The organism is Nonomuraea sp. ZG12, assembly GCF_052068115.1.
GTDB lineage: Bacteria > Actinomycetota > Actinomycetes > Streptosporangiales > Streptosporangiaceae > Nonomuraea.
Map to the genome: position 1 here is coordinate 1 of NZ_JBQHCW010000037.1, position 56,668 is coordinate 56,668.

General features: G+C 70.5%; 54 protein-coding genes (1 of these 54 cut by a window edge). 27 read left to right on the forward strand and 27 right to left on the reverse strand.

What is annotated here, in order from left to right; genetic code table 11:
- Nucleotides 1–353 precede the first annotated feature (353 nt).
- From ACTMTF_RS45665 to ACTMTF_RS45685, 5 genes are all read right to left on the reverse strand, one after another.
- Nucleotides 354–1,685 (reverse strand): LLM class flavin-dependent oxidoreductase, encoded by a 1,332-nt coding sequence (locus tag ACTMTF_RS45665; protein ID WP_441116347.1) that lies wholly within the window; start codon nt 1,683–1,685, stop codon nt 354–356.
- Nucleotides 1,682–2,377, reverse strand: coding sequence for an ABC transporter ATP-binding protein (locus ACTMTF_RS45670; RefSeq protein ID WP_441116348.1), 696 nt, complete (start codon nt 2,375–2,377; stop codon nt 1,682–1,684). Before ACTMTF_RS45670 ends, ACTMTF_RS45665 begins: the two co-directional genes overlap by 4 nt.
- Nucleotides 2,353–3,180, reverse strand: coding sequence for an ABC transporter permease (locus tag ACTMTF_RS45675; protein ID WP_397002191.1), 828 nt, complete (start codon nt 3,178–3,180; stop codon nt 2,353–2,355). Before ACTMTF_RS45675 ends, ACTMTF_RS45670 begins: the two co-directional genes overlap by 25 nt.
- A complete protein-coding gene (locus tag ACTMTF_RS45680; RefSeq protein ID WP_441116349.1) occupies nt 3,177–4,229 on the reverse strand; it encodes an ABC transporter substrate-binding protein in 1,053 nt (350 codons plus the stop codon). Before ACTMTF_RS45680 ends, ACTMTF_RS45675 begins: the two co-directional genes overlap by 4 nt.
- Nucleotides 4,230–4,364: 135 nt before the next feature.
- On the reverse strand, nt 4,365–6,545 hold the full coding sequence (locus ACTMTF_RS45685; RefSeq protein WP_441116350.1) for a thiamine pyrophosphate-dependent enzyme: 2,181 nt from the start codon (nt 6,543–6,545) through the stop codon (nt 4,365–4,367).
- A 239-nt stretch (nt 6,546–6,784) separates the two neighbouring features.
- On the opposite strand from ACTMTF_RS45685, the gene ACTMTF_RS45690 reads away from it, so the two are divergent.
- Nucleotides 6,785–8,131 (forward strand): hypothetical protein, encoded by a 1,347-nt coding sequence (locus ACTMTF_RS45690; protein WP_441116351.1) that lies wholly within the window; start codon nt 6,785–6,787, stop codon nt 8,129–8,131.
- A gap of 52 nt (nt 8,132–8,183) precedes the next feature.
- Here the strand turns inward: ACTMTF_RS45690 and ACTMTF_RS45695 are convergent, their stop codons facing one another.
- The 5 genes from ACTMTF_RS45695 to ACTMTF_RS45715 all read right to left on the reverse strand — a co-directional run bounded on the left by ACTMTF_RS45695 (nt 8,184) and on the right by ACTMTF_RS45715 (nt 11,691).
- Nucleotides 8,184–8,534, reverse strand: coding sequence for a hypothetical protein (locus ACTMTF_RS45695; protein WP_441116352.1), 351 nt, complete (start codon nt 8,532–8,534; stop codon nt 8,184–8,186).
- Nucleotides 8,535–8,648: 114 nt separating this feature from the next.
- Complete coding sequence (locus tag ACTMTF_RS45700; RefSeq protein WP_441116353.1) at nt 8,649–9,509, reverse strand: ABC transporter permease; 861 nt, start codon at nt 9,507–9,509, stop codon at nt 8,649–8,651.
- Nucleotides 9,506–10,483: an ATP-binding cassette domain-containing protein gene (locus ACTMTF_RS45705; RefSeq protein WP_441116354.1), complete on the reverse strand. Its 978-nt coding sequence runs from the start codon at nt 10,481–10,483 to the stop codon at nt 9,506–9,508. Before ACTMTF_RS45705 ends, ACTMTF_RS45700 begins: the two co-directional genes overlap by 4 nt.
- The gene (locus ACTMTF_RS45710; RefSeq protein ID WP_441116355.1) at nt 10,484–11,008 is read right to left on the reverse strand and encodes a PadR family transcriptional regulator; all 525 of its coding nucleotides are present in this window, start codon (nt 11,006–11,008) and stop codon (nt 10,484–10,486) included.
- 86 nt (nt 11,009–11,094) lie between these two features.
- The gene (locus ACTMTF_RS45715; protein WP_441116356.1) at nt 11,095–11,691 is read right to left on the reverse strand and encodes an SACE_7040 family transcriptional regulator; all 597 of its coding nucleotides are present in this window, start codon (nt 11,689–11,691) and stop codon (nt 11,095–11,097) included.
- A gap of 64 nt (nt 11,692–11,755) precedes the next feature.
- Here ACTMTF_RS45715 and ACTMTF_RS45720 point away from each other — a divergent pair, with 64 nt between their 5' ends.
- The 4 genes from ACTMTF_RS45720 to ACTMTF_RS45735 are packed head-to-tail and all read left to right on the forward strand — an operon-like array spanning nt 11,756 to nt 17,591.
- Entirely contained in the window at nt 11,756–13,324 is a 1,569-nt protein-coding gene (locus ACTMTF_RS45720) for a carboxyl transferase domain-containing protein (protein ID WP_441116357.1), read from the forward strand.
- 8 nt (nt 13,325–13,332) lie between these two features.
- A complete protein-coding gene (locus ACTMTF_RS45725) occupies nt 13,333–15,537 on the forward strand; it encodes an acetyl/propionyl/methylcrotonyl-CoA carboxylase subunit alpha (RefSeq protein ID WP_441116358.1) in 2,205 nt (734 codons plus the stop codon).
- Entirely contained in the window at nt 15,537–16,448 is a 912-nt protein-coding gene (locus tag ACTMTF_RS45730) for a hydroxymethylglutaryl-CoA lyase (protein ID WP_441116359.1), read from the forward strand. The genes ACTMTF_RS45725 and ACTMTF_RS45730 overlap by 1 nt, the downstream gene beginning before the upstream one ends.
- 6 nt (nt 16,449–16,454) lie before the next feature.
- Nucleotides 16,455–17,591 (forward strand): acyl-CoA dehydrogenase family protein, encoded by a 1,137-nt coding sequence (locus tag ACTMTF_RS45735; RefSeq protein ID WP_441116360.1) that lies wholly within the window; start codon nt 16,455–16,457, stop codon nt 17,589–17,591.
- Nucleotides 17,592–17,630: 39 nt separating this feature from the next.
- On the opposite strand, the gene ACTMTF_RS45740 is transcribed toward ACTMTF_RS45735, so the two are convergent.
- A complete protein-coding gene (locus ACTMTF_RS45740) occupies nt 17,631–18,458 on the reverse strand; it encodes an RNA-guided endonuclease InsQ/TnpB family protein (RefSeq protein ID WP_441116399.1) in 828 nt (275 codons plus the stop codon).
- Nucleotides 18,459–18,590: 132 nt separating this feature from the next.
- Here ACTMTF_RS45740 and ACTMTF_RS45745 point away from each other — a divergent pair, with 132 nt between their 5' ends.
- The 3 genes from ACTMTF_RS45745 (at nt 18,591) to ACTMTF_RS45755 (ending at nt 23,144) form a co-directional block, all read left to right on the forward strand.
- Nucleotides 18,591–19,520: a hypothetical protein gene (locus ACTMTF_RS45745; protein WP_441116361.1), complete on the forward strand. Its 930-nt coding sequence runs from the start codon at nt 18,591–18,593 to the stop codon at nt 19,518–19,520.
- Between the two features lie 199 nt (nt 19,521–19,719).
- On the forward strand, nt 19,720–20,154 hold the full coding sequence (locus tag ACTMTF_RS45750) for a GNAT family N-acetyltransferase (protein ID WP_441116362.1): 435 nt from the start codon (nt 19,720–19,722) through the stop codon (nt 20,152–20,154).
- A 32-nt stretch (nt 20,155–20,186) separates the two neighbouring features.
- Nucleotides 20,187–23,144 (forward strand): helix-turn-helix transcriptional regulator, encoded by a 2,958-nt coding sequence (locus ACTMTF_RS45755; RefSeq protein ID WP_441116363.1) that lies wholly within the window; start codon nt 20,187–20,189, stop codon nt 23,142–23,144.
- 38 nt (nt 23,145–23,182) lie between these two features.
- Here ACTMTF_RS45755 and ACTMTF_RS45760 read toward each other — a convergent pair whose 3' ends face one another.
- From ACTMTF_RS45760 to ACTMTF_RS45775, 4 genes are all read right to left on the reverse strand, one after another.
- Nucleotides 23,183–25,552, reverse strand: coding sequence for a hypothetical protein (locus tag ACTMTF_RS45760; protein WP_441116364.1), 2,370 nt, complete (start codon nt 25,550–25,552; stop codon nt 23,183–23,185).
- An 83-nt stretch (nt 25,553–25,635) separates the two neighbouring features.
- A complete protein-coding gene (locus ACTMTF_RS45765; protein WP_441116365.1) occupies nt 25,636–26,565 on the reverse strand; it encodes a carbohydrate kinase family protein in 930 nt (309 codons plus the stop codon).
- Entirely contained in the window at nt 26,562–27,488 is a 927-nt protein-coding gene (locus ACTMTF_RS45770) for a pseudouridine-5'-phosphate glycosidase (RefSeq protein WP_441116366.1), read from the reverse strand. Before ACTMTF_RS45770 ends, ACTMTF_RS45765 begins: the two co-directional genes overlap by 4 nt.
- A gap of 138 nt (nt 27,489–27,626) precedes the next feature.
- Nucleotides 27,627–28,592, reverse strand: a complete 966-nt coding sequence (locus ACTMTF_RS45775; protein WP_441116367.1) for a YeiH family protein — start codon at nt 28,590–28,592, stop codon at nt 27,627–27,629.
- A 70-nt stretch (nt 28,593–28,662) separates the two neighbouring features.
- On the opposite strand from ACTMTF_RS45775, the gene ACTMTF_RS45780 reads away from it, so the two are divergent.
- From ACTMTF_RS45780 to ACTMTF_RS45790, 3 genes are all read left to right on the forward strand, one after another.
- Nucleotides 28,663–29,553, forward strand: coding sequence for a LysR family transcriptional regulator (locus ACTMTF_RS45780; RefSeq protein ID WP_397002155.1), 891 nt, complete (start codon nt 28,663–28,665; stop codon nt 29,551–29,553).
- Between the two features lie 93 nt (nt 29,554–29,646).
- On the forward strand, nt 29,647–30,102 hold the full coding sequence (locus ACTMTF_RS45785) for an N-acetyltransferase family protein (RefSeq protein WP_441116368.1): 456 nt from the start codon (nt 29,647–29,649) through the stop codon (nt 30,100–30,102).
- A 64-nt stretch (nt 30,103–30,166) separates the two neighbouring features.
- Nucleotides 30,167–31,684, forward strand: coding sequence for a phytoene desaturase family protein (locus ACTMTF_RS45790; protein ID WP_441116369.1), 1,518 nt, complete (start codon nt 30,167–30,169; stop codon nt 31,682–31,684).
- 214 nt (nt 31,685–31,898) lie between these two features.
- Here the strand turns inward: ACTMTF_RS45790 and ACTMTF_RS45795 are convergent, their stop codons facing one another.
- Nucleotides 31,899–32,204 carry a hypothetical protein gene (locus tag ACTMTF_RS45795; protein ID WP_441116402.1) on the reverse strand — a complete coding sequence of 102 codons (306 nt, stop codon included), beginning with the start codon at nt 32,202–32,204 and terminating at the stop codon, nt 31,899–31,901.
- A gap of 43 nt (nt 32,205–32,247) precedes the next feature.
- On the opposite strand from ACTMTF_RS45795, the gene ACTMTF_RS45800 reads away from it, so the two are divergent.
- Together ACTMTF_RS45800 and ACTMTF_RS45805 are read left to right on the forward strand one after the other, a co-directional pair.
- Nucleotides 32,248–32,559, forward strand: coding sequence for an RHS repeat-associated core domain-containing protein (locus tag ACTMTF_RS45800; protein ID WP_441116400.1), 312 nt, complete (start codon nt 32,248–32,250; stop codon nt 32,557–32,559).
- Nucleotides 32,560–33,117: 558 nt separating this feature from the next.
- On the forward strand, nt 33,118–33,351 hold the full coding sequence (locus ACTMTF_RS45805; RefSeq protein ID WP_441116370.1) for a hypothetical protein: 234 nt from the start codon (nt 33,118–33,120) through the stop codon (nt 33,349–33,351).
- 699 nt (nt 33,352–34,050) lie between these two features.
- Here ACTMTF_RS45805 and ACTMTF_RS45810 read toward each other — a convergent pair.
- A complete protein-coding gene (locus ACTMTF_RS45810; protein WP_441116371.1) occupies nt 34,051–34,275 on the reverse strand; it encodes a hypothetical protein in 225 nt (74 codons plus the stop codon).
- 372 nt (nt 34,276–34,647) lie between these two features.
- Here ACTMTF_RS45810 and ACTMTF_RS45815 point away from each other — a divergent pair, with 372 nt between their 5' ends.
- The 13 genes from ACTMTF_RS45815 (at nt 34,648) to ACTMTF_RS45875 (ending at nt 45,687) form a co-directional block, all read left to right on the forward strand.
- Nucleotides 34,648–35,460, forward strand: a complete 813-nt coding sequence (locus ACTMTF_RS45815; RefSeq protein WP_441116372.1) for an N-acyl homoserine lactonase family protein — start codon at nt 34,648–34,650, stop codon at nt 35,458–35,460.
- Nucleotides 35,461–35,531: 71 nt separating this feature from the next.
- Nucleotides 35,532–36,296 carry a carboxymuconolactone decarboxylase family protein gene (locus tag ACTMTF_RS45820; protein ID WP_441116373.1) on the forward strand — a complete coding sequence of 255 codons (765 nt, stop codon included), beginning with the start codon at nt 35,532–35,534 and terminating at the stop codon, nt 36,294–36,296.
- A 254-nt stretch (nt 36,297–36,550) separates the two neighbouring features.
- Complete coding sequence (locus tag ACTMTF_RS45825; protein WP_441116374.1) at nt 36,551–37,888, forward strand: MFS transporter; 1,338 nt, start codon at nt 36,551–36,553, stop codon at nt 37,886–37,888.
- Nucleotides 37,889–38,161: 273 nt separating this feature from the next.
- Complete coding sequence (locus ACTMTF_RS45830) at nt 38,162–38,305, forward strand: hypothetical protein (RefSeq protein ID WP_441116375.1); 144 nt, start codon at nt 38,162–38,164, stop codon at nt 38,303–38,305.
- Between the two features lie 50 nt (nt 38,306–38,355).
- Nucleotides 38,356–39,153 (forward strand): N-acyl homoserine lactonase family protein, encoded by a 798-nt coding sequence (locus ACTMTF_RS45835; RefSeq protein WP_441116376.1) that lies wholly within the window; start codon nt 38,356–38,358, stop codon nt 39,151–39,153.
- Nucleotides 39,154–39,228: 75 nt separating this feature from the next.
- Complete coding sequence (locus ACTMTF_RS45840) at nt 39,229–40,038, forward strand: SDR family NAD(P)-dependent oxidoreductase (protein ID WP_441116377.1); 810 nt, start codon at nt 39,229–39,231, stop codon at nt 40,036–40,038.
- 84 nt (nt 40,039–40,122) lie between these two features.
- Nucleotides 40,123–41,052, forward strand: a complete 930-nt coding sequence (locus tag ACTMTF_RS45845; RefSeq protein ID WP_441116378.1) for an NAD(P)-dependent oxidoreductase — start codon at nt 40,123–40,125, stop codon at nt 41,050–41,052.
- Nucleotides 41,049–41,435: a cupin domain-containing protein gene (locus ACTMTF_RS45850; RefSeq protein WP_441116379.1), complete on the forward strand. Its 387-nt coding sequence runs from the start codon at nt 41,049–41,051 to the stop codon at nt 41,433–41,435. Before ACTMTF_RS45845 ends, ACTMTF_RS45850 begins: the two co-directional genes overlap by 4 nt.
- 46 nt (nt 41,436–41,481) lie before the next feature.
- Nucleotides 41,482–41,877 carry a 4-carboxymuconolactone decarboxylase gene (gene pcaC / locus ACTMTF_RS45855; protein WP_441116380.1) on the forward strand — a complete coding sequence of 132 codons (396 nt, stop codon included), beginning with the start codon at nt 41,482–41,484 and terminating at the stop codon, nt 41,875–41,877.
- Nucleotides 41,870–42,808: an NAD(P)-dependent oxidoreductase gene (locus ACTMTF_RS45860; protein WP_441116381.1), complete on the forward strand. Its 939-nt coding sequence runs from the start codon at nt 41,870–41,872 to the stop codon at nt 42,806–42,808. The genes pcaC and ACTMTF_RS45860 overlap by 8 nt, the downstream gene beginning before the upstream one ends.
- A gap of 37 nt (nt 42,809–42,845) precedes the next feature.
- Nucleotides 42,846–43,559, forward strand: a complete 714-nt coding sequence (locus tag ACTMTF_RS45865; protein WP_441116382.1) for a GntR family transcriptional regulator — start codon at nt 42,846–42,848, stop codon at nt 43,557–43,559.
- 71 nt (nt 43,560–43,630) lie between these two features.
- Nucleotides 43,631–44,326 (forward strand): response regulator transcription factor, encoded by a 696-nt coding sequence (locus ACTMTF_RS45870; protein WP_441116383.1) that lies wholly within the window; start codon nt 43,631–43,633, stop codon nt 44,324–44,326.
- 11 nt (nt 44,327–44,337) lie between these two features.
- Nucleotides 44,338–45,687, forward strand: a complete 1,350-nt coding sequence (locus tag ACTMTF_RS45875; protein ID WP_441116384.1) for a sensor histidine kinase — start codon at nt 44,338–44,340, stop codon at nt 45,685–45,687.
- A gap of 18 nt (nt 45,688–45,705) precedes the next feature.
- Here the strand turns inward: ACTMTF_RS45875 and ACTMTF_RS45880 are convergent, their stop codons facing one another.
- From ACTMTF_RS45880 to ACTMTF_RS45900, 5 genes are all read right to left on the reverse strand, one after another.
- Nucleotides 45,706–45,972 carry a hypothetical protein gene (locus ACTMTF_RS45880; protein ID WP_397002123.1) on the reverse strand — a complete coding sequence of 89 codons (267 nt, stop codon included), beginning with the start codon at nt 45,970–45,972 and terminating at the stop codon, nt 45,706–45,708.
- A 63-nt stretch (nt 45,973–46,035) separates the two neighbouring features.
- On the reverse strand, nt 46,036–46,887 hold the full coding sequence (locus ACTMTF_RS45885) for a helix-turn-helix domain-containing protein (RefSeq protein ID WP_397002121.1): 852 nt from the start codon (nt 46,885–46,887) through the stop codon (nt 46,036–46,038).
- A 58-nt stretch (nt 46,888–46,945) separates the two neighbouring features.
- The gene (locus ACTMTF_RS45890; RefSeq protein WP_441116385.1) at nt 46,946–47,197 is read right to left on the reverse strand and encodes a hypothetical protein; all 252 of its coding nucleotides are present in this window, start codon (nt 47,195–47,197) and stop codon (nt 46,946–46,948) included.
- Between the two features lie 101 nt (nt 47,198–47,298).
- A complete protein-coding gene (locus ACTMTF_RS45895) occupies nt 47,299–48,321 on the reverse strand; it encodes a phosphotransferase family protein (protein WP_441116386.1) in 1,023 nt (340 codons plus the stop codon).
- Between the two features lie 61 nt (nt 48,322–48,382).
- A complete protein-coding gene (locus ACTMTF_RS45900; protein WP_441116387.1) occupies nt 48,383–49,189 on the reverse strand; it encodes a GNAT family N-acetyltransferase in 807 nt (268 codons plus the stop codon).
- Between the two features lie 62 nt (nt 49,190–49,251).
- Here ACTMTF_RS45900 and ACTMTF_RS45905 point away from each other — a divergent pair, with 62 nt between their 5' ends.
- On the forward strand, nt 49,252–50,139 hold the full coding sequence (locus ACTMTF_RS45905; protein WP_441116388.1) for an ROK family protein: 888 nt from the start codon (nt 49,252–49,254) through the stop codon (nt 50,137–50,139).
- 11 nt (nt 50,140–50,150) lie between these two features.
- Here the strand turns inward: ACTMTF_RS45905 and ACTMTF_RS45910 are convergent, their stop codons facing one another.
- The 5 genes in view from ACTMTF_RS45910 to ACTMTF_RS45930 are tightly spaced (at most 53 nt apart) and all read right to left on the reverse strand, a layout consistent with a single transcriptional unit that may run on beyond the window.
- Nucleotides 50,151–51,875, reverse strand: a complete 1,725-nt coding sequence (locus tag ACTMTF_RS45910; RefSeq protein ID WP_441116389.1) for an acyclic terpene utilization AtuA family protein — start codon at nt 51,873–51,875, stop codon at nt 50,151–50,153.
- Nucleotides 51,865–52,629 (reverse strand): enoyl-CoA hydratase-related protein, encoded by a 765-nt coding sequence (locus ACTMTF_RS45915; RefSeq protein ID WP_441116390.1) that lies wholly within the window; start codon nt 52,627–52,629, stop codon nt 51,865–51,867. The genes ACTMTF_RS45910 and ACTMTF_RS45915 overlap by 11 nt, the downstream gene beginning before the upstream one ends.
- Nucleotides 52,626–54,629, reverse strand: coding sequence for an ATP-binding protein (locus ACTMTF_RS45920; protein WP_441116391.1), 2,004 nt, complete (start codon nt 54,627–54,629; stop codon nt 52,626–52,628). The genes ACTMTF_RS45915 and ACTMTF_RS45920 overlap by 4 nt, the downstream gene beginning before the upstream one ends.
- A complete protein-coding gene (locus tag ACTMTF_RS45925) occupies nt 54,626–56,158 on the reverse strand; it encodes an acyl-CoA carboxylase subunit beta (protein WP_441116401.1) in 1,533 nt (510 codons plus the stop codon). Before ACTMTF_RS45925 ends, ACTMTF_RS45920 begins: the two co-directional genes overlap by 4 nt.
- Nucleotides 56,159–56,211: 53 nt before the next feature.
- On the reverse strand, nt 56,212–56,668 hold the 3' portion of the coding sequence (locus ACTMTF_RS45930) for a TetR/AcrR family transcriptional regulator (RefSeq protein ID WP_441116392.1). The gene runs 176 nt beyond the window's last position; only the last 457 of its 633 coding nucleotides appear in the window; its start codon lies beyond the right edge, outside the window; the stop codon is at nt 56,212–56,214.

Sequence of the window (56,668 nt, forward strand, 5' to 3'; positions counted from 1 at the left end):
CTGCTGCGGGCCGCGAGGTAGGCGGGTATGCCGCCCGGCGGCAGCTCGCGCTCCACGTACGCGACCACCCGGGCCGGCCCCGATCCGTCGGAGAAGTCGACCATGCCCATGACCGGCGCCGGAGCGCCGCCGCGGACGCTCCTCCGGGAGGATCTCATGGTCAGTACGTTGCTCACCCGACGCGCTCTCCTTCGTGCTCGGGCAGGTGCGGCTCCAGTCGGGCCCACGCGACGTCTGTCAGACAACCCCGCCCCACAGGGGGCGAACGATACACCGGTCGGCCCGTCACAAGGCCCGTCGGGCAGGCGGCTGCGCCCAGTGGGAGCTCTTCGGCGCGGCCGGCCGAAGGCAGGTCAAGCGTCCACGGCTCGTGAGGCGTACTGGCTGGCAGGGCGGGGCAGCCCGTAATGCGAGCGCAGGGTCGAGCCGTCGTACTCCGTCCGGAACAGGCCGCGGCGCCGCAGGATGGGCACCACCTCGTCGGCGAACAGGTCGAAGCCGCCGTTCAGGTACGGCGGCATCACGTTGAAGCCGTCGGCCGCCCCGCCCTCGAACCACTCCTGCATGCGGTCGGCGATCTGCTCGGGCGTCCCGGCGGTCACCCAGTGCCCGCGCGCTCCGGCCAGCTGGTGCAGGAGCTGCCGGATCGTCGGCTGCTCCCTGTCGATGATGTCCACCACCACCTGGAAGCGGCTGCCGTACCCGCGCTGCTCGTGCGTGGGCAGCTCCTCCCGGGGGACCGGCCCGTCCAGGTCGTACCCGGACAGGTCGATGCCGAGGAACTGGCGGAGCTGCTGGATGGAGTACTCGGGCTGGGTCAGCTCGTTGAACTCCTCCCGCAGCGCCAGGGCCTCGGCCTCGGTGGAGGCGATGAACGGGCTGATCCCCGGCAGCACCTTGACCAGGCCGGGATCGCGGCCGGCCGCCTTGACCCTGGACTTCACGTCGGCGTAGAAGTCGCGGGCGTTGGCCAGCGTCTGGTGCGCCGTGAAGATCGCTTCGGCGTGGCGGGCGGCGAAGGCCTTGCCGTCCTCCGACGAGCCCGCCTGCACGTACACGGGCCTGCCCTGCGGGATGCGCGGCGTGTTCAGCGGGCCCCGGACGTGCAGCCGTTCCCCGGAATGGTCGATCGGATGAATTTTCGTATCATCGGCGAAGATGCCGGATTCCTGGTCGATGACCAGCGCGTCGTCCTCCCAGCTGTCCCACAACGCCGTCACCACCTCGACGAACTCGTCCGCCCTGGCGTACCGCGAGGCGTGCGCAGGATGCTCGTCGAGCCCGAAGTTCTGGGCCGCCTGCGGCGAGCCGGTGGTCACGATGTTCCAGCCGGCCCGGCCCCGGCTGAGGTGGTCGAGCGAGGCGAACAGCCTGGCAAGGTTGTACGGCTCCAGGTAGGTGGTGGAGGCGGTGGCGATCAGCCCGATGTGGCTGGTGGCCGCCGCGATGGCGGACAGCCAGGTGAACGGTTCCAGCCGGAAGCGGCTGGCGTACCGGACGTTGTCCGGCAGCGAGGGCCCGTCGGCGAAGAAGACCGCGTCGAACGTGGCCGCCTCGGCCCGCCGGGCGAGCTCCTGGTAGTAGGTGATGTCGAGCACCCGGTGCGGCTCGGCTCCGTGATAGCGCCAGGCGGCCTCGTGGTGCCCGGCCGGGTAGATGAAAAGGTTCAGATGGAGCTGTGTCACGCGCCTTCTCCTGTCACGCCGAGGGCCAGCAGCAAATCGGTACTGATGTCGGTGGTGCTCGTGCCCGGCCCGAGCCGCCGCTCGGCGGCGATCCGGCCGGAGTCCAGCACCAGGACGCGGTCCGCCAAGGCGATCGCCTCGTCCACGTCGTGAGTGACCAGCAGCACGGCGGGGCGATGCCGCTCGACCAGGCGGCGCAGCAGCCCGTGCATCTTGATCCTGGTCAGCGCGTCGAGCGCGCCGAAGGGCTCGTCGGCGAGCAGCAGCCGCGGCTCGCGTACCAGGGATCGGGCCAGCGCCACCCGCTGCTGCTCGCCGCCGGACAGCTCGCTCGGCCAGGCCCGCTCGCGCCCGGCGAGGCCGACCTCCGCCAGGCTCTCCCGGCCTCGCCGGGCGCCCGCGTCCAGGCCGAGGATGACGTTGCCGAGCACCCGCTGCCAGGGCAGCAGGCGGGCGTCCTGGAAGACGACCGACACCTGCGCGGGCACCTCCACCAGCCCGTCCCCGGCCACGTCGTCGTCCAGCCCGGCCAGGGCGCGCAGCAGAGTGCTCTTGCCCGATCCGCTCCGGCCGAGCAGCGCCACGAACTCGCCCGGCGCGATCTCCAGATCGAGGTGGTCCAGGATGAGGCGGTCGCCGTAGCGGCGCGTCAGTCCCTGTACGCGGGTCAGCTCGCCAACGTCCGTCGCCATGACAGCGCCCTCCTCTCCACCAGCCGGACGGCGGCGTCGGAGAAGAGGCCGAGCAGGCCGTACAGGACGATGCCCACCAAGATCACGTCAGTCTGCCCGTACGTCCGCGCCAGGTCCATCATGTAGCCGATGCCGGTGGTGGAGTTGATCAGCTCGGCCACCACCAGGTACAGCCAGGCGGTCATGACGGCGAACCGCATGCCGAGCAGGAACCCCGGCAGCGCGCCGGGCAGGACCACCTTGCGGACGAACGCCCCACGGCGCAGATCCACGGTCTCGGCCAGCTCGACGTAGCGGCTCTCGATGCCGCGCAGCCCGTTGTGCGTGTGGATGTAGATCGGCACCAGCACGCCGAGGATGATGACGGTCACCTTCATCACCTCGCCGATGCCCAGCCACAGGATCAGCAGCGGCATCATCGCGAGCGCCGGGATGGCCCGCTTGATCTGGATCGGCCCGTCGATCACGGCCTCACCCCAGCGGCTCAGCCCGGACACCAGCGCGAGCAGCGTGCCGAGCGGGACGCCGATGGCCAGCCCCAGCCCGACGCGCTGGACCGACGCCAGCAGGTGCTCCTGCAGCCGGCCGCTCGCCACCAGCTCGCCCGCGGTGGTGACCACGGTCCACGGCGGCGACAGGAACCGGGGGTCCAGCAGTCCCGAGGCCGAGGCCCCGGCCCAGAAGGCGAGCAGCAGGACCGGCCCCACCAGGAAGCCGCCCCTGATCGGGCGGCGCGGCCGCAGGCGACGGCGGCGGCTCCGCGCCCGTGCGGGCGCCACGGGGCGAGCGGTGACGAGCGTCATGACGTACCCTCCTTGATCGCGTCCGCGCCGACCGTCCGGTAGCGCAGTTCGTAAAGGTCCACGGCCTTGACGGCCTCGTTGCCGGTCTCCTTGGCGAGGATGTCGATGGTCTCCTGGTGCCTGGCGATGACCTGGGACCAGTCGGCGGGGATATCCGGCTCGCCCGCCAGGTCGACCAGGTAGCGGCCGTCCTCGGCGGACAGGCCCTGGTCCTTGACGTAGTAGCCCTCGATCCACTCCTCCGGATGCTCGTAGACCCAGGCGGAGGCCCGCGCCCAGGCCGCGACGAACTCGCGGATCGCGGCGGCCTTGGCGGGATCCTGGAGCGTGACGGTCCGCACGTACAGATGGGCCGGATCGTCACGCAGGCCGTGGCGGAGGGTCGTGGCGCCGTCCCGGCCGAACTTGGAGACGTACCGCTTGATGTTGACGCCCCCGATCGGCGCCACGTCCACCTGCTTTGACGCCAGCGCGTTCGGGTAGACGTCGCCGGTGCTCGGCAGCTCCACCAGAGTGACGTCGTCCTTGGTGAGCCCGGCCCGGGTGAGCACCCGGAGCACCAGCGCGCCCTGCGCCTGGCCGGGGCTGTAGGCGATCCGCTTGCCCCGCAGGTCGGCGAGGGTCCTGACGGTCACGCCCGGCGCGATGCCCAGCTCGTAGGTCGGATGGTCGAGCGGGTCCTTGCGGAACCGGGCGGCGACGATCTTCACGGGCAGGCCGGTCCAGGTCGCGTGCAGCGGCGGGATGTCGGCGACGGCGCCGACGTCCAGCGCGTCGGCTCTGAACGCCTCGGTGGTCAGCGGGCCGCCGCTGATGTTGGCCCACTCGATGTCGAACGAGAACGTGTCGATCTCACCGGAGAGTTCGAGCGCCACCTTCGTCGGCGGATCACCGATGATCAGTTTGGTGCCCCGGGGGACGGAGGCGGGCAGCGCCGCGTCCGCCGCGAGCACCGGCTCGCCCGCGTCCCGCCCTTCACCTCCGGCGCACGCGGCCAGGCAGGCGAGCAGGAGTACAGCGAGTGCTGGTCGTAACAGCGAGACAGGCATCCGACATGACCCTTCGACGAGCGACGAGATCAACCCCGCACTCACGATAGGCATGCTGGTGAAGCTAAAGCAATATTTCCTACCTGTTTTCTAGGTAATAGCCTCGCTGAGATGACGGACCAGCCGCCGGGCCGGTCAGCTCAGCAGCTTGCGGGCCGCCTCCTCGATCTCTTCCTCCGACAGCAGCACATGGTTCGCCGCGGCGCCGAGCGGGATGAAGCTGTCGGCCGAGGTGACGCGGGCGATCTTGCCCTGGAACCCCGCGTCGACGAGCTCGGCGATGACGCCTTCGGAGACGCCGCCGTTGTGCCGGGTCTCGTCGGCGATCAGCACCTTGCCCGTCAGCTCCGCCGCCCGTACCAGGTCATCCACCGGCAGCGGCGCCAGCCAGCGCAGGTCGAGCACCCGGCAGCTGACCCCCTCCTGGGTGAGCCGGACGGCCGCGCGCAGGCTCATCCGCAGCCCGTTGCCGAACGTCACGATCGTCAGGTCGCGCCCGTCGCCGTAGGAGCGGGCGCGGCCGATCGGGACGTGCGTCTCCGGCCAGCGCGCGGGCGGCGCGTACGGGGCCAGCCAGCCGCCGTCGCCCGAGTCGAACAGGTCCTTGGTGTGGTACAGCGCGATCGGCTCCAGGAACACGCAGACCGAGCCCTCGGTACGGGCCGCCGCCAGGCAGGTGCGGAGCATGGCCGAGGCGTCGTCCGGGCGTGACGGCGCGGCGACGACCAGCCCCGGGATGTCACGCAGCGCGCCGACGGCGTTGTCGTTGTGGAAGTGGCCGCCGAACCCCTTCTGGTAGGCCAGGCCCGCCACCCGCACCACCAGCGGGTTGGGGAAGGCGCCCTGGGAGAAGAACCTCAGCGTGGCCGCCTCGCCGCGGATCTGGTCCAGCGCGTTGTGCAGGTAGGCCAGATACTGGATCTCCGGCACCGGCAGCAGCTTCGACACCCCCGCGCCGAGCGCCAGCCCGAGGATGGACTGCTCGTCGAGGAGCGTGTCGAAGACCCGGCCCCCGCCGAACCGCTTCTGCAAGCCCCGGGTGACGCCGTAGACGCCGCCCTTCTTGGCGACGTCCTCGCCGAAGACCATCATCTCTGGGTAGACGGCCAGCGCGTCGGCGAGCGTGCGGTTGATCGACTGGGCGAGCGTCATCGGCTCTTCCGTCTCGGGCAGCGTGCCCGCGAACGCCTTCGTCCTGATGGCGCTCTCCGCCGCGACCGGGCTGATCTTGGCGATCAGGTCGGTACGGCGTGGCGCGATCGGCTCCATGACCTCCTTGGCGGAGGCCAGACGCGGAGTGCGGGTGGTCTCCAGCGCGATGCGCAGTACGTGTTCGCGCGACAGTTCGTACCGCTTGAGCAGCTCTTCCGGCGTGCTCAGCCCGGCCTCCACCAGCAGCCGGGCGGACCCCAGCAGCGGGTCGCGCGCCAGGTCGGCGCGGATCTCCCGCTGGGTGCGATAGGCCGCCTCGACGTCGGAGCCGGCGTGACCCATCAGCCGCACGGTGGACAGGTGCAGGAACGCGGGGGAGCGGCTGGTGCGCACGTACGCGACGGCGCGCAGGGCCGTGTCGTAGACGTCGGCCAGCTCGCAGCCGTCGGCGGAGAAGTATTCGATGCCGGGCCGGCGGGCGGCCGCTTCCACCCAGCCCCTGGGCGTGCGGACGCTGATGCCGATGCCGTTGTCCTCGCACACGAACAGGATCGGCAGTGGCTGCCCCTGGTGGGTGGCGTAGGCGGCGGTGTTGAAGCCCGTCAGCGCCGAGGCGTGGTTGATCGAGGCGTCACCGAAACTGCAGACCGTGATCGCGTCGTCCGGCCAGGCCGCCGCGGTGTCGAGCGCGCGGGCCCGTTCGATGGCGAAGGCCACCCCGACGGCCCGCGGCAGGTGGCTGGCGATCGTGGAGGTCTGCGGGATGACCGCCAAGTCGGGATGGCCGAACACCTTGTGCCGCCCGCCCGCGATGGGCTCCTCCGCCGAGGCGGTCAGGCCCAGCAGGACGTCGCGGATGCCCTGCTCGGCCAGCCGTCCCGCCTGCTCAGACCGGGTCAGGTAGAAGGCGCCCGAGCGGTAGTGGAGCAGGGCCGGGTCGTCGGGCCGCAGCGCGGCGGCGACGGCCGCGTTGCCCTCGTGCCCGGCCGAGCCGATCGTGTAGAAGCCCAGATCCTGCTCACGCAGCCACCGGGCGGCGATGTCGAGCAGCCGGCTGTCGAGCTGACGCTGGTAGAGCGTACGGCACTGCTCGCCGGTGAGAGTGGTCCCCTCGCGGACGGGACCCTCGGGATCTCGAACCGCGCCCGTCTCAAGAGCGGCCACCGCTTGAACGAAATGAGTCTCAACTGTGTCGCGCGCCACAGTGCCGATTATGTCTGCAGTCGGCTCTCCCGTCTGCCAGTCGGCGGGGAGATGTTCTGGACCGGTCCTTTTGACCAAACTCTTTGACAGATTGTCAGAATTGAGAACTTTGGACCTTGGTGCGGCGTCTACTGGGACGAAACACGTGGCACCCTCAATGCCGCGTTGAAACCACTGGGGTGTCCAGAAAGGAAACCCGTATGTTACAACGCATCCGTGTAGTCACCGTCGCGCTCGCGATGGGCGCCGGGGCCCTGGCCCTGACGCCGCCCGCGTCGGCGGAAGTCCAGGTCGCGGCACCGGAGATCTCCAAGGTCCGGATGAGCCCGGCATCGCCGATCGTCGTCTCCGGCAAGGCCGTCACGGCGACGTTCACGTTCTTCGCCAAGGACGCGACCAGCGCAGAGTTCCAGCTCAAGGCGCCCGGCCAGACGGGCGTCTTCACTCCGGTGAACGTCGCCGCCGGGGCGAAGCGAGGCGACTGGACCCGGTTCACCGCCACCAAGTCCCTCGACGCCGGTGCGGCCGGCACCTGGAACTTCCTCGCCATCGCCAAGGGCGACGGCGAGGCCTCCACCAAGGGCACCTTCGAGGTCAAGAAGGAGCTCCCCACCACCAAGATCGTCGAGTTCGACGCCAACCCCGACCGCGTCGACGCGGGAGACGGCATCCGGGTCTCCGGCCGGCTCGAACTCGACGACAAGGGTTACAGCGGGCAGAAGGTCACCATCACCTTCCGCGACCGGGGCACCGACGCCTACCGGCACGTCACCGACGTGACCTCCGGCCGCAACGGCTGGTTCGCCGCCAGGGTGCACGCCGAGAGCACCGGATGGTGGCGGGCCGAGTTCGCCGCCACCTCCGCGGCCGGCGGCTCGGTCAGCGACACCGACCGGGTCAGCGTCAGGGCCCGGGACCGGGACAGCCGCATCACCGGCTTCGACGCTCGCCCTGAGCCCGTCACCAAGGGCGACAGGCTCAGCTTCACCGGCACCCTGAGCACCGACGACCGCGCCCTGCCCGGTCAGCGCGTCACCATCCGGTTCAAGGCGCACGGCTCACGGCACTGGCAGTACGTCACCAATGACGTGACCAACCGGCACGGTCGCTTCTGGGTCTCCACCACGGCCGAGGAGTCCGGCTGGTGGCGGGCCGACTTCCGCGGCGCCCGCGGCGTCGACGGCTCGGTGAGCCGCCCCAACTGGGTCCGGGTCACCGAACCGCCGGAGAAGTCGGACAGCCGGATCATCGGCTTCAACGCCTCCCCGGAGCCGGTCGAGCGGGGTGACCGCCTGCGGATCTGGGCGGCGCTGCAGGTCGACGACGACGGCGACTGGGACGGCCAGCGGGGCAAGGTCCGGCTGTACTTCAAGGCCAACGGCTCCGACACCTACCGGTACGTCAAGTCCACCTGGTCCGGCGAGAGCGGCAGGCTCTTCACCACGGTCAGGGCCTGGGACTCCGGCAGGTGGAGGTTCGTCTACGGCGGCGACGAGGACACCAACGGGGACACCAGCCGCTCGGACTACGTCCGCGTGAGCCGCTGATCCCGTAAACCGAGGAGGCCCGGGACGAAACTGTCCCGGGCCTCCGTCACGTCTAGTTGACCCGATCGGCGGGCGCCGTCGCTCCAAGACTCAGCAGCATGCTCTTGATCTCGCCGAGCTGGCCATCCACCTGCGTGAACCGCTGGTCCATCTGGGTGAACCGCTGGTCCATCTGCGCAAGTCGCTGGTCTACCTGCTCGAACCGCGCATCGGTCTGAGCGCTGAGCTGGTTGAATCGCGCATCGATCTTGTCAAGGAGGTTGTTGGCGACCGCGTCCACCCGCTCGTGAAGAGTGGTGAAACGTGCTGCGATTGTCGTATCAGGCACGCCGCTTACTGTACGAGACTCAAGAGCGGCGAGCCTGACCTCATGGTCGCTCACTTGAGCTTGTAGACCGAACACGGGGGGTTCCTTTCCAGGAGAGGTGATGCCGCCATGCATCGGGAAAGTTACCTTCCGTGAAGACCTTGCCGCATTCGAACACGAGACCTTTGTTGGCGCTCCAACCAGGAGGGTCTAGTCGGCGCGTCTGAACTGGGCGATCCCCACGCCCAGCAGCACCGCTCCCAGCGCCGCGACCAGCCCGAGCTCCACCGGAATCGGCACCTGCCAGCCGAACCACTGCACCCCCGGGTTGAGCGTCGCGTTCACCGCCGGCGGCACGTCCAGGGTCGCGAAGACCGCCTGCCGCATCGGGTCCACCGCGTACGTCATCGGGTTGACGACGGTCAGCACGTGCAGCCACGACGGCAGGTTGGCCAGCGGGAACATCGCCCCCGACAGGAACATCATCGGCATGATCGCCATCTGCATCAGCCCGAAGAAGGTCTGCATGTTCTTCATCCGGGCCGCGAGCATCACGCCGAAGGCGGTGATCGTGAACGCCGCCAGGAACATCTCGCCCAGCAGCGTGAGCATCAGGACGGGGGAGTAGGGGACGCCCACCAGCCCGGCCATGGCGAGGATGATGACGCCCTGCCCGGTGGCGACGATCGCGCCGCCGAGGCACTTGCCCACCACGATCGCGGCGCGCGAGACCGGCGCCACGAGCATCTCGCGCAGGAAGCCGAACTCGCGGTCCCACACGATCGACCCGGCGGAGAACATCCCCGTCATGATCACCGTCATCGAGATCATGCCGGGGTACATGAACGTACGGAAGTCCACCCCCGGGATCGACCCCTGCACCAGCGAGCCCAGCCCGGTGCCCATGACGAACAGCCAGAGCACCGGCTGCAGCAGCATCGACATCATGCGGGTGCGGTCGCTGAGGAAGCGCAGCATCTCCCGGTGCAGCACCACCTTGACCGCGCGCAGGTCGTGACCGGCGCTGCGGGCGGGCACCCGCACCCTGATCGCCTCCGTGGTCATGGTCATCGCCTCGCCATCGTGCGCATCCACGCCATGCTGTCGTCGCCGGCCTCGGCGTCGCGGATCGTGGAACCGGTGTAGGACATGAACACGTCGTCCAGCGAGGGACGTGACACGCTCACCGCGGTGATGGGCATGCCGAGCTCGGCGAACAGCCGTGGCACGAACTCCTCGCCCGAGGCCACCGCGAAGGTCACGGCGCCTTCGTGCACGGCGGCCTCCAGACCGAACCGGTCGCGCAGCGCCGTGATCGCGGCCTCGTCGTCACGGGTGTGGATCTGCACCCGGTCCTTGCCGACGCTGGCCTTGAGCTTCTCGGGGGAGTCGATGACCACCACCTCGCCGTGGTCGATGATCGCGATCCGGTCGCAGTACTCGGCCTCGTCCATGTAGTGGGTGGTCATGAAGATGGTGATGTCCTCGCTGATCCGGAGCTGGTTGATGTAGCCCCAGATGGCCGCGCGGGTCTGCGGGTCGAGCCCGACGGTCGGCTCGTCCAGGAACAGCACCCGGGGCGAGTGCAGCAGACCGCGGGCGATCTCCAGCCGCCGCTTCATGCCGCCGGAGAACGTCATCACCTTGGCGTCCTTGCGGTCCCAGAGCGCGACCATCTCCATGACCTGCCGGATCCGGTCGCCGACGATGGCCTTGGGCACGCCGTACAGCTCGGCGTGGAAGCGCAGGTTCTGCTCGGCGCTGAGGTAGCCGTCGAGCGTCGGGTCCTGGAAGACCAGACCGATGTTGCGGCGGACCTCGTCGCGCTCCTTGACCACGTCGTGCCCGGCGACCGTGGCGGTGCCGCCGGTCGGGTTCACCAGCGTGCAGAGCATGCTGATGGTGGTGGTCTTGCCCGCGCCGTTCGGCCCGAGGAAGCCGAACACCTCTCCCGGCGCCACCTCAAGGTTCACGCCCTTGACGGCCTCGATCTTCCCGTACGTCTTGCGTAACCTGTCGACGGCCACAGCCGTTTCGGTGCTCATTCAATCCTCCGCCAGAATCTGGAACACGGACTTCCGGGTCTGCGTGAGCAGTTTCTTGGCCTCGGCGACCTGCTGGTCGTTGGCCGTCCGGGCCAGGTGCACGAAGGCCTCGCCCAGTTGCGCCCACAGCAGGCGCAGCTCATGGCGGTCCTCCGGCACGGTGCGGGCCACCTCGTCCCAGGGCGCCTCGCGGCCGAGGTGGCGGGCGGCCTCCTCGGCGCCCCGCTCGGTCAGCCGGTAGGTGCGGCTGCCGCCGCCGTCGTCGCAGAGGACCAGGCCCTCGTCCTCGAGCTGCTGGAGCGCGGGGTAGACCGAACCGGGGCTGGGGCGCCAGACGCCGCGGCTGCGGACCTCGATGTCCTGGATCATCTGATAGCCGTTCCTGGGCCCCTCGCCGAGCAGGCTCAGCAGGGCGGCGCGGACGTCCCCGCGCCGCACCCTCGGCGAGCCGTCCAGGTCCGGGGCCATGGGAGGCATCGGCGGGAACGGGGCCGGCGGCTCCTGCCACCTTCGGGGGTCGCGCATGCTGTCACCTCTCACCTATCGAGATAGGTGAAAGATATATCTAGATAGTAGGCACGACAAGACGCTTTCGGCGGATCGGCCGGATGTTAGCGGGCGTTAACTGAGGCCTCGATCGCGGCCCGCGCCATGGCGTGCAGGAGCGGCCGCATGTCCTGCGGCGGCAGTTCGCCGGCGCTGTGCGGAGTGGAGTTGAGCAGGCCGAAGATCGCGTGGGTGGCCGCGCGCAGACGTGCGGGCGGGCACGACGGGTGCAGCTCCGCCAGGACGGTCACCCACTCCTCGACGTACAGGCGCTGCAGCCGCCTGATCTGCCGCCGCTCGCGCTCGGGCACGTTGCCGAGCTCCCGGTCGTGCACGGTGATCAGCGCCGGCTGCTCCAGCGCGAAGGTGATCTGCACGTGCAGCAGCGCGTCGAGCGTCTCGCCCGGCCCGCGCGCCGTGGTGGCGACCGCGACCGCCGACTCGCGCAGCCGCGAGCTGATGTCCAGGAGCATCTCGGCCAGCAGCGCGTCCTTGCCGCTGAAGTGCCGGTAGAGCGCCGGGCCCGAGATCCCGACGGCGCCCCCGATGTCCTCGATCGAGACGCCGTGGAAGCCGCGCGCGGCGAACAGGCTCGCGGCGGCCGCCAGGATCTCCGCACGCCTGTTGCCGCGATTTCGGGTAGGTGCCTGGGCAGTGGTCACGTCTCACATGCTAGACGGTTACGTTAATGATGGCTAACATCGTGGCCATGATGAGAGGGGACACATGAGCGACTGGCCGGTGCTGAAGTCGGCCGCCGACCGTGCGAGCGAGGCCTTCAAGCGCAACGCCGAGCTCAACGAGCGGCTCGCCGCCGACCTCCTCGAACGCCTCGCCACCGCCGCACTCGGCGGCCCCGAGCGCTCGCGGCTGCGCCACGTCGAGCGCGGCAAGCTGCTGCCGCGCGACCGCGTCGACGGCCTGCTGGACCCCGGCTCGCGCTTCCTGGAGCTGTCGCCGCTGGCCGCCAACGGGCTCTACGACGACCAGGCGCCCGCCGCCGGCATCATCACCGGCGTCGGCAGGATCTCCGGCCGCGAGTGCGTGGTGGTGGCCAACGACGCCACCGTCAAGGGCGGCACCTACTACCCGATCACCGTCAAGAAGCATTTGCGCGCCCAGGAGGTGGCGCTGCACAACCACCTGCCGTGCGTCTACCTCGTCGACTCCGGCGGCGCCTTCCTCCCCAGGCAGGACGAGGTCTTCCCCGACCGCGAGCACTTCGGCCGCATCTTCTACAACCAGGCCACGATGTCGGCGCGCGGCATCCCGCAGATCGCCGCCGTGCTCGGCTCCTGCACAGCCGGCGGCGCGTACGTGCCCGCCATGAGCGACGAGGCCGTCATCGTACGAGATCAGGGCACGATCTTCCTGGGCGGTCCGCCGCTGGTGAAGGCGGCCACCGGCGAGGAGGTCACGGCCGAGGAGCTCGGCGGCGGCGACCTGCACGCGCGCGTCAGCGGCGTCACCGACCACCTCGCCGAGGACGACCCGCACGCGCTGGCCATCGTCCGCGACATCGTCTCCACGCTGGCCCCCCGCGCCGCGCGCCCCTGGGACACGACCGAACCCGAGCCGCCCGCGTACGACCCGCGCGACCTCTACGGGATCGTCCCCGCCGACACCCGGCAGCCGTACGACGTGCGCGAGGTCATCGCGCGGCTGGTCGACGGCTCGCGGTTCCTGGAGTTCAAGGCCGAGTACGGCGCCACGCTCGTCACCGGCTTCGCCCGGCTGCACGGCCACCCGGTGGGGATCGTCGCCAACAACGGCATCCTGTTCAGCGAGTCGGCGATGAAGGGCGCGCACTTCATCGAGCTGTGCGACCAGCGGCGGATCCCGCTGGTGTTCCTGCAGAACATCAGCGGCTTCATGGTCGGCAAGGCCTACGAGGCGGGCGGCATCGCCAAGCACGGCGCCAAGATGGTCACCGCCGTGTCGTGCGCGCGGGTGCCCAAGCTGACCGTGATGATCGGCGGATCGTTCGGGGCGGGCAACTACGCCATGGCCGGGCGCGCCTACTCGCCCCGGTTCCTGTGGATGTGGCCGAACGCGCGCATCTCCGTCATGGGCGGCGAGCAGGCGGCGAACGTCCTGACCACGGTGGGCGACGCGGACGCCGACGCGATCCGGGCCCAGTACGAGCACCAGGGCAACCCGTACTACTCCACGGCCAGGCTCTGGGACGACGGCGTGATCGACCCGCTCGACACCCGCACGGTCCTCGGCCTCGCCCTCTCCGCGGCGGCCAACGCCCCGCTCGACCCCATCGGCTACGGCGTCTACCGGATGTGACGGTGCACATGGCTCACTCACCCAGCGCGCCCTTCGAGCGCGTGCTCGTCGCCAACCGGGGCGAGATCGCGGTGCGGATCATCCGTACGTTGCGCACACTCGGCATCACCTCGGTGGCCGTGCACACCGCCTCGGACGCCGGGGCCCGGCACGTCGTGGCGGCCGACCTCGCCTATCAGATCACGAATTATCTGGATATTTCGGCAATTGTGGAGGTGGCCGGGGCGGCCGGGGCGCGGGCCGTGCATCCGGGGTACGGGTTCCTGGCGGAGAACGCCCTGTTCGCTCGCCGGTGCGCCGAGGCCGGCCTGGTCTTCGTCGGCCCACCGGCCGGGGCCATCGAGGCCATGGGCGACAAGATCCGCGCCAAGGCCACGGTGTCGGCCGCGGGCGTCCCCGTCGTCCCCGGCGCCGCCGAGCCCGGCGACGACCTCACCACCTGGCGGCACTTCCCCGCGCTGATCAAACCGTCGGCCGGGGGCGGCGGCAAGGGCATGGCCCTGGTCACCTCGGCGGCCGACCTGCCCGACGCCCTGGAGTCCGCCCGCCGCACCGCGACCGCCGCCTTCGGCGACGGCACCCTGCTGATCGAGCGCTACATCGGCGACCCGCGCCACATCGAGATCCAGATCCTCGCCGACGGCCACGGCGGCGTCGTCCACCTCGGCGAACGCGAGTGCAGCCTGCAGCGGCGGCACCAGAAGATCATCGAGGAGTCCCCGTCCCCCTTCGTGGACGCCGTGACCCGCGAGCGCATGGGCTCCGCCGCCGTCGAAGCGGCCCGCGCCGTCGGCTACACCGGCGCGGGCACGGTCGAGTTCATCGTCGACGGCGCCACGGGCGCCTACCACTTCATGGAGATGAACACCCGCCTCCAGGTCGAACACCCGGTCACCGAGCTCGTCACCGGCCTGGACCTGGTCGCCCTCCAACTCCACGTCGCCGCCGGCCGCCCCCTCCCCTTCACCCAGGACGAGGTACGCCTGACGGGCCACGCCGTCGAAGCCCGCATCTACGCCGAAGACCCCGCCCGAACCTTCCTCCCCACCGGCGGCCGCATCCTCACCCTCCACGAACCCCCCTCCACCGCCCACCCAGCCCCCCGAGCCACCCTCCCCCCGACGCCACCTACAGGTCCGGCTCCTGCGGATTCGTCACCAGCAAGCGCGGGCCCTACGGCGTCTGAGGGGCCGGGGTCGGCTTCTCCCGGCGCCGCGTCGGCGGGAGGGGGTGCGGGGGAGGCCGGCGCTTCGTACGGGGCTCAGCCGTTCGTACGGGTGGACTCCGGGCTCGTCGAAGGCGGGGTCGTGGGGAGCGAGTTCGACCCCATGCTGTCCAAGGTCATCGCCTGGGCCCCCGACCGGGCGACCGCCCTGAGGACCCTGGACCGGGCCCTGGGCGAGACGACCATCCTCGGCGTCACCACCAACATCCCGTTCCTGCGATCGCTGCTCACCCACCAGGCCGTACAGGCAGGCGAGCTGGACACCGGCCTGGTGGAACGCATCCTCCCCGACCTGCTCCCCACCACGGCCGTGCCCGATGAGGTCCTGGCCACCGCCGCGCTCGTCTTCCACGACACCCCCAAGGGCGGCGACCCGTGGGACATCGCCGACGGCTGGCGCGTCGGCCCGCCGGCCTGGACCGCCTACCGCCTGGAGTCGCGGGACGGCGTACACGAAGTCCGGGTGCGCGGCCTGCCAAGAGAGTCGGCCGAGGTCCGTACGCCAGAGACCGGTACGGCAGAGGTCCGCACGCCAGAGGTCCGTCCGGTAGCAGCGGCTGGGAGGGGGGTCGCCGCGAGCTTGCGCGCGGCAGGGCGCGGGCTCGCCGTCACCCTGGGCGGCCGGACCGAGAGGTACGCCTGGGCGCGGGACGGCGAGACCCTGTGGCTCGGTAAGGACGGTCACACCTGGGCGCTGACGCGGCACCGCATCGGCGACCCGGGCGACCGGCCGGGCGCGGCGGGGAGTGGGGACGGCGTCGTCAGGAGCCCCATGCCGGGCACCGTTCTGGTCGTCAAGGCCCAGGTGGGCGACCTGGTCGGCGAAGGGCAGCCGCTGCTGATCGTGGAGGCGATGAAGATGGAGCACACCGTCACCGCCCCGCGCGACGGCCTCGTCACGGAGCTGCCCGTGCAGGCGGGTCAGCCCGTGGACATGGACGCCGTACTGGCCATGGTGACGAGCACAGTGAGCAGCGAGGAGGCGTGATGAGCAGGTCGTATCCGATGCGGGACCTTCCGCATCAGGTCACCGTCCACGAGGTGGGCCCGCGCGACGGGCTGCAGAACGAGGCGGCGATCGTGCCCGTGGAGGTGAAGGCGGAGTTCGTCGACCGGCTCGCCGACGCGGGGCACAAGGTGATCGAGACGACCAGTTTCGTGCACCCCCGCTGGGTGCCTCAGCTCGCCGACGCCGAGGAGCTGCTGTCCAGGTTGCACCGCCGGCCGGGCGTCCGCTACCCCGTGCTGGTGCCGAACGCGCGCGGCCTGGAACGTGCCCTGGAGCACGGCGTGGACGAGATCGCGGTCTTCGCCAGCGCCACCGAGACGTTCGCCGCCAAGAACCTGAACCGGAGCCTGGAGAGCCAGTTCGAGATGTTCGAGCCGGTGGTCGCCAGGGCGCTGGAGGCCGGGATGCGGGTGCGCGCGTACGTGTCGATGTGCTTCGGCGACCCGTGGGAGGGGGACACGCCGATCCCGCAGGTCGTGGCGGTCGGCGAGCGGCTGCTCGGCCTGGGCTGCTACCAGCTCTCGCTCGGCGACACCATCGGCGTCGGCACCCCCGGGCACGTGACCGCCCTGATCGAGGCGTTCGGCTCACCGGACCGGCTGGCGGTGCACTTCCACGACACCTACGGCCAGGCGCTCGGCAACACGCTGGCCGCGCTGCGGGCGGGGGTGACCACGGTGGACGCCTCCACAGGAGGCATCGGCGGCTGCCCCTACGCCGAGTCGGCCACCGGCAACCTCGCCACCGAGGACCTCGTCTGGATGCTGCGCGGGCTCGGCATCGATACCGGGCTCGACCTGGACAAACTTGTCACCACCAGCACCTGGTTGGCCGAGCGGCTGGGCCGGCCCAGCCCCTCCCGCGTCGTCCAGGCCCTCTCGAAAGGCTGACCGCTCATGCTGACCGCTGAACACGAAGAGCTGCGCAAGACCGTCGAGGCGTTCGCGCGTGACGTGGTCGCCCCGGTCATCGGGGACTTCTACGAGCGCGAGGAGTTCCCGTACGAGATCGTGCGTCAGATGGGCGCGATGGGGCTGTTCGGGCTGCCGATCCCGGAGGAGCACGGCGGCATGGGCGGCGACTACTTCGCGCTCTGCCTGGCGCTGGAGGAGCTGTCCAGGGTCGATTCGAGCGTGTCGATCACGCTGGAGGCGGCGGTGTCGCTCGGCGCGATGCCGATCCTGCGGTTCGGCACCGACGACCAGCGTGCGCGGTGGCTGCCCCGGCTGGCCTCCGGCGAGCTGCTCGGCGCCTTCGGCCTGACGGAGCCCGGCGGCGGCACCGACGTGCCGGGCGGCATGCGTACCACCGCCGTCCTGGACGGCGGCGAGTGGGTGATCAACGGCACCAAGGCGTTCATCACCAACTCGGGCACTGACATCACCGGCGTCGTCGGCGTGGCCGCGCTCACCGGCGAGCGGGAGATCTCCACGATCCTGGTGCCCGCCGGGACGCCCGGCTTCACCGTCTCCAAGAAGTACTCCAAGGTCGGCTGGAACGCCTCCGACACCCGCGAGCTGTCGTTCGCCGACTGCCGGGTGCCCGCCGCGAACCTGCTCGGCGAGCGCGGGCGCGGCTACGCGCAGTTCCTGCAGACGCTCGACGAGGGCCGCATCGCCATCGCCGCCGTCGGCGTCGGACTCGCGCAGGGCTGCGTGGACGAATGCCTCAAGTACGTCAGGGACAGGAAGGCGTTCGGTCACCCGATCGGCCACTACCAGGCCATCCAGTTCAAGATCGCCGACATGGAGGCCCGTACGCACACCGCGCGGCTGGCCTACTACCACGCCGCGGAGAGGATGCGCGCGGGCCTGCCGTTCAAGAAGGAGGCGGCGATCGCCAAGCTCGTCTCCTCCAACGCCGCCATGGACAACTCCCGCGAGGCCACGCAGATCTTCGGCGGCTACGGGTTCATGAACGAGTTCCCCGTCGGGCGCTTCTACCGTGACGCCAAGATCCTGGAGATCGGCGAGGGCACCAGCGAGGTCCAGCGGATGCTCATCGCCCGCCAGCTCGGCCTCGGCGATCTTTGACATCCTCCCCCGCCTGAAGACAGGGGATGCCAACGCCGGCTACCTCACGAGGAGGAGGTCGCGTTGAGGTTCGCGGTTCGTCGGCTCGCTCAACGGCGGGCCTCCCCGCGCGGACACGGCATACCCTGCCGCGTGTTCGATGTTTCTGGCTGCGTTCACGTCGGCGTTGGCAGCGTATCCGCAGGACCGGCACCGGTAGGCGGCTTGGCTCTCGCGCGCCTGCCGGTCCACGATCCCGCACGCCGAGCAACGCTGACTCGTGTACGCAGGGTTGATCTTCACGACCCGGCCGGGAGCCTTGTGCTCCAGTCGCGCCACGAGCCGGCCCCACCCGTTGGCGAGGATGCCCCGGTTCAGGCCCGCCTTCTGCCGGACGTTGCGGCCCGGCGCGTCGATGCTGCCCCTGGCCGAGCGGGTCAGGTTAGTGATCTTGAGGTCTTCGACGGCGATCACGTCGAAGCGGCGGGCCAGATCGGTGCTGGTCCTCTCCACCCAGTCCTTGCGCCGATCCCTCTCCCGGGCCTTCAGCCTCGCGATGGCCACCTTCACCCTGCCACGCCGGTGCGACCCACGCTCGGCCCGCGCCAGCGTGCGCGACAGGCGCAGCAACTGGGCCTTCTCAATGTCGCGGAGCGCAGGGGCGCTGAGCAGTTCGCCGGTGGACAGCGCCGCCGACACGGTCACGCCCCGGTCCAGCCCACCACCTCGCCCGCACCGGGTGCGGGGACGGGTTCCGGGATCGCGGCGAACGCGACATGCCAGCGGCCGGAGGTGTATCCATGCTGTAGGTGTTCGGTGAGCTCTTTGCGATCTGTACGAACTTCCATGCGTCTCGCCGGGCGATGTTGAGCCATCCGTGAATGGGATTAATGCCTAATGTGAAAGCTTCTAGACATCTCACACCATGATGCAGTATATAAGACGTGGCCGTAATGTGGAGATGTTGAGGTGGCCAGTGTCCGGTAAGACCTCCAGCAGTGCATTTCGTCATACGTGGGGATGAAGCTTATGAAACCGGACAGATGGGACCTTACTCAGATAATTGGCCTTGGAGGTGCCTTAGTTGGATATCTGGGGCTCGGGGTGGCTATCTGGAACATAGCGGGGCAGGTGTTGCCCCTTGTCGTCTACGTTCTCCTGGTCTTCGTCGGGGTGATGGGGGTTCGCATATACGGTGGCCAGAAAGAGCTGAAATATCTTGAGAATAAGTGTGCGGAATTGACCGAGCTGTCGCAGCAGTCGGCGGATCTGACTCACTTGGCTTATGGGTTGTCCGCGAGTATCTCATACCTGGCCGGAGAGCCCAGGGGGGATTATTCCCATCATTATACGCAAGTCATCGAAGAGTACGCTATTCATGGCGATGATGGCACGTACATTTGGACGCTGCGCGGATATAATGCCACGTCTAAGCCATCCGAGAAAATAGGTGTGAAGTTCATAGGGGATCGGCCCATGTCGGCCCAGGCGCTGGACATAACGGTCGTTGACTTGCTTCAGCCCGAGAATGATCTCAAAGTGGAGCTGGTCACAGATCTTCCCCACTATAAATCTATTGCGGTCTTCTTCGGCTCGTCTCTTCCGCCGCAGGGCGAGTTCGCTCTGAAGATAAGCTGCAGATGGAACGAGACGTTCACGAGGGAGAGGCGGTTCGACTATGTGATGTTCGTCATGGGGGTCGTGGCCGCCAGAGGCGTCGATCGCATGACCGGAAGGCTGATATGTGACCTTCCCATAGTGGATTTCAGGCTTGAGGAATGCAGCCATAATGGCCTCCTTCCTGCCGCTGTTCAACCGCATCAAGTGGATTCGACATCTCATCGGACCATCCTCGAATGGCATGCTCGAGACCCGAAGAGCATGTATCTTCTGCGGTTCCATAAAGGGCTGTCGCCGCTTCGGCGGCTTGAGGACCAACTGCCCGGCTGAGACAGCCGGAGCCGACACCCTGGCGGCACGGGCTCGGCGGCCCGGGAGGCCGGTCACCGAGGGGCTCCTCTCTACCCTCCCGTCGCCTGCTGCCAGGATCAGAGGGGACCATCCCCCACTGGGCGATTCACTGAGAATCCTCGACACTCGGTGAACGGCGATTGGACTGGTGATGGAGCACGATCTAGGGTCATACGTCATGACGGCTGACGACCTTGTCATCAGGAAGGCCGAGAAGGCGGACGCGGACGCGGTGTTCGCGTTGGCGCGTGAGTTCGGGCTGACCTTCAGGCCCGAGCGCGAAGCCTTCGACGAGGCGTTGCCGATATTGCTGCAGGACGAGGACACCCTGCTGATCGCTGCCGTGGCCGACGGGCGGGTCCAGGGTTACCTGCTCGGCAACGTGCACCTCACGCTGTTCGCCAATGGGCCGGTCGCCTGGGTGGAGGAGGCCATGGTGCAGACGGGGGCCCGCAGGCAGGGGATCGGGCGGGCGCTGCTGGAGGAGTTCGAGAAGTGGGCCCGCTCCCGCGATGCCCGGTATGTGGGGATGGCGACGCGGCGGGCGCCCGAGTTCTACCACGCGCTGGGCTACGAGGCGTCGGCGACGTTCTTCCGCAAGGTGCTGCGCTGATCCTGTCGTAGGAGGGTGGCATCCTTGGGTGCGTGAGCATCCATACGGTGAGTCCCCTGTTCGTCGGGCGTGCCCGCGAGCTGGGCGTGCTCGACGCCGCGCTCGACGGGGCGCGGGCCGGGACGGCCTCCACCGTGCTCGTGGGGGGCGAGGCGGGAGTCGGCAAGACGCGCCTGGTCGGCGAGCTGGCCGAACGTGCCGGTGACGCCCTGGTGCTCGTCGGCGGATGTCTGGAGCTGGGCACCGAGGGGTTGCCGTTCGCGCCGTTCACCGCCGTGCTGCGCGGTCTCGTACGCACCTTCGGGCGTGACGGCGTCGCCGGCCTCGTGCCGGGAGGCACGACCCGCGGGCTGGCGCGGCTGCTGCCCGAGTTCGGCGAGCCCGACCACGACGGGGCCGAGGCGCGGGCGCGGCTGTTCGAGCAGGTGCTCGGGCTGCTGGAGCGGCTGACCGAGGACCAGCCGGTCGTGCTGATCGTCGAGGACGCCCACTGGGCCGACCGATCCACCCGTGACCTGCTGTCCTTCCTGGTCCGCTACCAGCGCGGCGACGCCCGCCTGCTGATCGTCGTCACCTACCGCGCCGACGAGCTGCACCGCGCGCACCCGCTGCGCCCGCTGCTGGCCGAGCTCGGGCGGGTCGGCTGGGTCACCAGGCTGGAGCTCGGCAGGCTCACCCGCAGGGAGGTCCTGGAGCAGGCGGCGAGCATCCTGCGGCGCGAGCCGTCCGCCGTGGACATGGACCGGATCTACGCCCGCAGCGAAGGCAACCCGCTGTTCGTCGAGGCGCTGCTCGGCGAGGTGAGCGGCGGCGGCACCCTGCCCGAGTCACTGCGCGACCTGTTGCTGGCGAGCGTGGAGCGGCTGCCCGAGGGCACCCAGGAGCTGCTGCGGGTGGCCAGCGTGGGCGGCCAGCGGATCGAGCATGACCTGCTGTCGGCGGTCGCCGGGCTCGACGAGAGCGCGCTGGCGCACGCGCTGCGCCCGGCCGTGGCGGGCAACGTGCTCGTCGTCGACGGCGAGGGCTACTCCTTCCGGCACGCGCTGATCCGCGAGGCCCTCCACGACGACCTGCTGCCGGGCGAGCACACCCGCCTGCACACCAGGTTCGCCGAGGCGCTCGAGCACGACCTGTCGATCCTGCCCGTGCCGCGCGGCGCCGTCGAGCTGGCCCACCACTGGCATTCCGCCCGCGACACCACCTGGGCGCTCATCAGCGCCTGGCACGCCGCCGCGGCGGCCCGCAGGTCGACCGCCTACGACGCGCAGTTCGGGATGCTGTCCAGAGTGCTGGAGCTGTGGGACCGCGTGCCCGACGCCGAGGCGCGCATCGGCGCCGGGCACGCCACCGTGCTGCGCCAGACTTCCGTCGTCGCCTACCTCGCCGGTGAGTACGACCGCGGCGTGGCCCTGGCCTCCGCCGCCCTCGCCGAGATCGACCGGGTCGCGGAGCCGGCCGCCGCCGCCCGCGTGCTGCGTCAGCGCGGCCTCGTCCGCTACGACCTGAGCCGCCCCGGCTATGTCGACGACCTGCGGGAGGCGGCATCCCTGGTCCCGGCCGACCCGCCGAGCAGGCTCCGCGGCCAGGTCCTCGAATCGCTCTCGCGCATGCTCCACCAGCCCGAGCAGCTCGCCGAGAAGATCGCCACCGCGCAGCAGGCCATCGACATCGGCCGCGCGGTCGGCGACGCCGCCACCCACGCGCACGCGCTGATCAGCCTCACCTGGGCGCGCTGCCGCTACTCCCAGATCGACTCCCACCGCGACGGATTCGCCGAGGCGCGGCGCATCGCGGGCCAGGCCGACGCCTACAACGCGGTGATGCGCGGCGCCATCTCCGAGTCCGACGTGCTCGAAGGCGCCGGCCGGCACGAGCAGGCGGCCCAGGTCGCCCGCGACGGCATCACCCTGGCCCAGCGCTACGGCCTGGCCCGCACCTCCGGCACCTTCCTGTCGGTCAACCTGGCGGAGCCGCTGGTGTCGCTCGGCCGCTGGGACGAGGCGCTGGAGGTGGTGGAGCACGCCCTCGACCTCGTGCCGCCGCCCCCGCACCAGGCCAGCCTGCAGGGCTTGGCCACCGACATCGCGCTCGCCCGCGGCCTGCTCGACCGCGCCGAGACGCTGCTGGCCGCCTCCCGGGGCGTGCTGTCCCGCGGCAAGTTCCGCGAGCAGACCGCGCTGCCGCACACCCGCAGGGAGATCCACCTCCTGCAGGCCCACGGCCGGCTCGACGAGGCCCGCGAAGCGGCGGCCCGCGCGCTGCGCGAGCACGACCTCACGGCCGACCCGCGCTACTCCTGGGCCCTGCTGGTCTACCTGGCCGAGCTCGGCGGCCCCCTCCTGCCGGAGCTCCGCTCGATCGCCGGGTGGCTCGACGTCGAAGGCGCCCTGCAACACGCCCAACGCCTCGCCTTCACGGCCCTGACCGGCTGGGAGGCGGCGGACGCGCCCGACCCGGGCGGGCGGCCTGAGCGTGATCGCGACAGGGTGTCCGGTGCCGACGGGATGGCTCCTGACGAGGCTGAGACGGCGAGCCGGCGCCTCAAGGCGTGGGACCGGGCCGCGGCGGCCTGGGCCGCTCTCCACCAGCCCTACGGTGAAGCCAGGGCCCTGACAGGCGCGGCGCACTCGGCACACGCCTGCGGTGACCGGCAGGGGGCCACCTTACGGCTGACCAGGGCCCGGGAGCTCGCCGAGCGGCTCGGCGCCGCACCCCTCCTGGAGCAGCTCGACGTCTTCGCCCGCCGCGCCAGGATCGCCCTGACGGACGGCGTCGCCCCCAACGGCCTGCCGCTCGGTCTCACGGCCCGGGAGCTGGAGGTCCTGCGGGAGGTCGCCCGCGGCCGCAGCAACCGGGAGATCGCCGGGGAGCTGTTCATCTCGGTGAAGACGGTCAGCGTCCACGTGTCCAACATCCTGGCCAAGCTCGCCGTCACCTCCCGGGGCGAGGCCGCCGCCAAGGCCCACGCCATGCGACTGTTCGACGAGTGACGGTTACGCGCCGACCCCGTGACACCCGTTCCGGTGGGTCAGCCGGTCAGCTGGGCCTCTAGACGGTAGCCGTCCACGGTCACGTACACCTGGTCGCCGGGGCGGGCGTTGAGGCGCATGAGGACGGGCTGCAGGGAGTCGAAGACCGGCTGGTGACCCTGCCATACCAGGACGATGGCGTTGTCGCCGGGGCCGGTGACCGAGAGCAGGGTGCCGGGGCGCATGCCGAGTTGGGTGGCGTAGCCCTCGGGGACGGGGACGGGGCCGCCGCGGAGGTACTCAGGGGTGACGTCGATGCGCTGCCAGCGGCGGGGATCCGACGACGGGCTGGGGAGCGGGGGCGGCGGGGTGGAGGGGGCGCCCGCGAGTACGGAGGGGCGGCCGCCTGACCCTGACAGGGCGGAGAGGGTGGCGAGCGCGGCCGTGGGGTCGATGGTGGCGGCCGACGCCGCGGGGATGGGCTGGCCGCCTCTGTGGTGGTGGCCGTTCGCGCCGGGGGTGCGGCGCGGGAGCGGCTGGGGAGGGGCGGAGGAGGCGACGGGGTCGGGTACGGCCTCGGCGGGAAGGGCGTCGAGCCAGGCCTTGGCCGAGTGGGCGCGGATGCCGAGCTCGGTCATCAGCGCCACTACGTCGGCGTCCGGCGGGGCGGCGGCCAGGAGCTGCCTGGTACGGGCCTGGAGGCCGTGGATGTCGCCGATGGCGAGCCAGCCGTCCTGCAGACGGCGGTCCGGCATCAGCGTGACGAGCACCCGCCACAGCGGGGTGCGCAGCGACGGCACCATCACCGGGTGGGCCGGGTCGGCACCGATCAGCTGGTCCTGGGTGGCGGCCGCGCCGAGCCACTCGGTGAGCCGGAACATGTGGCCGGTGACGGGCGCGGACTCCGAGGAGCGCAGCCAGTTCAGCACGCGTTCCTCGGCCGTCCGCTGGGCCTGGGAGAGCACGTCCCGGTCGACGAGCATCTTGTGCGCGAGGGTGCGCAGGCTGATCGGGTCCTCGGCGAACAGGCGGTGCACCGCGACGGACAGCTCCAGCTTGTTGAGGCTGCGGAAGAGGTTGTCGACCACGCGGACCATCGCGTGGTCGGTCTCGCTGGGCGCCGGGGTGGCGGGGGCCGGGAGCGGGCCGGCGACGGCGGGCTCGGGCTGCGGGCGCTGGGGGAGCGGGGTGCCGTTCCCGCTCTGCGCGGGGAAGGAGCCGGTCTGGGGTTGCCGGGGTGCGCCGTTCTCGCCGACCGCGGGGAAGGAGCCGGTGCCGGGCGGGGGGCCGCCGGCGTTCGGGCGGTTGCCGCTCTGGGCGGCGAAGGTGCCGGTGCTCGGGTTCTTGTCGCCCGGCTCCGAGAAGAGCCCGTTGCCGGGGCGGTTGCCGCCGACCGCGGGGAAGGTGCCGGTGCCGGACCGGCTGTCGTTCGCCGCCGGGAAGGAGCCCGTGTTCGGGCGGTTGTCATTCGGCGCGGGGAACGAACCTGTGTCAGGGCGGTTCTCGCCTGCCGCAGGGAAGGGGCCGGTGCCGGGACGGCCCTCGCCCGGCGCGGGGAAGGGCCCCGTGCCGGGGCGGTTGTCCCGCTGGGCGGGGAAGGAGCCGGTGCTGGGACCACCGTCGCCGGGCGCGGGGAAGGGCCCGGTGCCGGGGCGGTTGTCCCGCTGGGCGGGGAAGGAGCCGGTGCCGGGGCGGTTGCCGCTCTGCGCGGCGAAGGTGCCGGTGGCGGGACCCGGGTCTCCGGGGGAGGGGAAGGCGTTCGCCGCCCGTTGCGGCACCCCTTCGCCCTGGGCGGGAACGGAACCCGGGGCCCGCTGCTCGCCCGGGAGGGGCCCCGGTGCCCGCTGTGGGGCTCCGTCGCCCTGGGCGGGGACGGCGGGGACGGCGGGGACGGCGGGGAAGGTGCCGGTGGTGGGGCGGCTCTGGCCGGGCAGCGGGCCGCGTTGCGGCGGGCGGCCGGTCTCGGGCTGCACTGCCGCCTGTACGGCGCGGGCGGCGGACTCGGGCTGGGCGGAGATGTGGCCGAGCACCTCGCGGAACACCGAGCCGATCACCACCTCGGGCGTGGCCGCCGGGGTGCTCATGTCACCGGGGGACAGGCGGCGCAGGCGGTGCCAGCCGCCCAGGCCGGCGATGGCGGTCCTGGTGGCCTCGGGCCAGCCCGGCAGCGCCGGGTCGATGTGGTGGATCGTCAGCGCGGGCAGCACGTCGGCGAGCGGCAGATAGTCCCAGCGGGCGGTGGCCAGCAGGGCGAGCCGGTCGCAGATCCAGTCGAGCCCTGCGGTGCTGAGGGCCCGTGACAGGGGGAGCGAGGACCACCAGGCGGCCGGCAGCCGCGTGTCGGTCAGTGCCTCCGCCACCTGCTGGGGACGGCTCCAGCGCAGGGCAGGGACCAGGTCGCTCAGGCAGATCGATGACTCGACTTCCATCGGCGGACCTTATCCTCCCCAGTGAGCCGCATGGTGCTCTTCGATACATATGTGGCCGTTGGTGCAGCCTACGCGGCAAGCTATCAATCGGTGTGAATAGGGTAAAGACGCTTCAAGTCCAAACCGTACCGTGGCCTACCCCCAACCAGGGCCACGCATTCGGCACCGGCACGGCAACCTGCCTCAAGAGCGGCCCTTTCTCCCTCGCCCGCCAGGGTGGCTGTGAGATATCCCGCTGCGAACGCGTCGCCCGCCCCGGTGGAGTCCACCATCTCCGTCGGCACCGGGTCCGACTTAGCGGCGACCTGCCCGCCCGTGGCCACCAGGGCCCCCTCGGATCCCAGCTTCACCACCGCCGTGCCGTACCTCTCGCTGAGCAGTTCGGCGGCGCGCTCAGGAGTGGCGGCCCCGGTGAGCAGCAGCGCCTCGTCCCGGTTGGGGAAGATCAGCTCGGCGAGCGCGGTCTCGTCCAGGAAGCGCTCGACGCCGAACTCGCACAGCGGGCTGGTGGAGGCCGGATCGACGCTGATGACGATCCCGGCGGCGGCCGCCTTGGCCATGGCCAGCCTGACCAGGCGCAGGCCGGGCTCGCCGAACAGGGTGTAACCGGACACGTGCAGGCGGGCGACGCCGTCGAGCAGGGCGTCGTCCCAGTCGTCCTCGGAGATCAGCCCGCCCGCGCCCCGGTTGGTGAGCATGGATCGCTCGCCGGTCCTGTCCACCATGGCGATGACGACCGCGGTGGGGTTGTCGGCGTCGATCCGGACGTGCGGGCGGACACCGGCCTTGGCCAGCTCGCCGATGTGCCACTCGCTGCTGTCGTACCCGCACCTGGCCAGCAGCCCGACCTCGCCGCCCAGGTGGGCGGCCCAGGACGCGGTGTTCGCGCCGGAGCCGCCCGGCCGGAGCACGATGTCGGCGGCGATGTCGGAGGCCGACATGACCGGCGCTCCGTGCAGGGCCACCACATCGGTGACCACGTCACCGATGACCAGGAGACCCTTGCCGGTCACGATCGCGACCAGGCTAGGGAGATCCGCGCCGCGAGGGCGGTGTTGCCGCGTACGGCGGCGAGGTTGGCCTCCAGGGAGGCGCCGGAGGTGCCGCGCACCAGATAGCCGAGGAGGAACGGGGTGATCGCCTGACCGGTCACGCCGTCGCGGCCGGCGGCGTCGAGTGCCTCGGCCAGCACACGGTCGTGCAGGCCGGGGTCGAGCTGCTGGTCGACGGGGACGGGGTTGGCGACGATCAGCGCGCTCTCCTGGCCGCCGAACGCGTCCTGCCCGCGCATGATCGCGGCGGCGTCCTCGGCCGACTCGATCCGCCAGTCGACGGGCAGGCCGGAGGAGTGCAGGTAGAAGCCGGGGAAGGTGTCGGTCCGGTAGCCGGCCACGGTCACGCCGCGCGTCTCCAGACGCTGCAGGGTCGCGGGCACGTCCAGGATCGACTTGACGCCGGCGCAGACGACCGTGATCCGGGTGCGGGCCAGCGTGTCGAGGTCGGCGGACTCGTCCTGTTCCTCGGTCCAGCCACGGTGTACGCCGCCCAGGCCGCCGGTGGCGAAGACCCGGATGCCCGCGCGGGCCGCCAGGAACGAGGTCGCCGACACCGTCGTGGCGCCGCTCGCCTTGAGCGCCGCCGCCACCGGCAGGTCGCGCTGTCCCAGCTTGCGCAGCCCGGACTCGCTCGCCACGCGCTCCAGCTCCACCTCGGACAGGCCGATCCTGGCCACCCCGTCGAGCACGGCGATGGTCGCGGGCACCGCTCCGGCGGCTCGTACGATCTCCTCCAGCTCCCCCGCGACCTCCAGGTTGCGCGGCTGCGGCAGCCCGTGGGAGATGATCGTGGACTCCAGCGCCACCAGGGGGGCGCCGGTGGCCAGGGCCTCGGCGACCTCGTCGGACGGGTGCAGATGTGAATCGGCGGCGCTGCGCATGGTGTGTTTCGTGCTCCTTGGACGGTCCCGATGATCCTCAGTCAGAACGATGTCTTTCCCAGACTTTGTTCCAAACTGAGCAGGTTACGGCGGGAGCGCGTGCGCGTCCACTGGTCAGGGGATCAAGAGGACGACCGGTCAGGGGATGAGGAGGACGACGCCCGCCAGCGAGATCGCGCCGATCAGCCCGGTGGCCAGCCCGCCGAGGAGCAGGGCTCGCCCGCCGCTCAGCAGTCCGCGCACGTCGATCCCGGTGCCGAGCCCGAACAGCGCGGCGGCCATCAGCAGGTCGGTGATCGGAGGCACGGCCGACGTCACGGACTCGGGGACGAGCCCGGTGCCGCGCAGGGCCACCATGGCCAGGAACCCGGCGACGAAGAGCGGGACGACGGGCGGCCGCCCGGCGCCGGGACGGGCTCGGGCGGTCAGGGCGACGATGGGGGCCAGCAGGACGACCCGGCCCAGCTTCACGGTGACCGCCGCCGCGAGCACGCCCGTGGCCGCGCCGATCGCGGCCACCTGGGCCACCTCGTGCACCGCCGCCCCCGTCCACACCGCGAGCTGTGCCGGTGACAGTCCCAGCCAGGCGGCCAGCAGGGGCACCGCGATGATGGCGGCGCTGCCGTACAGGACCACCACGCCGAGCGCGTTCGCGGCGTCCTCGTCGTCGCCGCCCGCGCCGTCGCGCATGGCCGCGATGGCGGCCGCGCCGCAGATGGAGACCCCGGTGGCGATGAGCAGGCCGGTGCCGGGGGACACGCCGAGACGGCGGCCGGCCGGTGGCGTGAGCGCGAACGTGAGGCCCGTCGCCACCAGCACGATCGCGACTGTCCGCCAGCCCATGGCCAGCACCTCGGGCACCGAGATCCGCAGGCCGAGCAGGACGATCGCGACGCGTAACACCGGCCTGGACACCAGCCGCAGACCGGGCAGCAGCCTCTCGCGGACACCCCCGAGCGCGGCCAGGGCCGCGCCCGCCGCCACCGCCACCACCGCGGGGCTGAGCACGGGCAGCAGCGCGTGTACGGCCAGCGCGAGCACCACCCCCATGGCCGCCACGAGCACGCCGGGCAGGACGGAGGTACGGGAGGGGATTTGGAGCACGATGTCAGTCTTCGTGCGGCCGGAGCCTGCCGGTAGCCACAGGTTGCCTGTGAGCCCATAGCCTGTGGCTATGACCTCGCTGCCCGATCTGGACTCGCTGAAGCTGCTGGTCGACGTGGGCGAGCTGGGCAGCCTGGGGCGGGCGGCCAAGGTGGCGGGCATCGCCCAGCCGTCGGCGAGCAAGCGCATCGCCCAGCTCGAACGCCGCCTCGGCCTGTCGCTGCTGGAGCGGACGCCGCGCGGCTCCACGCTCACCAACGAGGGCAAGGTGGTGGCCGGCTGGGCGGCCCACGTGGTCGCGGCCGCGCAGGAGCTCGTGCGGGCCGCCGAGGCGGTGCGCCACGGCGGCGCCGCCCACCTGCGGGTGGCGGCGAGCATGACGGTGGCCGAGTACCTGGTGCCGCGCTGGCTGGGCGAGCTGCAGAGCCGGGAGCCGGACGTTCAGGTGGGCCTGGACGTGGTCAACTCCGCCGACGTCGCGACGCGGGTGCTCGCCGAGGAGGTGGAGCTGGGGTTCATCGAGGGTCCGTACGTGCCCGAGGGGTTGGCCAGCCGGGTGGTGGGCACCGACCGGCTGGTGGTCGTGGTGGCGCCCGGACATCCCTGGACGCGCCGCCGTACCGCGCTGAGAGGGGCGGAGCTGGCCGGGACGGCGCTCGTGGTACGCGAGCCCGGGTCGGGCACCCGCGAGACGCTGGACGTGGCGTTCAGGGACCTGCGTCAGGCCAGCCCGCGCCTGGAGCTGGGCTCCAACTCGGCGGTCAAGGGCGCCGCCCAGGCGGGCGCGGCGCCGGCCGTCATCAGCGGGTACGCGGTGGAGGCGGAGCTGGCGACCGGGCGGCTGATCGAGGTGCCACTGGCCGGGCTCACGCTGGTCAGGAGCCTGCGTGCCGTCTGGCGCCGCGGCCGCACTTTGACAGGCCCCGCCGCGACCCTCCTGTCCATCGCCAGCCGCCCCTGACCGTCCAGTCCGGACCTATCTCGCCACCGCCCGCGCAACGTTCGGAGTGACCCTGCGCCAAGAGGGATCCGACAGGAGAGGAAGATCACGCCCATGGACATCCGCACAGTGTCTGTTCGAGCCGGCAGAGCGGCTGATGCGACGGCCCTCGTGATCCTTGACCCGGTCGCGAGATCCGATGGTGGCGACCGGCGCGGCAGCATCGAACGTTGGTGTCGCGACGGGTCCGTCCTGGTGGCCGACACTCCCCCTGGGTTGGTCGGCTACTGCGTCGTTGAGCACACCTTCTTCGAACAGGGCTTCGTGACGATGCTCATGGTGGCTGAGTCCGCCAGGGGTCACGGCGTCGGCGAGAGGCTGCTGCGCGCTGCCGCGGCTTCATGCCGGACCGCGAAGCTGTTCACCTCGACGAACCTGTCCAACCATCCCATGCAGCGGCTGCTCCAGAGGGTCGGCTGGCGGCCGGTCGGGATGGTGCATGGCCTCGATGACGGTGACCCTGAGGTGTTCTACCTCTGCACGTCGCAGAGCACCGAAAATGCAGAGTAGCACTGACGCTCAACGCCCTTCGCCGCCTCTAACGGTTGGTGCTCTTCGCCGTTAAAGTGCATGAATGGGTGCATATGACGTCGTCATCGCCGGTGGTGGCCACAACGGCCTGGCCGCGGCCGCCTACCTGGCCCGCGCGGGGCGACGGGTGCTGGTGCTGGAGCGGCAGGATCACACCGGGGGCTTGGCCATCTCCACGCGCGCCTTCCCCGGCGTGGACGTACGACTGTCGCGCTACTCCTACCTGGTCAGCCTGCTGCCCACGAAGATCGTCAAAGATCTGGGCCTCGATCTGGAGCTGCGCGGACGCCGTTACTCGTCGTACACGCCCCACGGCGACACCGGCCTGCTCGTCGACGGCGGGGACGAGGGCCGGACGGCGGCCTCCTTCCGTACGGTGACCGGCGGCGACGCCGACCACCGGGCCTGGCGTGACTTCTACGCCATGACCGCGAGGACCGCCGAGGCCCTGGCCCCGACCCTGCTGGAGCCGCTGCGCCCGGCCAGGGCGATCGAGCGGCTGGTCGGGCCGCAGGCATGGCAGGACCTGTTCGCCCGGCCGATCGGCGAGACGGTGGACGAGCGGTTCGCCGACGACACGGTGCGCGGCGTGGTGCTCACCGACTCCCTGATCGGCACGTTCGCCGACCCGGCCACCGACCTGCTGGCCAACCGGTGCTTCCTCTATCACGTCATCGGCGACGGCACCGGCGCGTGGAACGTCCCCGTGGGCGGCATGGGGGCCGTCTCCGGAGCGCTGGAGGCCGCCGCCCGGCAGGCGGGCGCGGAGATCGTGACCGGCGCGGAGGTGGTCGGCATCTCGCCGACCGGCGAGGTCGCCTTCCGTACGGTCGACGCGGCCGGTGAAGCGGCGGAGCACACGGTGACCGGCGGGCACGTACTGGTCAACCTGCCGCCGGCGGTGTTCGATCGGGTGCTCGGCAGGACGCCCAGCGTGCCGGAGGGCGCACAGCTCAAGGTGAACATGGTGCTGAGCCGGCTGCCACGGCTCAAGGACGCCGGGGTGGATCCGGTGGCCGCGTTCAGCGGGACGTTCCACATCAACGAGACCCGCGACCAGCTCGCAACGGCCTACGCCCAGGCGTCCCGGGGCGAGATCCCGCAGCTGCCCCCGGCCGAGATCTACTGCCACACGCTCACCGATCCGTCGATCCTCGGCCCGGAGCTGCGCGGCAAGGCGGAGACGCTGACGCTGTTCGGCCTGCACATGCCCGCCCGACTTTTCCGGAAAAATCCTGACGAGGCGCGCGAGGAAGCTCTCCGCGCCACCTTCGCGTCCATGAACCAGGTCCTGGCCGAGCCCATCGAGGACTGCCTCCTGCGCGCCCCCGACGGCACCCTCTGCGTCGAGGCCAAGTCCCCCGTGGACCTGGAGAACGAGGCCGGCCTGCCCGGCGGCCACATCTTCCACCGCGACCTGAGCTGGCCGTACGGAGAAGAAGGCGGTTGGGGCGTGGAGACCGAGCACGAGCGGATCCTGCTGTGCGGCGCGGGCGCCCGCCGGGGCGGCGGCGTCAGCGGCATCCCCGGCCACAACGCGGCGATGGCGCTGCTGCGCTGAGCTCGGCGGGGTACTCGCTCAGCACCCTTTCACGCTGAGCGTTGTTCGGGCTGTCGTGTTGTCCGCCGTTGCCCGGAGGGTGTCCTTCGGCCCGTGGGTCTTGCCGGAGGCCTGGCCGGGTGGCCAGCCACCGACCCGCTGACCGCGCTGGAGCGGGACCCAGATCACAGCGTGGTCAAACTGACCGAGGTAACGGCGCGTTCGCGACCTGGAACTACGACCCCAAGACCGGGCCGAGCACACTCTCGGCTATCAGGACAACCTGCATCGCGCCCGCGACCACGCCAAGATCCAGAACGTCGACAGTCCCGGCGCTTACCTGGAACACGTCCACGCCTACACCTACGACCCGCTCGATCGCACCACCACCGAAACCGAGAAGGAAGGCACCGCCAACGCCGAAATCACCACCTATTCCTACCTCGGCCTGTCCGCCGAGGTTCTGGACGAGGAGGTGGCCGGCCGGCTCACCAGATCCTTCCAATACAGCCCGTGGGGGGGCGAGCGAGACCGGTGACACCCGCGCCACCTACGGCTACACCGCCTACGGCAGCAACGACGACATCCTCTTCACCGGCGTCGACAAACCCGACCCCGTCGACCCCACTGCCAAGGAGCAGTACAACCCCTACCGCTTCAACAGCAAACGCTGGGACGACTCCGTCGGCATGTACGACATGGGGTTCCGCGACTACAACCCCGGCCTCGACCGCTTCCTGCTGCGCGACACCTACAACGGCGCCCTCAACGACCTCAACCTCGGCACCAACCCCATCAGCGGCATCGCAAACGATGGGCACGAGCCACGTCCGAGCCACTGCCAGCCGGGTGTAAATTGCCCCGACCAACGACAAGGACATAAAGGCGGCAAATAAGGAGAACCGCCAGGACCACGACCGTATGGTCGCTAGGTTCGCCATTCGCGAAATGATCGACAAGGTCGTCGAGACTCTGGAAAAAACAAAATCGCAAGGCAATTTCAATAGAAAATGTATTGCAATGGCACTACCACCTATGTCTGCTACTCTGCAAAGGAAGTAGATAAGAGCCTGAGGTGGGGCGGGGTAACGCCTCTGGATGGCATCCTGGAAGGGCCCCATGGGCGCGTGGGGTTCTCCCTGTTGAACCCGGCGCGATCACTCCCTTGAGGCCGGGAGCAAAACCGTGCCACAGTTTCGTTCCGGGAACCGGGATGGTCATGGCAGACTGCTCGTCAAAGCCGATCCCCGTATGATCCGCTGACACCCTGGTGGTGACCACCATGGGCCAGGCCCGTACTGGTGGGTGGTGGGTACACGCGGCGATATCGGAGGAATTATTCGGTGACAGGAGGACAGGAGCCGAAGTTCTATGGCGGGATACGTCGAGTCCTCAATCAGCTGTGCTGGGACGCTGACCGGCAGATGGAGTATGTGCGAGGCCTAAAGGTCGGCGTGGACGAACTGGCACTAGAATTCGACGATACATGCAATCTTGCTAAGGCTAAGGTGCTCGAAGGCGTGCTGAGCCAGGAAAAACTTCAGGCGCTCCAACCGGTCGATACCAAGCTGGGTCACATGTCTGAGCAGGGTGCCGAGCTCTGGGCAGAGGAGGCGCTTAGAGCGGATCCTGCCTGGCAGGAACTGCGGACGATCGCACGACAGGCATATCTGGATTTCGACTTGTAAGTCCAGGCAGATGCCCGTCGTGAGCCTGGAAGCCGATGCGTCCTCCAGGCTCACGCTGCACGCCAACTCGTGTAAGTGCGAGAGTATTGGTGATATCACGCTCAAACAGGCTGTCAGTGAATCTAGAGACTTCACGGGTCACGCGATTCAGCGGCAGGGGCGTGGCGTTTAGGAGGAGGAAGCTCGGGCCCGGGATGGTTTGCTTCCGTCGTGCAGGCGCTCGGCCGCATGCGGGAGATGACGGCGCCGCATGGCCTGACGTTGTCCGGTGGCGCGCCGCGTTCGAACTGGGCCGAGAAGAACTCGGCTTCGACGAGGATCGAATGCTGGGGCGACAGCGCGGTATCCCGCCTGACGGTGAGCGCCTTGGATCATTGGCGCAGGTGTGGATGGGCGCCGGTCGCGGCGGGTGTGCTGTGTCCGACGGTGGTCGTACAGGGGAACGAGGAGAGTAGATGTGGTCTCCCGTTGGGTCGGCTCGGTGGGAACTGCTGTCTTCCGCGGGTTCGGATCCTGGTTCCTAGCCCCTGTCGAGGTGATGCCGCAGGATCGCAGGGTCCCGTCCAGCCGGCGAACGTATGTGGTGCTCGCCCAGGGCACCAAACGGGGCCGTGCCTGGTTGATCTCATCGGTGAGCCGAGCCGAGCCGAGCCGAGCCGAGCCGAGCCGAGCTGTGCTGTCTGGTGATGTCGGCCGCCTTTATGACGGATCGACCTGCACCCCGGCGGCCTGACCTGGCGACGCGCCTTCCCCGGTGCCTTCCACCGAATCCCGCATGCCCGCTACTTCGCCCGATACCTTGTGGCCGGCGTTCCCCGTTTCGGCAGGATCTTCGGGATCGATGCGGAGTACGGACGGGGCTTTGCCATCGTCGCCGCGCTCGCCGACCAGCGCGGGTACGAAGGCGACGAGGAGATAGGTCACCAGGTATGGGCGCGGATGTCCTGTCCGGGGGGCTGATCGGCAAAGTCGCTCAGCATCTGGCAGGTGAAGATGCTGAGCAGGCAGAGGGCTGACGGCCGCAGGAGCGCCGCCAAAAAATCTACAACGTAAAGGCGGGATGCTCCGGAACAGTGCCACACCGCTGCTCCGGATACGTGCAGGACTGGAAGTTTGCCGTGGTCAGGGCATGAACTCAAACGTCCGAGAGACCACCGGGGTCGGATGAGAGTGCGGCCTCTTGCACATTTCGTCCGACAATCGTATGGTCGGACAGAATTCGCGCTGGCGGCGGCCGCGCCTGGCCGTGCCGGCATTCTCGCCCGCGAGGGCCGCCGAACACATGAAGAGGCTGATATGTCCCCACCGAGCGGCGGCGATGACGCCGGGTTCGAGGTCTTGCAGGTCAAGTACGCCGAGCGCGTCACGCAGAAGAGTGTGGTCCTGCACGACTACGCCTCCTACGGCCTGCCTGACGGCGACCTGCACATGGAGTACAACTTCTGGGTGATGCGCAGGCCCGGCGAGGTGATCCTGCTGGACACGGGCTACGACGTCGCGGCCCGTGACTGGCTGGGGGAGATCGGCGTCAAGCCCACGCCCGAGGGGCTGGCCCTGCTCGGCATCGACCCGCTCGACGTGACGATGGTCATCACCTCGCACTTCCACTACGACCACATCGGCTACCTGAGGTTGTTCGACAACGCCCAGGTGGTCTCGGGCAAGTCGGAATACGACTACTGGTTCGCCAAGTGGCAGAACGACGACCTGGAAGGCGAGTTCACCATCGCCGAGCACCTCGAACCGGTCAAGAGGGCCGAGGAGGAGGGCAGGCTGCGGCTGATCTCCGAGGAGACCGAGGTCCGTCCCGGCGTCACCGTCTACCCGGTGGGCGGGCACTGTCCCGGGGAACTGCTCACCATGGTGCGATCCAGGTCGGGGCTGCGCATCCTCGCCGCTGACGCGGCCCACTTCTACGAGCAGATCGAGAACGAGTGGCCGTTCTTCGCCCACACCGATCTGGACGAGATGCGCGGTGCGCTGTCGTTCATCAACAAGCTGTCACGTGAGACGGGCGCGGTGGTGGTGCCAGGTCATGACGGGCGCGTGCGCGCCAAGTTCCCCCTGATGGACGGTGCCGCAGGAGAGGTCGCCACCGTCCTCGGCTGAGCCCTCCCGGGCATTGACCGCCGGCACCTCCGCATGAGGGCCGCCCCACATCATCTTTAAGGAGTCCCGTCATGGCGCTCAGCCCCCGTCAGCAAGAGGTCAAGGATGAGTTCATCCGGGTACGCGGGACCTGGAGCGATACCTGGCAGGCCATCCTGGAGCTCGACCCCGAGTTCTTGAAGGCCTATGCCGACTTCTCCGCGGTCCCGTGGCGGAAGAACCACCTGGACGACAAGGTCAAGGAGTTCATCTACATCGCGATCGACGCCGCCGCCACGCACATGTACCTGCCCGGCGTCCGGCAGCACATCAAAGCCGCGCTCAAGCTCGGCGCGACGCCGCAGGAGATCATGGAGGTGCTCGAGCTCACCTCCACGCTCGGCATCCACGCGATGAACATCGGCGTGCCGATCCTGGTGGAGGTGCTGGAGGAGAAGGGTCTCCGGAGCGGCCCCGCGCCGCTCACCGCCTACCAGGAGGAGGTCAAGGCCGAGTTCACCAAGACGCGCGGCTACTGGCACTCCTTCTGGGACGAGATGCTGGAGCTGGATCCCGAACTGTTCGCCGCGTACACGGAATTCTCGTCGGTCCCCTGGCGTACGGGGACGCTGGAGCCGAAGATCAAGGAGTTCGTGTACATCGCCTTCGACACCGCCGCGACGCATCTGTACGTCAAGGGTCTGAAGCTCCATATCGAGAACGCCATCGGATACGGCGCCACCGCGCAGGAGATCCTTGAGGTCATGGAGATCGCCAGTGTCATCGGCATTCATGCGGTGACCTCCTCCGTGAGCATCCTGGCGGAGGAGCTCGGCAACCCGGAGAACCGGCCCTAGCCGGCGCCGCCATCGCCGGGCGCGTCCGCGCTCCCCATGTGACTTCCGGCAGGGCCACCGTCGTCCTCCCCTCCATCGAGCGGGCGGACGAGGGCGGCCCTCCGTGTTGCTGAGGGCCACACCCACGGTTCACGAGCATGAAACTGACCGTTGACCTGGCTGATATGACGGTCATACAATCCGACAATCGTACGGACGCGGTCCGGCGCGCGATGGATCGTTCACCTGCCGCGCTATTCCCTGAGGAGTCAGCTATGGCGCCCCACCCCCCGGCAAGCGCTGCCCAGACGCGGCGGAAGACCGCCCTCGCCGTGGGCATCGGAAATTTTCTGGAATGGTTTGACTTCGCGGTCTACGGATTCTTCGCGACGACCATCGGCAAGCTCTACTTCCCCAACGACGATGCGGCGGTCTCGCTGCTGTCCTCCTTGGCCGTCTTCGGCGTCGCCTTCCTGATGCGGCCGATCGGCGGTTTCGTGATCGGCTCGATCGGCGACCGCAAGGGACGCCGCTGGGCGCTGACGATGACGGTCGCCATGATGGGAGGCGCGACGACGCTCCTGGGCCTGATGCCGACCTACGAGCAGGTCGGCATCCTCGCCCCCATCCTCCTCGTGCTGATGCGATGCCTGCAGGGCTTCTCGGCCGGCGGCGAATGGACGGGCTCGTCGGCGTTCCTCCTGGAGCACGTTCCCGCTCACCGTCGTGGCCTCGCCGGGAGCGTCATCTCCTCGACGGCGGCGCTGGCCACCGTCGCGGGCAGCCTGAGCGCGCTCGCCCTGAACGCCGGGCTCAGCGAGGAGGCGCTGAACTCCTGGGGATGGCGCGTGCCGTTCCTCGCCGCGGCGCCCCTCGGCCTCATCGGTCTCTACATCCGGATGAAGCTCGACGAGACCCCGGTGTTCATGGAGATGCGCGAGCAGAAGGCGGTCATCGACCGTCCACTGCGCGCGGCGGGCCGCCGGAACGTCAAGTCGATCGTTCTGACGTTCTTCTTCGCCAGCGTGCAGGGACTCGGCTTCTACTACCTGGCCACCTACGTGGTGAACCACCTGTCGCAGACCGTGGGCCTGCCGCGCACGACCGCTCTGATGCTCAGCGCGGTCGGGCTCACCTTGTACGCGTGCCTGTGCCCGTTCGCCGGGGCGCTCTCCGACCGGTTCGGGCGGCGTTCCATGAACATCATCGGCAGCTTCGGCCTGGCCCTGGTCGCCTACCCCGCCTTCGTGCTCATGAGCGGCGGTGGATCGTTCCAGATCGTCCTCGCCATCTTCATCTTCGCGATCTTCCAGTCCATGGTCAGCGTGACCACCGTGGTCATGCTCACGGAGCTGTTCCCGGCCCAGACCCGGGGGAGCGGCAGCGCGATCGGGTTCAACCTGGGCCTGGCGCTGATCGGCGGCCCTGGTCCCTTCATCGCCGCGGCCATCGCCACCGCCTTCACCGACAAGGCGATGCCGGCGATCTACATGGTCGCGGTGGCGCTGGCCGGCGCGCTGGTCGTGCTGCGCTGGCTGCCCGAGACGCGCGGCCGGGCGCTCGGCCTGACAGAGAAGGAGCCGGCGGGGATCGCCGAACGCAGCGAGGCGTAAGGTTCGCCGGTTCGAAGAAGGCCACTCGCGGTCGAGCGGGGAGAGGCGGTCGCACTGCTCGGCGCGAACGGCGCGGCAAGACGACGTTGCTGCCGGCCATCATGGGACCGGTCGCCTACCGGCGCGGGAGCGTCCGGGTCGACGGCGCCGAGATCTCCGGGCTTCCGGTGCGGTGATGAACGACCCGAAGATCATGCTCTTTGACGAGCCGCCGCTGCCATCGACACCGTCGCCGAGGCCCTGATCAAGCTGCGCGAACGCGGCGGATCGCTGTTGCTGGTCGAGCAGCGCGTCGATCTGGCGCTGCGCGTCTGCGACCGTGTCTACGTCCTCACTGAGGGGCAGGTGGTCGCCGAGAACGAGTCGAAGGACATCGACTCCGAACGGCGGTCCCTGCTCGACGCCTACCTGGGATAGGAAACCACCACGATGATCGGAAATCTGCCCCTCACCCCGGCGGGGGCGCTGTGACGAGCGACGCGACGTACGAGGTGATCGCGCTCCGGTACGGAACCCGGCTCGGGGCGAAGGAGGAGATCTTCCTCAACTACGCCATCTACGGCGAGCCGGACGAGCCGCTCGGGATGGACTACTACTGCTGGGTGGCCCGCAACGCCGAGCGCACGGTCGTGATCGACACCGGCTTCGGCGAGGTGGGCGGCGCGCGCAGGCGGCGGACGACCCTCGTCCCGCCGGTCGACGCGCTCGCGCGGATCGGGGTGGACGCCGCGACGGTGCCACAGGTCGTCGTCACGCACGCGCATTATGACCACATCGGCAATCTTCCGGCCTTCCCCGCCGCCGAGGTCGTCATGGCCCGCCGCGAGTACGACTTCTGGACCGGTCCGTACGGACGGCGGGCGCAGTTCGCCTGGTCCACCGAGGAATCCGAGACGGCTCACCTGGCGGAGGTGCGCGCCCAGGGCCGGATGACCCTGATCGACCAGGCGTACAGCCCCGCTCCCGGGATCGAGGTGATCCCCGTCGGTGGCCACACGCCGGGGCAGGCCATCGTCCTGGTCGCCACCGAGGGCGGCCAGGCCGTGCTCGCCTCGGACGCCGCGCACTACTACGAGGAGATCGAGCGGGACCGGCCGTTCGCGTACGTCGCCGATCTGGAGGCGATGTACCGCGGCTTCGACCTGCTGAAGGAGATCGCCTCCGAATCGGGCCGCGTGATCGTGGCGGGGCACGACCCGGAGGTGATGCGGCGGTTCCCCGCCGTGGAGGGCATCGACCCGGGGCTCGCCGTCCGCGTCGGCTGACGCGTCGCGAGGTCCGGCCAGGACGGTGAGCCCGACGGCGGCGCACCGGAACACGAGCAGGAGGGATTGGGCGCAATGGCGCGAAGGACACTGGACGGCAAGGTCGCCGTCGTCACGGGCGCGGGCGGGGGGATCGGCGCGGCCAGCGCCCGCCGGCTGTCCGAGGACGGCGTCCGGGTCGTCGTGGTCGACATCGACGGCTCGGCGGCGCGAGCCACCGCCGAGGCGCTGCCCGGGGAGGCGATCGCGGTCCAGGGCGACGTGTCGCGGGAGGAGGACGTCGACCGTTACGTCCAGGCCGCCGTCGAGCGCTTCGGCCGGATCGACCTGCACCATCTCAACGCCGGGATCTTCGGTACGTTCGACCGCCTGCCCGAGGTGTCGGCCGAGGACTTCGACCGGGTGATCGCGGTCAATCTCCGGGGCGCCTTCCTGGGCCTGCGGGCGGCCTTCCGCCGCTACGAGGAGCAGGACGGCGGCGGCGCGATCGTGCTGACCGCGTCCATCGCCAGCCTGCGCGGCAGCGCCGACCTGCTGCCGTACCAGACGTCCAAGCACGGCGTCATGGGCCTGGTCCACGGCGGAGCCCTGTACGGCGGTCCGCTGGGCGTGCGGGTGAACGCGGTCGCCCCCGGCCTCGTCCCCACCGGGCTCTTCGCCGCGGGCGGGACGGCCAGGGGCGGGGGAGGCGACATGGAACAGCGCGGCACCACCACGCCGATGCGCCGGGTGGGGACGACCGAGGAGATCGCCGGGGTCGTGGCCTTCCTCCTGAGCGATGACGCCGGTTATGTCACCGGCGAGGTCGTATCCGCCGACGGCGGGGCGTCCGTGGTGAACACGGTCCGCCCGTCCGGCGGCGCCGGCGCCTGGACCCCGCCATGATTGTATGACGGACATACGGTAATATTTCATGCTGGAAGGGCATGCCGGAATGCGCCTTCCGCAGCACCTTGAGGAGTGTGAGGCATGACCGGACGGCGGGTCGGATTCATCGGCCTGGGAAACATGGGCGGCCGCATCGTACGGCGCATCGTCGACGGCGGGCAGGCGGTGCTCGGCTTCGACCTTGACGCCTCGCGGGCCGCCGCGGTGGGCGCCACCGCCGCGGCCACCGTCACGGAGGTCGTCCAGGGCAGCGATGTCATCCTGATGTCGCTGCCCGACAGCAAGGCCGTCGAGGCGGTGGTCCGCGGCGACGAGGGGATCCTGGCGGCGAGCCGCGCCGGGCAGATCGTGGTCGACCTGAGCACCGCGGCTCCCGGCTCGACGGTCAGGTTGCACGCGGCCTTCGCCGAGCGCGACGTGGAGTACCTCGACGCCGGCGTCTCCGGCGGCGCCGCCGCGGCGGAGAAGGGCACCCTGACCATCATGGCCGGGGGCTCGGCCGCCGCGCTGGAGGAGCTCGGCGAGCTGTTCGAGCTGTTCACCTCCAAGGTGTTCCCGATGGGGGAGAGCGGCGCCGGGCACACCGCCAAGCTGCTCAACAACTTCCTCAACGCGGTCAGCCTGGCCGCGACCGCCGAGGTCATGGTGGCCGGCCGGAAGGCCGGACTGGACATGCGGACCCTGCTCGACGTGCTCAACGCCAGCAGCGGCGTCAACTTCGCCACCCTCAACCGCTTCCCCCGCATCATCGAGGGCGACTACCTCGAAGGCGGCCTGACCGGCGCGCTGATGATGAAGGACGTGGTGCTGTACGTCGATCACCTGCATGAGCTGGGCGTGCCCAGCCTCAACGCCTCGGGCCCGATGGCCAGCTTCGGCCTGGCCAACAGCACCGGCTACGCCGACCTGATCAGCAACCGCGTCGTCGACGCGATCGGCGACATCTCCGGTGGCGTCCGGCTGTACGACGAGCCGGGCGCGGACGACGACAGCGGAAAGGCGACACCATGAGGATCATTCGTGGCCGCGCTCCGGGCAGCGCCTCCGAACAGCGCTCGGCCACCTTCACCGGCACCGTCTGGGCGGACCCCGTCCTGCCCACGACGGACGGCGTCACCGTCAACAACGTCTTCTTCACACCGGGCTCGCGCACGCACTGGCACAGCCACGAGCACGGCCAGATCCTGCACGTGACCGCCGGGAGCGGCCTGGTGTGCACGCGGGGCGAGGAACCACAGCCGCTCGGGGCCGGCGACACGGTCTGGGTCCCGGCCGGCGAGACGCACTGGCACGGCGCGGGCCCTGACACCTACCTCCTGCACCTCGCCATCTCCCTTGGCACGACCGACTGGCACCAGCCGGTCGGCGACGACGAATACGGCGCCACCGCGTGAAGATCCCGGGCGGGTGCCATCGCTCTCCATCAGAGGGGATACCTGAATGACCGACCAGCAGGCCGACGGACGTTTCGATCGCGGTCTACAGACGCGGCGCGAGGTTCTGGGCGCCGAGCACGTCGATCGCTCGCTCGCGCGGGTGAGCGAGTTCGCGCGCCCCATGCAGGAGTTGGTCACCGAGTACGCCTGGGGTGAGATCTGGACCCGTGACGGACTCGACCGCAGGACCCGCAGCCTGCTGAACCTGGCCATGCTCACGGCGCTCGGCCGGATGCACGAGTTCGCCGTGCACGTGCGGGGCGCGGTGACCAACGGATGCACGGAAGAGGAGATCCAGGAGACCCTCCTGCAGACCGCGGTCTACTGCGGGGCGCCCGCCGCGCTGGAGTCCTTCCGCGTCGCGGAGAAGGTGCTCGAGGAGGTTCGCACGCATGAATGACGCACCGGTGAACGACGAACCGGGCGAGACGATCGTGGGCCCCGGCGCGGTCGTGGGATTCGTCGGGCTGGGCAACATGGGGTCCCCGATGGCGGGACGGCTGGCCGAGAGGGGATACGTCGTGCGCGGGTACGACGTATCCCCCGAGGCGCGCGCACTCCTCGCCGAGTCCACCGGCGCCACGGTCGTCGAGACGGTGGCGGAGGTGGCCGACGGAGCCGACGCCGTCGTGCTGATGCTGCCGAACTCGGCCGTGGTCCACTCCGTGCTCTTCGACGCCGGCCTGCTCGACCGCATGGCGCCGGGCACGGTCCTGATCGACATGGGCTCCTCGGAGCCCCTGCGGACCCGTGAGCTGGCGAGGACGGCCGCGGATCGCGGTGTTCCGGTGGTCGACGCGCCCGTCTCCGGCGGCGTGCGGGGCGCCCGGGACGGGAGCCTGACCATCATGGCCGGCGGGCCGCCGGAGGCGGTCGCGGCCGTGCACGCGATGCTCGGCATCCTCGGCGGGAAGATCCTGCACGTGGGTCCGGCCGGCGCCGGGCACGCCCTCAAGGCGCTCAACAACCTGCTGTCGGCCACGCACCTGCTGGCCACCTCCGAAGCGATGCTGGCCGGCCAGGAGTTCGGGCTGGATCCGGCGGTGATGCTGGAGGCGATCAACGGCTCAAGCGGCCGCAGCGGATCCACGGAGACCAAATGGCCGCGTTTCATCCTCGACCGCGGCTTCGACTCCGGTTTCGGGCTGCGGCTGATGCTCAAGGACATGCGCATCGCCGTGGGGCTGGCGGACGCCACGGGACGGCCGTCCCGCCTCGGCGAGGCGGCCGTCGAGCTGTGGGCCCACGCGGCCGAGCGACTGCCCGCGGAGGCCGACCATACCGAGATCGTGCGCTGGCTCGAAGCGGAGGGCGAGAAGGCCGATGATTGACTTGGATCGTACGATCGTCAGGCCGTAGGCTGGCATGGTGGCGAGCACCGAGAATCATACGACCGGCGCGCTGAGCGGCATCCGTGTGGGGCGCGTCGCCGCTCCGCTACGCGAGCAGGTGCTGGAAGGCCTGCGGCACGCCATCCTCAACTTCGACCTCAAGCCCGGAGAGCGGCTGGTCGAACGCGAGCTGATCGAGCAGATCGGCGTCTCCCGCACGACGATCCGTGAAGTGCTCCGCGAGCTCACCGCCGAAGGCCTCGTGGTGGTGATACCGCAGAAAGGCGCGGTCGTCTACGCGCCGTCTCCGGTGGAGGCGCAGGACCTCTACGCGGTCCGCGCCTCCCTGGAGTCCCTGGCCGTGCGGCGCTTCATCGAGCGCGCCTCGGAAGCGAGCGTCGACGCGCTCCGGGCCACGGTCGACGAGATGGAGAGGGTGGCCCTGGGCGACGGCGACATGCTGGCCCTCCTGCAGGCCAAGGACCGCTTCTACGACGTTCTCCTCGAAGGCGCCGCGAGCCCGACCATCCAGGACATCCTCGGCGGGGTCCAAGCCCGCGTGCGTCTTCTGCGCGCCACCTCGCTGTCCCAGCCGGGACGGTCGGTGCACGTCATCGCGGAGATCCGCGCGCTCGTCGCCGCGATCGCGGCCCGCGACGCCGATGAGGCGACCCGCCTGTGCGTCGAGCACCTGAACAACGCGGCGGCGACCGGCCTCAAGGCGCTGGCGGCCGAAAGGGCCGCAGGCTGACGGTACGGCGCTCGCACCCGACGGCCATCCCCCTTCATCGGGTTCTCAGAATGTTGCTCTAGCGTTGGGGCATGAGCGAGCTGGCACGGTTGCTGGTGGTGGACGACGAGCCCGCACTGCGCGAGGCGCTTCAGTCGAGCCTGGAGTTCGAGGGCTACCAGGTCGTCACCGCCAACGACGGGCAGGCGGCGCTGGAGGAGCTGGCGCGCACGCCGTACGACGCGGTGCTGCTCGATGTCATGATGCCGAGGCTCGACGGGCTGACCGCCTGTCGCAGGCTCAGGGCGGCGGGCGACCACGTGCCGGTGCTCATGCTGACGGCCCGCGACGCCGTCGGTGACCGGGTGTCGGGGCTGGACGCGGGGGCCGACGACTACCTGGTGAAGCCGTTCGAGCTGGACGAGCTGCTGGCACGCGTACGGGCGCTGCTGCGGCGCGGCGCGTTGAGCGCCGGGGAGCCTGAGCCGACGCTGTCCTTCGGCGACCTGAAGATGGACCCGGCGACCCGGGAGGTCACCAGGGGCGAGCGGCGCCTGGACCTCACCAGGACCGAGTATCTGCTGATGGAGCTGTTCCTGGCGCACCCGCGTCAGGTGCTGACGCGGGACCAGATCCTGGCCGAGGTGTGGGGGTTCGACTTCGAGCCGTCGTCCAATTCGCTGGACGTATACGTGATGTACCTGCGGCGGAAGACCGAGGCCGGCGGCCAGACCCGGCTGATCCACACCGTGCGGGGCGTCGGCTATGTGCTCAGAGGCACTACGTGAGAGCTCGCAGCATGCGCTCGCGACTCACCCTGCTGGTCGCGGCGGCGGTGGCGATCGCGGTCGCGGTCTCGGCGGTGGGCTGCTGGTACTTCGTCCAGCGGGAGCTGTCGTGGCAGCTCAACCAGTCACTCAGGGACATCCGCGTGCCGTGGAAGCTGATGGACAAGGCGGTGAAGGACTGCTCGCCGAATCCGGTCACCACTCCGGCCGACGAGGACTATCCGCCCTTCCCCGAGCCCATGCAGATCGTCTTCCCGGACGGCAGCCGCTGCGTCATGGGCAACACCGCGGTCAAGGTCACCCATCGGGAGAAGAAGATCGCGGGCGGCTACCGTGGCCAGGAGGAGGTCTACGACGGCCACGCCGACAACGGCAGGCCCATCCGCGTTCTGGTCAAGAACGTCGACCAGAACGCGGCGTTCGTCATCGCCAGGCCCCTGAACGAGCTACGCGGCACCCTGCGCAGGGTGTCGGTCATGCTGGTGATCGTCGCCGCGCTCGGCGTTCTCGTCGCCGCGACGGCCGGGCTGCTCGTCTCGCGGGCGGCGCTGCGCCCGGTGGGCCGCCTGACCAGGGCGGTCGAGCACATCGCGCAGACCGAGGACCTCACCACCCGCATCCCGGTGGAGGGCAGCGACGAGATCGCCCGGCTGAGCGCCTCCTTCAACGCCATGACCGCCGCCCTGGCCGGATCCCGCGTCCGCCAGCAGCAGCTCGTCGCCGACGCCGGGCACGAGCTGCGCACCCCGCTCACCACCCTGCGCACCAACATCGACCTGCTGCTGCGCAGTGAGCAGACCGGCCGCAGCCTCGACCCGGGCGCCAAGGAGCGGCTGCTGGTGAACGTGAAGGCGCAGTTCGCCGAGCTCACCACGCTGGTCGGCGACCTGCTGCAGCTCGCCCGCGGCGACACCGACCACGAGCCGCATGTCGAGCTGCCCCTGCACGAGGTCGTCACGGCGGCCGTGGAACGGGCCAGACTGCGCGGCGCCGAGGTCAGCACCGAGCTGTCGCCGTGGTACGTCGTCGGCAGCGCCGCCTCCCTGGAACGGGCCGTGCTCAACCTCATCGACAACGCCGCCAAGTTCAGCCCCGGCCGCGCGGTCGAGGTGGTGCTGCACGAGGGCACGCTGACGGTCCGCGACCACGGGCCGGGGATAGCCGAGGACGAGCTCCCGCACGTCTTCGAGCGGTTCTGGCGCTCGCCGTCGGCGCGTTCCCTGCCGGGTTCGGGGCTCGGCCTCGCGATCGTCGCGCAGGCCGCGGCGGAGGCCGAGGGAGTGGTCAGTCTGGACAACGCGGACGGCGGGGGAACCATCGCGACGATGAAGCTGCCGGGAGGGCCGCAGGCGGCCGGCTGAGCGCAGGGCCGGAGTGAGTCAGGCGGGCATGGCGGCGAGGAGGAAGGCCAGGCGGGCGGCGGCGGACTCCACGTCGTCGGTGCTGCCCAGCCGGTATCCCCACGAGGTGACGAAACTGCCGTTCTCCGAACACGTCACGCTTTCCATGAGAGTGGCGGAGAAACGGTTACGCACGGACACGTAGGCCGGGTCACTGGCGAGTGCCAGAACCTCCACGGACAGATCAGCGTGGCGGCCGATGAACCAGGCGAATCGCTCGAGGCAGAGCGCCGTATCAAGCATCATGCGTCACCTCCGTCTCGCGTCAGAATTGCACGATCTTGCGGCGGGGGGCAAGCAATTGCGAGATTAATGTGAGGATTGTTTGCGGTATTCGTCAAGGACGCGAATGATGACGTCACGTCCCTCTTCTGCAAACTTCGCTACCTTTGTGTAATCGGCGAAGGCCCGCGCGTAAAACGCGATGTCATCGGGGTCGCGCATGACCAGCTCCTTGGTCATCGTGCCCACCCCCACCATCGCCTCGTTGTAGATCCAGAAGCCGTGCATGGGCGCCGACGGCAGCTCCTGCGTGAAAGGGATCACGCCGAATTCCACGTTCGGCAGCGTGCTGACGGCCAGCAGCCGGTCGAGCTGGCCGCGCATCACGTCGACGGGGGTCAGCCGGGTGTGCAGCACCGCCTCGGAGATCACGAACCTGAACGTCCTGGTGCGGTCGTAGAGGATCTCCTGGCGCTGCATCCGCACCCGCACCGCCGCGTCGATCTGGTCGGCGGCGCTGTACAGCCGCTTGACCTTGCGGAACACGTGCCGGGCGTACTCCGACGTCTGCAGCAGACCGACCATGACGGCCGGCTCGAACGCGCGGAAGAGCCTGGTCCGCGCCTCCAGGTCGCGCATGTCCTCCTGGATGGCGGCCAGGCCGCTGCGGTGGCGTTGCTTCCAGCCGTCGTGCCGCTCCTGCAGCGCGAGCGCCTGGGCGATCAGGTCGTCCGTCGTCTCGCCTGCGGCCCCCACCGCCTGGGCCCAGACCACGACGTCGTCCTCCGTCGCGGTCTGCCGCGCGTTCTCCAGGCGGGAGACCTTGGACGGCTGCCAGCGCAGCCTCTCGGCCAGGTCCTTGCCCGAGAGCTGGGCTGCCTCGCGCAGCTGCCGGAGCCGGCCGCCGAGGTCCATGCGCGCCTGCTGAAAGGACGTCACGCCGGATGAGGCTAAACCGCTCACGTGGATCATGCCACCCTTGGCCGGACAATCGTGATCAACCGGATGCGGGGCCCCTAACTGGGAAAGCGGATGCCGATTCGTCGGGCAGAACCCGGCGGGCGATCTCGGTGAGCAGTTCGCGGGGCACCTCGACCGCGACCTCGCCATCGAGAATGTCGCGTAAGTCGGAAAGGGCCTCGGCGTCGGTCACGCGAAGGCCCTGCACCACGATCGTGCCCCGGTCGGTTTCGTACAAGGTGGGGCAGGCGCCCGCCTCTGACGTGGAACCCAGGAACCGCATACGCATGACGATCCTTCCCCGACAACACTGCAATTGCGCGCAATTGTACGAGGCAAGGTGCGGCTTGTGATCGTTTTTCGTGATATTTCGGAATATGGGCGTTATGTCTAGAGGGAGCTGCGCATGATGGTGCCCGCGCGCTCGAAGAGGCTCAAGGTGGTGGCGTGCAGCGCGTCGCCGATGTCCTTGGGCGCCTTGCCCGCGAACGCGCGCGCGTGCGTGCCCTCCAGCACGATGCCGAGCTTGAAACAGGCCATCACGGCATACCAGTCGATCGCCGACAGGTCGCGCTCCGACAGCGCCGCATAGCAGTCGACGATCTCGCGCGGCGACGCCAGGCCGGGGATCTGCTCACCGCTCAACGGCAGAACGGCCAGCAGCCAGCCGAGATCGACCAGCGGATCGCCGATCGTGCACATCTCCCAGTCCACGATGGCCGCCACCCTGGGCCCGTCGTGGGCGTACAGCAGGTTGGCGAAGTGATAGTCGCCGTGCATGATCCCCGGCATGAAGGTGGCCGGGCGGTTCGCGTCGAGCCACGCGGCCGTCTCCCGCAATCCCGGAATCCGCGGGCCCGGATAGCCGTCGAGCTCGCCGTAGGAGTCGAGCTCCTTGAGCCAGCGCGGAACCTGACGCTCCAGGAATCCTTCCGGCCGGCCGAAGCCGGGCAGCACGTCCGGATCGACCCGGCCCAGCTCGGCCAGCGCCGAGGCCGCCTCCAGCGCCATCCGGTGGCGGATCGCCGGATCGGAGGCGTGCGGCTCGGGCAGTCCCATCGACGGGTTGAACCCGTCGACCGGTTCCATCAGATAGAAGACCGGCTCCAGCTCCGACCGCACCTCGGTCTGCGCCGCCACCAGCCGGGGCGCCGCGACCGGGGTGTCACGCAGCGCGGCCAGCACCCGCGCCTCGCGGCGCAGCACGTCGTTGCTCTTCGGCCGGGCGTGCACGGGCGGCCTGCGCAGGATGTACGGCCTGCCGCCGCGCTCGAAGCGCACCATGACGTTCTGGGTGCCGCCGGGGACCGGAGCCGCGCCGGTGATCTCTCCCTCGGGCAGTCCCTGCGCGTCCATCCAGGCGCCGAGAGCCGCCAGATCGATGGCGCTCACGTCGATGTGCGTGGAGGTCATGAACTGCCTTTCGACCGGACAAAATATCAGCGGTGACCCTACGAGAGCCCGGCTCGGCCGGTCAACCCAGGGCCTGCATGAACGGCAGGTACTGCCGCGACCGGTCACCGGGCAGGGCACCGCCCCGGACCATCAGCGACACCTCCCACGGGCTGCCGATCCCGTGCCCGTCCGCCCACCGCACCAGCTCGTCCTTGGCCAGATCGAGATCCAGCCGCACCTCGCCGCCCGCGTCCAGCGCCAGATCGCCGATCAGCGCCCTGGCCGTCTCCTCGTCGCGCGCCACGACGGGCCCGACGACCACGTTGTCATCGTTGCGCCAGCAGTGACCGAAACCACCTTCGGCGATGCGCACCTGCTCGCCGAAGGCGAACATGCGCCGCAGCAGCGCCGACCTGTCGGTGCCGTACACCTCGGCGTCCAGCGCCACGATCTCCCCGAGGTCCGCCTCGGTGGCGGCCCGCGTCCGGCCCGAAGGCTCGCCACGGAAGACGCCGGTGCGCTTGGCTACCCGGCCGACGGTGCGGAAACCGAGCGTCTCGTACAGCGGCCGGCCGTTCTCCGTCGCGTGCAGCGACACCACCCGGTCCCCGGCCTGCGCCAGCGCGTGCGCCATCAGGTCGCGGGCCAGGCCGCGCCTGCCGTAGCGGGAGGCGGTGAGCACCATGCTGATCACGGCGTGGCCGGCGCCGTAGCGGGTCAGCACGGTCGTCGAGGCCAGCCCGTCGCCGTCGGGCGCGTCGATGCCGTACACCTCACCGACCTCGAACAGCAGCGCCCATTTGTGCCGCTCCGGCAGCCACCCCCGGTCCTTGGCCAGCCGGCCGCAGTCGTCCAGGTCGGCGAGGGTGAGACGGCGCGGGGTCATGTGGCACATACTCCTGCATTCCTGGCTCTGCGCTCAACGCGATTATCGTGGATCATGAGCGGATGCGATGCGTGGTGGCGGTCGACGTCGGTGGCACGACCATGAAGGGCGGCCTGATCGCTCAGGACGGGACGATTCTGTACGCCGAGCGCCGGTCCACTCCCCGAGCCGAGGGGCACGCCCGGGTGATCGCCGCCATCTCGGCCTTCGTCACGGACCTGGCCCGCCCCCGCACGCTGAACGGCGGCCAGGTCCATCCCGAGGCGGTCGGCCTCGCCGTGCCCGGCCTGGTCACCCCGGACCGCGCCGTCTACTCGGCCGCCTTCGGCTGGAAGGACGTACCCGCCGAGGCCTTCACCGACGTCGCCCTCCCCATCGCCCTGGGCCACGACGTGCGCGCCGCGGGTGAGGCGGAACTGGCGTACGGGGGTGCGGCGGGGCATGTCCTGTTTCTGCCTGTCGGGACGGGGATCGCGGGCGCGCTCGTACTCGCGGGATCGCTGTACGGCGGGGCGGGCGGGTGGGCCGGGCAGATCGGGCATGTCCCGGTCCGGCCGGATGGTCTGCCGTGCCCGTGCGGACAGCGCGGGTGCCTGGCCGCGTACGCGTCGGCGTCGGCCATCGCGAGCCGTTGCGGCGAGCCCTCCGCCGCCGACGTCGCCCGCCGGGTGGCGGCGGGCGATCCCCGGGCCGTCACGGTCTGGGGCGAGGCGGTGGAGGCGCTGGCCCTGGCCCTGGCCACCTACACGCTGCTGCTGGACCCGGCGCTGATCGTCATCGGCGGCGGTCTCGCACAGGCGGGTGACCTGCTGCTCGACCCCCTGCGCGAGCGGCTCGGGGACCGGCTGGCCTTCCGCCCCGCCCCCACGGTCCGCGTCTCAGCGCTGGGCCCGGACGCGGGGCTCCTCGGAGCCGGCCTCCTGGGCTTCCGCGCCCTGGCCCGCCCCTGAGCCCCGCCGGCTCACAGCAGGGATCGCGGCAGGTCCACCTGCTGGGCTCGCAGCTCTTCGCCGAGGGCCTTGGCCTGGGGGTCCATGCGAGGGCTCGCCGCCACGCCTCTGCCGAGGAGGCCGTGGACGACGAAGTTGAGCGCGTTGAGGTTGGGCAGCTCGTAGCGGTCGACGCGGTGCGGGGCCAGGGCCGGGAGCAGGTCCTTGAGGCGTTCGGTGGTGAGGTGGCCCGCCAGCCAGGCGTACTGCTCCGGGGTGGTGGTCCACACGCCCAGGTTGGCGTTGCCGCCCTTGTCTCCCGAGCGCGCCCCGGCGATGCGCCCCAGCGGGACGCGTACGAGCCGCCCGTCCCGAGGCTCGCCGGCCCCTTCGGACTCCCCGTGAGCGGCGCGAGGCGCGGGCTCCCCGTCCAAGGCGACCTCCTCGGGGATGGGCTCCCCGGGCAGGGGGACCTCCTGAGGAACGGGCCGGCCGTCCAGGAAGACCTGCGGGTGCACCTCGGAGGCGGGCACCAGGACCGGCCAGTAGACGCCGTACGGGGAGGCCGCGCCCGGCGGGGTCAGGCTGTAGAAGCCCGGGTAGCTGGCCAGGCCCGTCTCCACCACGGCGGCGGAGAAGGCCCGCCCGGCCCGGTCCCGGTCGGCGTCCATGACGGTGATCCGGAGCAGGCCGGAGTCCGTCAGGGTCACGTCGACCTCGTCGAAGGAGTCCTTGGGGATCCTGGCCCAGATCGCCTCCTCGGCCACGCGGGCCTTGGCCTCCAGGTCCAGGCCGGTCAGCACCAGCGTCATGGTGTTGCGATGGCCGGCCAGATGGTTGACCGCGACCTTGAGGGTGCCGGGCGGGGGCTCGCCGCGCACGCCGGAGACGCGTACCCGGTCCGGCCCGTCGTCGGCCAGGCCGATGGTGTCGAAGCGGGCCACCACGTCGGGGCCCGGATAGCGCGGCGCGGCGATCTCGTACAGGAGCTGGGCCGTGACCGTGCCGATCGAGACCAGCCCGCCCGTGCCGGGGTGCTTGGTGATGACGCTGGAGCCGTCGGCGTGCAGCTCGGCGATGGGGAAGCCGCAGTGGGCCAGGTCGGGCACGTCCTGGAAGAAGGCGTAGTTGCCGCCGGTGGCCTGGCAGCCGCATTCGATGATGTGGCCGGCGACCACCGAGCCCGCCAGCGGGTCCAGGTCGCCCGGCTGCCAGCCGTACCGCCAGATGCCCGGCCCCGTCACCAGCGCCGCGTCCGTGACGCGGCCGGTGACCACCACGTCGGCCCCCGCCGACAGGGCGGCGGCGATGGGACGGCCGCCCAGGTAGGCGTTCGCGGTCAGCGGCGTGGCGTGCAGCTCCTCGCCGGTGTCGGCGTTCACCAGGTCGAGATCGCGGCCCGTGAGGTCGTCGCCGGTCACGTGGGCGACCTTGGGGGACAGGCCGAGCCTGGCGGCGAGCTCGTGGACGGCTTCGGCGCAGCCGGCCGGGTCCAGGCCGCCCGCGTTCGTCACGATCTTGATGCCGCGATCCAGGCAGGGGCCGAGGACGTCCTCAAGCTGGCGCAGGAACGTCGGGGCGTAGCCGGGGCGGCCCTTGAGCCGGTTGCCGGCCAGGATGAGCATGGTCAGCTCGGCCAGCCAGTCGCCGGTCAGCACGTCGATGGGACCGCCCTCGACCATCTCGCGGGCGGCCGACAGCCGGTCGCCGTAGAAGCCGCTGCAGTTGGCGATCTTCAGGGGGGACTCACCTGCCATCGGGGACCCAGCGGGGCGGCCGCTTGGCCATGAAGGCGGCGATGCCCTCCTGACCCTCCTCGGACGTGAAGCGTTCGGCGGACAACTCGGTCATCCGCCGCAACCCCTCCTCGAACGGGATCGCCGGGATGTCCCGGACGAGCCGCTTGGTGATGGCCAGCGCCTCCGGGCCGCCCTTGACCAGCATCCCGGTGTAGTGGGCGACCGTCGCGTCGAGCTCCTCCTGCGGCACGGCCCGCGTCAGCAGGCCGATCTCCACCGCCCTGGCGGCGTCGAACACCTCGCCGGTCATGAAGTACTCCGCCGCGGCCCTCGGCTGCAGCCTCCTCAGCACCGGCACCGAGATCATCGCGGGTGCGACGCCGAGCCGTACCTCGGTGAACGCGAACGAGGCCGTCAGCGGCGCGATGGCGAAGTCGCAGGCGGCCACCAGGCCGAGGCCGCCGGCGCGGGCGGTGCCGTTCAGTCGGCAGACGACCGGCTTCGGGCTCTCCCAGATGAGCGACAGGACCTCCGGGAACGACGCCGTCACCGGCGCGTCCCTGCGCTGCTCCTTCAGGTCCGCGCCCGAGCAGAACACCGGGCCTGTTCCGGTCAGCACGATCACCCGCGCCTGTGGCTCGGCCAGCGCCCGCTCAAGGGCGTCCGCCAGGTCGCCGAGCAGGCGCACGGACAGCGCGTTGCGGTTCGGCGGCGAGTCCAGGGTGATCGTCGCGATCCCGTCCGCGACCTCTCTGTGGACCAGGCGTGTCATGCGTCCCCCTCCTGAATGATCGCCAGCACGGCTCCGGCGTCGACCTGCCGGCCCTTCTCGACGTGCACCTCCGCGACGAAGCCGTCGGCCGGGGCGGCGATCAGGTGCTCCATCTTCATCGCTTCGAGCACCAGGACCGGCTGCCCCTTCACCACGCGCTCGCCCTGGGTCACCTCCACCCGCAGCACGCTGCCCGGCATCGGCGCGAGCAGCGAACCCGGCGTGACCTGCTCCACCGGCTCCGGCAGCCGCGGCACCGGCGTCAGCGCGACCCCGCCCGCGGCGGAGTCCACGTACACCCTGCCGTCCACCCTGCCGTCGTCGTAGCCGGACACCTCGAAGGCGTGCCGCACGCCACCCCGTTCGAGGACCACTCTGTACGGCCCGACGGCGGAGCTGTCCGGCTTGTGTGGCGCGGTGGTGGATTCTTCCTCTTTGTACGGCGCGGAGTCGTCCGCTGGGGTTGCCCGGACCGTCTCGATCACGCGGACCCCGGCGGGTGGCGGGTCGTAGACCACCTCGGCCTCCTCGAAGCGGGCCACCCGCGCCTGGGAGCGGACGTTGCGCCACCCGGCGGGCAGGCTCCCCAGGACCGGGGCGCGGTCCCGGTTGGCTGCGGCCGTCGCGAGGGCCGCCGCCAGCACGGCCAGCTCGTCGGGCGGGCCGTCGCCCGGGAACGCGTGCTGGTCGAGGAATCCGGTATGAGTGTCACCCACCTCGAAGTCCCGATTTTTCAGGATGTCGAGAAGAAGGTCGCGGTTCGTGGTGAGCCCGTGGATCCGGGCCCGCCGCAGTGCGGAGACCACCTTGCGCACCGCCTCACCGCGCCCCGCGCCGTACCCGATGATCTTTGCCAGCATCGGGTCGTAATGGGACGACACGACCGACCCGCTCTCCACCCCCGAGTCCACCCTGACCTGCCCGGACACCTCGAACCGGTGCAGCACGCCCGACTGCGGCAGGTAGGCCCGGTCCTCGGCGTACAGCCGCACCTCCACGGCGTGCCCGACCGGCCGCGGCGGCTCCGGCGGCAGGGCCGCGCCCTCGGCCACCTCCAGCTGCCACCGCACCAGGTCCACCCCGTACACCAGCTCCGTCACCGGGTGTTCGACCTGCAGGCGCGTGTTCATCTCCAGGAACGCCACCTGCTCGCCCCTGACCAGGAACTCGACCGTCCCCGCGCCCACGTAGCCGATCGCGCGGGCGGCCCGGACCGCGGCCTCCTCCAGGCGGGCCCGCATTGCCGGGGTGACGCCGGGGGAGGGGCACTCCTCCACGACCTTCTGGTGCCTGCGCTGGATGCTGCACTCCCGCTCGCCGAGCGCCCACACCGTGCCGTGCGTGTCGGCCAGGACCTGCACCTCGATGTGCCGGGCGCCCTCCAGCAGGGGCTCGACGAACACGCCGCCGTCGCCGAAGGCCGCCAGGGACTCCCGGTGCGCGGACGCCACCTGCCGCGCCAGCTCGCCCGGGGCGCGCACCACCCGCATGCCCCGGCCGCCCCCGCCGGCGACGGCCTTCACCAGCACCGGGAACTCCCATCCCGGAGCCCCGTCCGCCGGCTCACCGTCCGTCAGCTCGCCGTCGGCCGTCTCGGCCAGCGACGGGAGGGTGGGGACGCCGGCCTCGGACATCAGGCGCTTGGCCGTCAGCTTGACGCCCATCGCGGCGATGGCGGCCGGCGGCGGGCCCACCCAGGTGAGCCCCGCCTCGACCACCGCCCGCGCGAAGGCCGCGTTCTCCGACAGGAACCCGTAGCCGGGATGCACCGCGTCCGCCCCCGACGCGCGGCAGGCCGCCAGCAGCCGGTCGACGGCGAGGTAGGTGTCGGCGGGCCTGACGCCGCTCAGCCGCACCGCGTAGTCGGCCTCGGCCGTGTGCGGCGCGCCGGCGTCGGCGTCGGAGAAGACGGCCACCGTCTCGATGCCCAGCTCCCGGCAGGTGCGGAAGACCCGGCGGGCGATCTCGCCCCGGTTCGCCACCAGCAGACGTGTGATCACGGACGGAACACCCCGAATCCCGCCGCCTCCGGCACCGCGGCGCTGTTGATCGCCGACAGGCACAGGCCGAGCACCGTCCGGGTGTCGCGCGGGTCGATCACCCCGTCGTCGTAGAGCCTGCCGGACAGGAAGAACGGCAGCGACTCCGCCTCGATCTGCGCCTCCACCATCGCCCGCATCGCCGCGTCCGCCTCCTCGTCGTACACCTGCCCGCGCGCCTCGGCCGAGGCGCGGCCGACGATCGACAGCACCCCCGCGAGCTGCGCCGGGCCCATCACCGCCGACTTGGCGCTCGGCCAGCTGAACAGGAACCGGGGATCGTAGGCCCGCCCGCACATCCCGTAGTTGCCCGCCCCGTACGAGGCGCCCATCACCACCGTCAGGTGCGGCACCGTCGAGTTCGACACCGCGTTGATCATCATGGCGCCGTGCTTGATGATGCCGCCCTGCTCGTACTCCTTGCCGACCATGTAACCGGTCGTGTTCTGCAGGAAGATCAGTGGTGTGCGGGACTGGTTGGCGAGCTGGATGAACTGGGTGGCCTTCTGCGACTCCTCGCTGAACAGCACGCCGCGCGCGTTGGCCAGGATGCCCACCGGATAGCCGTGCAGCCGCGCCCATCCCGTCACCAGCGAGGCCCCGTACACCGGCTTGAACTCCTCGAACTCGCTGCCGTCCACCACCCGGGCGATCACCTCGCGCGGGTCGAAGGGGACCTTCAGGTCCTCCGGCACGATCCCCAGCAGCTCCTCCACCGGATAGACCGGATCCCTCCCGGCCTGTGGCCGGACGCCCTGCTTGCGCCAGTTGAGCGAGCGCACGATCCGCCGCCCGACGCGCAGCGCGTCGTGCTCGTCGGCCGCCAGGTAGTCGGCCAGCCCGCTCACCCTGGCGTGCATCTCGGCCCCGCCGAGCGACTCGTCGTCGGACTCCTCGCCGGTCGCCATCTTCACCAGCGGCGGCCCGCCCAGGAACACTTTCGCCCGGTCCCGCACCATCACCACGTAGTCGCTCATCCCAGGCACGTACGCGCCCCCGGCCGTGGAGTTGCCGAAGACCAGCGCGATCGTCGGGATCCCGGCGGCTGACAGCCGCGTCAGGTCGCGGAAGATCCGGCCGCCCGGGATGAAGATCTCCTTCTGCGTCGGCAGGTCGGCGCCGCCGCTCTCCACCAGGTTGACGTACGGCAGGCGGTTCGTCATGGCGATGTCCGCGGCACGCAGCGTCTTCCTGAGGGTCCACGGGTTCGAGGCGCCGCCCCTGACCGTGGGGTCGTTCGCGGTGATCACGCATTCGACGCCCTCGATCACGCCGATCCCGGTGACCACGCCGGCGCCGACGGCGAACTCGCTGCCCCACGCGGCCAGCGGCGACAGCTCCAGGAACGGCGAGTCCGGATCCACGAGCAGCTCGACGCGCTCCCGGGCGAGCAGCTTGCCCCGGCCGCGATGCCGCTCGACGTACTTCGTCCCGCCGCCGGCGACCGCCTTGGCGTGCTCGGCGTCGAGCTTGGCCAGCTTGGCCAGCATCGCCTCCCGGCGCCGCGGATGGTCGCCGTCGCTCGTGTCCAGCCTGCTGACGATCACGCGTCCTCCTCCGTACGTGACGGGAGCGTCAGGCCGATGGCTCGGGCCCAGAGCCGGGACAGGTGGTCCACGGCCGCCTCCTCGTCCGCCTGCTCGCCCAGGTCCAGCCATACGTGCGCGAAGTGCTCGACCATGCCGCCCAGCATGACCGCCGTCAGCCGGGGATCGAGCGTGGGGTCGGCCAGGCCCTGCTCCTGCAGGCGTCGCACCCCGTCGGCGCCGCGCCGTACGAAGACCTCGCGGAGCTCCAGGAGCAGCCGGCCGAACCGGTCGTCGGCGGTGGCCGCGTGCTCCAGCGTCCGCATCAGCCGGGAGTTCGCCGACCAGGCGCGCAGGTAGAGCCGGTTGGCGGCCTCGATGCGGGCGTACGGCTCGGCGGGCGCGGACGGTCCCACGACGCTCGCCGCGAACATCTCACCCATGGCCGCCCCCGCCACCTCGGCGAACAGGGAC

Coding starts and splice junctions, on each gene's coding strand:
- ACTMTF_RS45690 (WP_441116351.1), top strand. CDS start 6,785: ATGTTACAACGCATCCGTGTAGTCACCGTCGCGCTCGCGATGGGCGCC.
- ACTMTF_RS45680 (WP_441116349.1), bottom strand. CDS start 4,229: ATGCCTGTCTCGCTGTTACGACCAGCACTCGCTGTACTCCTGCTCGCC.
- ACTMTF_RS45890 (WP_441116385.1), bottom strand. CDS start 47,197: ATGCGTATGCGGTTCCTGGGTTCCACGTCAGAGGCGGGCGCCTGCCCC.
- ACTMTF_RS45915 (WP_441116390.1), bottom strand. CDS start 52,629: ATGACACGCCTGGTCCACAGAGAGGTCGCGGACGGGATCGCGACGATC.
- ACTMTF_RS45820 (WP_441116373.1), top strand. CDS start 35,532: ATGGCGCTCAGCCCCCGTCAGCAAGAGGTCAAGGATGAGTTCATCCGG.
- pcaC (WP_441116380.1), top strand. CDS start 41,482: ATGACCGACCAGCAGGCCGACGGACGTTTCGATCGCGGTCTACAGACG.
- ACTMTF_RS45860 (WP_441116381.1), top strand. CDS start 41,870: ATGAATGACGCACCGGTGAACGACGAACCGGGCGAGACGATCGTGGGC.
- ACTMTF_RS45815 (WP_441116372.1), top strand. CDS start 34,648: ATGTCCCCACCGAGCGGCGGCGATGACGCCGGGTTCGAGGTCTTGCAG.
- ACTMTF_RS45880 (WP_397002123.1), bottom strand. CDS start 45,972: ATGATGCTTGATACGGCGCTCTGCCTCGAGCGATTCGCCTGGTTCATC.
- ACTMTF_RS45875 (WP_441116384.1), top strand. CDS start 44,338: ATGCGCTCGCGACTCACCCTGCTGGTCGCGGCGGCGGTGGCGATCGCG.
- ACTMTF_RS45720 (WP_441116357.1), top strand. CDS start 11,756: ATGAGCGACTGGCCGGTGCTGAAGTCGGCCGCCGACCGTGCGAGCGAG.
- ACTMTF_RS45910 (WP_441116389.1), bottom strand. CDS start 51,875: ATGGCAGGTGAGTCCCCCCTGAAGATCGCCAACTGCAGCGGCTTCTAC.
- ACTMTF_RS45670 (WP_441116348.1), bottom strand. CDS start 2,377: ATGGCGACGGACGTTGGCGAGCTGACCCGCGTACAGGGACTGACGCGC.
- ACTMTF_RS45905 (WP_441116388.1), top strand. CDS start 49,252: ATGCGATGCGTGGTGGCGGTCGACGTCGGTGGCACGACCATGAAGGGC.
- ACTMTF_RS45925 (WP_441116401.1), bottom strand. CDS start 56,158: ATGCTGGCCAAGCTGGCCAAGCTCGACGCCGAGCACGCCAAGGCGGTC.
- ACTMTF_RS45785 (WP_441116368.1), top strand. CDS start 29,647: ATGGACATCCGCACAGTGTCTGTTCGAGCCGGCAGAGCGGCTGATGCG.
- ACTMTF_RS45850 (WP_441116379.1), top strand. CDS start 41,049: ATGAGGATCATTCGTGGCCGCGCTCCGGGCAGCGCCTCCGAACAGCGC.
- ACTMTF_RS45870 (WP_441116383.1), top strand. CDS start 43,631: ATGAGCGAGCTGGCACGGTTGCTGGTGGTGGACGACGAGCCCGCACTG.
- ACTMTF_RS45735 (WP_441116360.1), top strand. CDS start 16,455: ATGCTGACCGCTGAACACGAAGAGCTGCGCAAGACCGTCGAGGCGTTC.
- ACTMTF_RS45725 (WP_441116358.1), top strand. CDS start 13,333: ATGGCTCACTCACCCAGCGCGCCCTTCGAGCGCGTGCTCGTCGCCAAC.
- ACTMTF_RS45770 (WP_441116366.1), bottom strand. CDS start 27,488: ATGCGCAGCGCCGCCGATTCACATCTGCACCCGTCCGACGAGGTCGCC.
- ACTMTF_RS45900 (WP_441116387.1), bottom strand. CDS start 49,189: ATGACCCCGCGCCGTCTCACCCTCGCCGACCTGGACGACTGCGGCCGG.
- ACTMTF_RS45745 (WP_441116361.1), top strand. CDS start 18,591: ATGAAGCTTATGAAACCGGACAGATGGGACCTTACTCAGATAATTGGC.
- ACTMTF_RS45705 (WP_441116354.1), bottom strand. CDS start 10,483: ATGAGCACCGAAACGGCTGTGGCCGTCGACAGGTTACGCAAGACGTAC.
- ACTMTF_RS45750 (WP_441116362.1), top strand. CDS start 19,720: ATGACGGCTGACGACCTTGTCATCAGGAAGGCCGAGAAGGCGGACGCG.
- ACTMTF_RS45825 (WP_441116374.1), top strand. CDS start 36,551: ATGGCGCCCCACCCCCCGGCAAGCGCTGCCCAGACGCGGCGGAAGACC.
- ACTMTF_RS45790 (WP_441116369.1), top strand. CDS start 30,167: ATGGGTGCATATGACGTCGTCATCGCCGGTGGTGGCCACAACGGCCTG.
- ACTMTF_RS45675 (WP_397002191.1), bottom strand. CDS start 3,180: ATGACGCTCGTCACCGCTCGCCCCGTGGCGCCCGCACGGGCGCGGAGC.
- ACTMTF_RS45780 (WP_397002155.1), top strand. CDS start 28,663: ATGACCTCGCTGCCCGATCTGGACTCGCTGAAGCTGCTGGTCGACGTG.
- ACTMTF_RS45730 (WP_441116359.1), top strand. CDS start 15,537: ATGAGCAGGTCGTATCCGATGCGGGACCTTCCGCATCAGGTCACCGTC.
- ACTMTF_RS45760 (WP_441116364.1), bottom strand. CDS start 25,552: ATGGAAGTCGAGTCATCGATCTGCCTGAGCGACCTGGTCCCTGCCCTG.
- ACTMTF_RS45840 (WP_441116377.1), top strand. CDS start 39,229: ATGGCGCGAAGGACACTGGACGGCAAGGTCGCCGTCGTCACGGGCGCG.
- ACTMTF_RS45710 (WP_441116355.1), bottom strand. CDS start 11,008: ATGCGCGACCCCCGAAGGTGGCAGGAGCCGCCGGCCCCGTTCCCGCCG.
- ACTMTF_RS45700 (WP_441116353.1), bottom strand. CDS start 9,509: ATGACCATGACCACGGAGGCGATCAGGGTGCGGGTGCCCGCCCGCAGC.
- ACTMTF_RS45895 (WP_441116386.1), bottom strand. CDS start 48,321: ATGACCTCCACGCACATCGACGTGAGCGCCATCGATCTGGCGGCTCTC.
- ACTMTF_RS45845 (WP_441116378.1), top strand. CDS start 40,123: ATGACCGGACGGCGGGTCGGATTCATCGGCCTGGGAAACATGGGCGGC.